The following is a 57,671-nucleotide window of genomic DNA, read 5'->3' as shown; positions in this document are numbered from 1 at the left end:
TACGGGATCAAAGCCACCCGCGGCAGCCGCGAAAACCACCGGTCACTGGTTATCCTGCCGGTGGTGCTGGTGATCTGGTCGCTGTTGTCCATTGAGCATTCAACGCTGTCGATCGGTTGCTGGCTGGGCGGTGCCGCCGTGGGTTGCCTGGTGGCGATGGCGATGTTCACCGCCAAGGGTGCAAGCCTCGATGGCCACACGCTGGTGCTGCCCGGCACCTGGAAAATCCTGCTGATCTCCCAACTGTTCTTCGCCGTGAAGTATTACCTCGGTTACCAGCACGCCGTGCACCCGTTGCTGTCGAGCACCGCGCCAATGCTGGCCCTGGCGGGCGGGGCTTCGGGTTTTACCGTTGGGCTGTTTTGCGGGCGGGCGATCAAGCTGCAGCGGGCGTTGGCATCATTCAACCGGGATGAGGGCATTGTGCTGCCTTGACCTGATCCCCCTCCCCGCTGAAAATGCGCGACGCTTTTCCCGTCTCCCCGTTTACTGAAGTAGTGAAATTTCAATGTCTGATTCCCGCACCGAAGAATCCGTAGTCGCCTTGCAATCCAAAGCTGAATACGAAAACGCCATCAATCTTTCACAGCACGTGCCGGCGGCCAAGACCATCAGTGAAATGGTGCTGGACGCGTTCCACACCTCCAAGGAAAGCGACCAGATCCGCGAGCTGCGCGTGGCCATCCGCCAGGCCCACGACGCTTTCGACGACGACAAGGCCTACGACCTGATGGGCGAGCTCAAGCAGCTCAAGGACGCCGAAGCCGCCGACAACGCCGCCCTCGAAGACCTGAACAGCAAGTTCTCCATCAGCCGCATCCTGTCCAGCTTCAAGGACGACCCGGAGTTCCAGGAGCTGGTCTACGGCCTGGCCCTCAAGGTGCTGAACCAGACCCACCAGGCCATCAGCAACCCGAGCGCCGGCAAAGGCAAGGCTTCCCGCCCGAAGAAGGAAGTGGAAGTGTTCGCCATCAGCAAGGACGGCATCAGCGTCACCCTGCCGCTGCGTTCGCCGCGCTCCAAGCCGAACGTCGACCGTGAGGCGTTTGAATTCCTCGGCTTTACCTTTGTCGGTGAAGGTGACGAGGCGGAACTGGAAGTTGAAACCTTTGTGGATAACTCGGGCGCCGAGCAGCCACTGACGCGTAAAAGCATCATCACCGCGCTGCAGCAGCAGACGGCGTTTGAGGGCTACAGCATCGCCCAGCAGTAACCCGATCTAAATGTGGGAGCGGGCTTGCTCGCGAAGACGGTGGGTCAGTCACGTATGCATTGACTGACACTCCGCTTTCGCGAGCAAGCCCGCTCCCACATTTGACCTGCGTCGCAGCGAATTCAGCCTACGACTTGAGCCGCAAATACCTCGCGAAACCGCTGCATCTCATCAGCGTTGCCCACGGTGACCCGCACCCACTGCGGCCAGTTTTGCCACACGCGCCCAATCTTCACGCCCTGCTCGCCCAGCCGCTCGATGACCTGTCCCGCCGGACGGCGCACATCAATCATGAAGCAGTTGCTGTGAGACGCCGTGCAGGTGAATCCGCGGTTTTTTAGCCAGGCCACCGTCTCATCCCGCAACCGGGTATTGAGCGCCTTGCGCGCCGGCACCAGTTGCGCATCTGCAAGGCTGGCGCGGGCGCCCAGCAGGCTGGCGGCCGCCGGCACGTTGTCCCCGCCAAACACCGCCAGTTGTTCCAGCAGCTGCGGATGACCGATCGCAAGCCCCAGGCGTGCGCCGGCCAGGCCATAGATTTTCGAGAACGTGCGCAGCACCAGCAAGTCATCATGGTCCTTGACCCACGCCACACAACTGGGTGCGTCACTGAAGTCGATGTAGGCCTCGTCCACCAGCAAAATGCTGCCCTGGGGTTTGCGCGCCAGTGCCTGTTCGATGGCCTTGGCGGGTGTGAGGGTGCCGGTGGGATTGTTCGGGTTGCAGAGGTAGATCAGGCCGGGCTGGCGGTCAACGGTGAGCATGGCGGGAAGGTCATGGGCGTGATCGGCGGTGAGGTCCACTTCATGCACCCTGGCCTTGCACGACTCGGCTGCCTGGCGCGGAACTTCGTAGGAAGGCGTGGCCATCACCAGGCTGCGGGTTTCGCTGGTAAACGCCAGCACCGCGTAGCGCAACGCAGCCATGGAGCCGGCGAACACCGCCACCTGCTCTTCCAGAATGCCCTGCTGCTGGGCAAACTGCTCGACCAGCGCGTACATGTCCGGGTACGGGTAGCGCCCCGAAACGGCAATACCGCGCTGCATGGCCTGCCGCGCAGCCGGCGAGGGCCCGTAGGGGCTTTCGTTGTAGTTGAGCAGCACCTCGGGCGCCGCCACGGCGGGGCTTGCCTCAGCCCAGTCCAGGCGACCCAGCAACGGCAAGGCCGCGCCCAGTGCGATCAGGGAACGACGACTCACGTTGACCATGAAGACCTCTCCTTGTCGGCTCGCAGCTTCAGGTGCGGGATTCGCCCCCGTTCCTGCAATTGGGTATGACGAGGAAAACAGCCGGTGATTTACCCAACCAACAAAAAGCCCCGCACTTCATACCGAAGGCGGGGCTTTTGCGTTTCCGGCTAGTTGGAATGAAAACGCCGGTTCAACGCGATCCGCTTGGCCTCCACTGCCCGCAGGTGTTTGTGGTGACGGCGCCACAGCAACAGCACGATGATCAGCACCAGCACCACCAGGCCACCGCCCCACAGCAGGTACGGCATGGCCGTGATCAACAACGGCGCATCCCCGCCACGACGCAGGCTGGTGACTTCTTCGGAACTGACGCTCAGCGCCGGGTTGCCGAAGGTGTGCAGGCTGTAGTTGGCGATGGCGGCGATTTGCGCGTCGTTCAGGTCACCGCCCAGGGCCGGCATGCTCACGGCGCCGTCGGCACCTTTGCGGTCGATGCCCGCGATGATCGCCATCACCAGGTTGTTGGCCTGGTTGCCGTTGAGCGCGGTGTTGAGGCTCAGGGACGGGTAGAACTTGTCAGCCGAGCCCTGGCCATCGCGGCCGTGGCAGCTGGAGCAGGCCGAGTTGTAGAGGCGTGCGCCATCCAGTCCGGTGGCGTCGGCCAGTGAGGCTTGATCGCCCTGGCCGGTTTCCAGGGTGCTCATGTCCACCGGCTTGACGTCACGCACCACCCGCTCGGTTTGCCCGGGATCGCGGATCGGCGGCACGCTGTGCAGGTAGGCGGCCATGGCATGCAGGTCGCTGTCGCTGAGGTAGCGGAAGCTGTTTTCCACGGCTTCGGCCATGCCGCCCGCCGCTTGGGCCTTGTCGGCGAGGTGACCGTTTTTCATGAAATTGACCAGGTCATCTTCGCTCCAGTCCCCCAGCCCGCTGACCTTGTCGGAGGTGATGTTGGGCGCGACCCAGCCACCCAGTTTCGCACCGGCCAGGTACTGGCTGTTGTCCTCGGCCATCAAGGCGTTACGTGGGGTGTGGCAGGCGCCGCAGTGGGCGAGGTTGTCCACCAGGTACTGGCCACGGCTGGTCTGTTCGGTGGCGTCGGGCTTGGGCACAAAACCCTGGCTGTCGAGGAACACCAGGTTCCAGCCGAACATCAGTTGGCGGATGTTGAACGGGAACGCCAGGTGCGTTTCCGGCACCGGCTGGTCCACGGCTTTGACGCCCTGTTGCAGGTACACGTACAAGGCGTGGATGTCGTCATCGCTCATGCCCTGGTAAGAGGTGTAGGGCATCGCCGGGTACAGGTGCTGGCCCTTGGCGTTAATGCCTTTGCGCAAGGCGTCCGCCAGTTGCTGCTCGGTGTAGTCGCCGATGCCGTAGGCCTTGGACGGGGTGATGTTGCTGGAGATGATCTTGCCCATGGGCGAGTCGATCACATACCCGCCGGCCAGCGGCGCGCCGCCATTCTCGGCGGTACGGTGGCAGGCTTCGCAATCGCCGGCACGGGCGACATAGGCGCCCTTCTCGATCAGCGCGGCGGTGTCTTCAGCGGCAAACACCGGCAACGCGGTGAGCAGCAAGGCCAGCAATGGAAATTTAAGCAATCCCATGACCTAGACCTCCCGCGCAATGATGTCGGCCATACGGATACTCAGCGCCACGCCGGCCAGGGTCGGGTTGATGGTGCCGGAGGCCGGTATCACCCCGGTGGTGGCGAGAAACAGGTTGGCGTGGTCGTGGGTGCGGCACTCGTGGTTGACCACCGAATCCTTGGGGTTGGCGCCCATGATCACGGTGCCCATCAGGTGGTCGCGGTTCTGGTAGCCGGTGTTGTCTTCCACCACCGTGCCGCCCATCAGCTGCACGAAGTGCGCATAGTCTTCAGTGACGCCGGCCTTGGCCGCCTTCACGTAGTCGCCCACCTCGTAGTTGACCACCAGCATCGGAATGCCCAGGGCGTCCTTGCGGGTGCGGCTCGGGCGCACGGTGTTGGTCTGCAATGGCAGGGTTTCATACACGGTAGAGACGTCGACCCAACGCGCCGCATCGTGGCGGATGCGTTCGTCCAGCTCCTTGCCGTACACGCCCTGGGCGATCAGCCGCTTGGCCACGGCAATGTTCGGCACGTTGTTGGAGATCGAGTGTTTGACCGAGGCCCGCTCCTTGCGGAACTCGCCGTCGCGGCGGTTGAAAATCCCGCCCTGCTGCACCGCGCCGCGTCCCGGCCACAACGGCTCGTCGGCGATAAATTGCAGGCCTTGGCCAGTGTGGTCCATCAGGTTGCGACCGACCTGGTCGGAGGAGTTGGCCACCTCGGAAATCAGCAGCAGCTTGGGGGTTTCCAGACCGTGGGCGGCAACGATGAAGTACTTGGCAGTGAGCCGCACATCAGCGCCGGTGGAGCTGCGGTAATGGATCGCGACGATCTTGTCGTCCGCGCCTTTTTCCAGCTTGTAGGCGGTGGCGTCGGTGATCAGCTTGGCGCCGGCCTGTTCCGCATGGCGGGCGTGCACGTCGCCGCTGTACATCGCGCCGATGGGGCAGACCGGCATGCAGTTGTTGTTGCCGCTGCACGCCGGGCGCCCGTCGTAGGGTTCAGTGGCACGGCCATTGGGCTCATGGATAAAGTGATACCCCGCCGGTGCCATGCGTTCGCGCAGGCGCTGGAACAGGTAGGTATCACCTTCCGGCGCCATCGGGTACGGGCTGGAGCGCGGCGGGAACGCACCGCCGCCCTGCCCGCTCTGGTCCTGGGTGTCACTGCCGCATACGCCCAGGGCAATTTCCGCACGCACGTAATAGGGTTCCAGCTCGCTGTATTCCAGCGGCCAGTCGCGACCTACGCCGTAGAGCGTCTTGAGTTTCATATCGTTGGGCAAGTAACGCCAGCACGCTGCCGCCCAGTGCCAGGTGGTACCGCCCACCAGTTTCAACATGCCGGGGCGGAACTCGAAAGAACCGGTGTTCTCGATGTATTGCTCATCGTAAGAATGATGGGCCCACGGTTCATTCGGATAGGGTGAGTTGTAATTGCCCTTGTTCGACGAATTACGGAAGTTCTCGACTATCTTCCAGCGGGGAATATGTTCACCGGCTTCCAGAATAATCACTGACTTGCCGTGCCTGGCCAATTCAAATGCTGCGTTACTGCCTAATGCGCCGGAGCCAACCACAATGACATCGGCGTCAAAATCCTGATTCATAAAAGTGCCTTGTCTTAGTCGTTGGCCAGCGTGGCCGGAGGATTGACCCAGTAATTGGTTTTTCCCCGGGAGTACGTCGGGATCACCGTGGCGTCCGCGGTCGGCGCATAGGCCAGGGCGCCGGTGAAGGTGACCAGGCGCGTGCCGTCGGTGGCGCGCAGGGACACCGGCGTGCCGGTGTAGCCCAGGTACCAGGCGGAGACGATTTTCTGCGTCGTGTCCTTGATCACCGGGTCGGCGTAGAACGGGCTGCCGGACAACTGGCCGACGTTGCGCAAGTGATGCTGGCCAACCTTGCTCCACAAGGCTTTGATCTTCTCGGGGAATGCAGGGTCGTTCCGGGTGCACTGAGCCAGGATGCGCAAGGACAAGGCGGCATCCAGGTTCGAGCGTTCGAGGAGGAACATCGACAGTTGGCGGAAGGATTCAATGTCGTCGCTGGCGGCGCTGCTGACTTCCTGCGCCAGCGCGGCACCTGCCCACAGCGGGGCAAACAGGCCAGCACCGGTCAAGGCTGCGCCTGAATACAGGAGTTTTCTTCGGGTTATCACGGGATATCTCCTCATGAGTCGAACAACTATCGGCGCACGGGCCTAGTTCGACTTCACTGCAAAAGGCTGAGTACTTCGTTCACGGAGGTTGAACGGACTTTAAGAGCCCTTTTTATAACTGCCAGGAGAACGCCAAGCTGTCGTGCAGCTTGTTAATGATGAGAATGAGCAACAACGCGACCGTCTATAACAGCCGCTTAAACACCGTACAGCAATTTATCCTGCAATAACATGAAACATCCATTTGGATGTTTGCTCAGTTGTGCAGGTAATCCGCGAGGGGATACTTCGCGCACAAGGCTTGAGCCTGCAAGCGCAGGGATTCCTGTGCATTCGGATCCAGGGTGAACTTGTGCTCGTTGAGGGGCGTGACCGCATTGAGCACCCGGCACACCAGTTCGACGACCTGCCGACATCCATCGGCGTCGAGCTGGCGTTGCGCCAGGGAGCCGGTGCCGATACACAACCCGCCAGCGACGAATGATGGTCGCGTCTCTCCCGGTGCGCGATGCTTGTCCACGATGATGCCGCACTGCTCCAGCGCCGCCTGGGCGATGGCGCCGGTGATGCCGCCACGCAAGCGAATCAGCACCGAGTGGTTTTCACTGCGCCCGCCCACCACCTCGTAGTCACAGGCCTGGAACGCGCTGGCCAGTTCGTCGGCCGTGGTGCGAATACGCGCCATCCAGGCGTCGAAATCCGCGGACATGGCGTAGCCGAACGCCGCCGCCTTTGCCGCGATCATGTTGAAGGCCGGTGCGCCCTGCATTCGTGGGAACACGGCTTGATCGAGGAGCCGGCTGAAGCTGGTCTTAAGGCCCGGCACCTTGGTTTCGGCGTCGCGACCGGAAAGGATCAGGCCGCCACGCGGGCCGCCCAGTTGTTTATGGGTGCACAGCGTAGTGACGTGGGCTGCGTCGATCGGGCTCGGATGGCGCCCGGTGGCGACCAGGCCGGCGATGGTCGAAATGTCCGCCAGCAGGATCGACCCGGCTTCGTCGGCAATCGCACGCAAGCGCGCGAAATCAATGGCGTGCGAGTAGGCCGTCGCCCCGCAGATGATCACGCGCGGGCGATGGGCCAGCGCCAGTGTGCGCACCTGGTCGTAGTCGATAACACCCTTGGAGGTAGTGCCGTACCGGAGCGCCTTGTAGTTCGCGCCGGTGAACGCGACGGGGCTGGCGTGGCTCAGATGCCCGCCATGATCGGGGGCCATGCCGAGCACGGTGTCTCCCGGCTCCAGCAAGGCCGCCAGTACCTGATAGTTGGCAGTCGACCCCGAGTGTGATTGCACGCCGGCGTATTGCGCACCGAACAGCTCACGCGCTCGGCGCACAGCCAGGGCTTCGACCCGGTCGGCATTCTCGCAGCCGGCGTGATGACGCCAGCCGGGCGTGCCCTCGGCGGTCACGTTGACCAGCAGCGAGGCGGACGCCGCCAGGATATTCGGCCTCACTGCGCAGGACGAAGCGGCCAGCGACAGCGTCTGGTGTTGGCGCGTGACTTCCGCATCCAGCAACCCTGCCAGCTCCGCGTCTTCTGCCCGTAGATCCGCCAGCCCTCGTTGCAGCAGGTCGGCCTGGTGGGTAAGTGGTTGCGTGTCGACTGCCATTGTCCTGTGTTCCTTCCCTGAAAATCCCGTGCGCCTTTCCGTTGGGCGCAGGGCAATTAAGCAGAAAAATGAACATTTTCCAAATTAAATGATTCTTTTTGGCTGAGCATAGGGGGACAAGACGCGGTTTTTCCTGGCTGGATGATGGCCAATCGCCAAAAAACTGATCACGGTCTTTATTCTTGTGGCAGGCGCATGCAACACTTCGCGCCGCGGCGAAGCACGCACCCCCAGCGCAACATGGACGCTCTGTGTAGAACATAAGGAAGTGGTGGGCATTTGATTCACAGAAAAGAACGCACCGAGTATTTGAAGAGCAATATCAAATACCTGATCAAAAGCCGCGGAGAGACGCAGCTGTCGTTGTGCAACGCGGCCGGCCTGACCAGAACCACGATCTACAACATTCTGGAAGGCAAGGTCGTTAACGTACAGCAGTCCACCATCCGCAAGATCTCGGATTTCTTCGGCGTTTCCTATGAAGAAATCGAGACCCTCGACTTCGAAGAAAAAGAGATCATCGACAGCAGTATTTCCCCCCAGGGCAACATGAACCCTGCTGCCGTGCCGATCATCAAGCAAAGCCAGGTCATGGCGAGCATGGACAAGCGCATTGGCGAACTCGCCACGCTGTACCCGCTGACCTACTACTTCGGCACTTCCTACAACTTGATAGCCGTGCTGCTGGAACATGCGATTGCCGGCGTCAACGAGCCGGGCGATTTGTTGATCGTGCAGAAAGGGACGTCGAGCGACGACAAGGAAAAGTTGGTGTACGACAGGCTCAGCAAAAAACTATTTATCACGGATCAAGCGTGTGTCAGCTCGGATCGTATCTGTGTGGTGGGAGATATCATCGAGGAGCGCTTCAATGACAACGTATGAGCACGAAGTCGAGAACAGCAAATACAAGTTGCTGGGGTTCGAGAATGACAAGAGCCTGGCGGTGATCATGGTGATCGCCACGGGCAAGATCATTCGGATAAAGCTGAGCGAAGTGCTGAACAGCGAAATCATGGACAATTTAAATAAAATGGAAGTCAAGAACATGTACAAGAAGTTCTACTCACAGGGCGGAGCGCTGACCGCGTACGACCTCAACGACCGCAACGAGAACTCATGGATGATTTACATCATCCTGAACCTGCTGCTCTTTACGTTCTATATCTTCACCAGCATCGCCGCGACCAAACCTATTTACCTGGAGTCGCTGGGCATTATCGTCACGCCCGGCACGTTCCTTTACCCGCTGACGTTTCTGATCGTGGACTTGCTCAACGAACAGTTCGGCCTGCGGCTGGCGAGACGGGCCATCCTGTTTGCGTTTGCCAGTAACGCGATGATCATCATCCTGCTCTACGGCTCGACCTTCCTCCCCGGTTTGCCAGGCTGGAAGCTCGACGGGCCTTACAACGACGTGATCATTCAGGTGTCGTCGGTGCTCATCGCCTCTTCGGTTTCGTTCCTGGTGTCGGAGAACATCAACTCGTACCTGCTGTGCAAGATCAAGGAGCTGACCAATTCCAGGTACCTGTTCCTGCGGATTTTCCTGAGTACGTTCTTCGCGGTGATCATCGACAGTTTCCTGTTCTGCTTCATCGCGTTCTACGGCGCCATGCAGACCAGCGACATCCTGAACATGATCTACGTGCAGATCGCGATCAAGGTCTGCTTTGCCTTCATCAACATCCTGCCGGCCTATGGCGCCCGCTCGCTGTTCAAGCGCTACATCACGGGCGATACCCAGGCCCAACCGCACGCCAGCTGATGATCGTTCCCACGCTCTGCGTGGGAATGCCGCCTTGGACGCTCCGCGTCCGCCTTTGTGACGCGGAGCGTCACGGGATGCGTGCCCACGCGGAGCGTGGGAACGATCGACATCACGCCAGTTTGCTTTTCAGGCTCTGCATGACGGCTGCCTTGTTTTCGAGGTAGTCGTTCAGGCCACGTGCGCGCAGGTTGCACGCGTCGCAGTTGCCACAACCCGTACCGATAATGCCGTTGTAGCAGGTCAGGGTCTGGTTGCGGATCAGGTCCAGCTGCTGGTGATCGTCCGCCAGGGCCCAGGTCTCGGCCTTGTTCAGCCACATCAACGGCGTTTCCAGGCGCACGTCGTATTCCATGCCCAGTTGCAGCGCTTTGTTCAGCGCCTTGACGAACTCGTCCCGGCAATCGGGATAGCCGGAGAAGTCGGTTTCACACACCCCGGTGATCACCGTTTCCGCCTTGACCTGGTAGGCGTAGATCGCCGCGAGGGTCAGAAACAGAATGTTCCTGCCTGGCACGAAGGTGCTCGGCAAACTCTCGCCCGAGCTGTTCACCGTGGGTACCGGAATGTTGTCGCGGGTCAGGCTGCTGATGGCCAGCTCGTTCAACAGCGACACGTCCATCACTTTGTGAACAGTGGCGCCCAGCTGTTTGGCGAGTTTCTGTGCGACTTCGATTTCCGCCACATGGCGCTGGCCATAATCGAAGGTAATGCAGTGCACCTCGTCATACAGCGCCAGTGCCTGGATCAGGCAGGTGGTCGAATCCTGCCCACCACTGAATACGATAACGGCTTTTTTACTCATCACGCTGCTTCCTGCATTTGTAAGATTTGGCATAGTTTAAAGGCCCCTCAATAAAAAACCCCGCGCTTCTTTCGAAGGCGGGGTTTTTTACTGCTCGATCACTCAGTGAGCGTACGTCAGCAGCAACTCTTTCGGCACCTGGAAATCCAGGGACATCATCACGCTCAAGGCGGTGATGGTGAAGATCGAGAAGACGAACAGCTTGCGTGCCCAGACGGTGTCATCCACCGCCTTGTAGCCGGTCCAGGCCATGTACAACCAGTACATGCCCATGGCGGCGGCAACGGCGAGGTAGCTCATGCCGGCGTAGCCACTGAAGGTCAACATCAAGGTCGCCACGAGGAAGGCCAGGATGTAGAGCAGGATGTGTTTCTTGGCGACCTTGATGCCACGCTTGACCGGAAGAACCGGAATCGAGGCAGCCAGGTAGTCGTTGAAGCGGAAGATCGCGATGGCATAGGAGTGCGGCATCTGCCACAGGCTGAACATCACCAGTAGCACCAACGCGGCCATGTCGAAGCTATTGGTCACAGCCACATAACCAATCACCGGCGGCATCGCCCCCGACAGACTGCCCACCAGCGTGCCGTGAACCGACTTGCGCTTGAGGTACAGGCTGTAGAAGCCGACGTAGATGACGAAGCCGATCACGGCAAACAGCGCCGCCAGCGGGTTGGCCACCTTGTACAGCAACACCACGCCGGCGATACCCAGGATGGTCGCGAAGATCAGTGCCAGTTTCAGGGAGATAAGGCCCTGGACCAGCACACGATTCTTGGTGCGTTCCATCTTGATGTCGATATCGCGGTCGATGCAGTTGTTGAATACACAACCGGAAGCTACCACCAGGGACGTGCCGATCATCGCAGCCAGGAAAATGGCCAGATCGACATGCCCCTTGGAGGCCAGGAAGAAACCGCCTGCCACAGAAAGCACGTTACCGAAAATGATCCCCGGTTTGGTGATTTGGATAAAGTGCTTAAGCGACATCGGGTCTTACCTCACTTCGCCATCATGAACGTATGGATGCTGAACATGATCCATACCGACAGGCCAACCAGCAGGAGGATCACCAAACCTGCGAACACGAACGCAATCACGTTATCGCGCTGAGCCTTCGAGCGGTCCAGGTGCAGGAAGTACACCAGGTGAACCAGGACCTGGATCACCGCGAACGCCAGGACGATCATCAAGGTGATCGACTTCGGCAAGGTTGGGTACATCACCAGGCCGAACGGGATCAGCGTCAGGATGACCGACAGGATGAAGCCAATGGCGTACGACTTGACGCTGCCGTGGCTGTCATCATGGCTGTCATGGGAATGTGCATTAGCCATTACAGAGTCCCCATCAGGTAGACAACGGTGAAGACGCAGATCCAGACCACGTCCAGGAAGTGCCAGAACAGGCTCAGGCAGCTCAGGCGAGTCTTGTTGGTGTTGGTCAGGCCATGTTTGTTGACCTGATACATCATGGTCGCCATCCAGATCAGACCGGCAGTCACGTGCAGACCGTGGGTGCCTACCAGCGTGAAGAACGCCGACAGGAAGCCGCTACGGTGCGGGCCGTAACCTTCGGAGATCAGCAGGTGGAACTCGTTGACCTCCATGCCGATGAAGCCCAGGCCGAACAGGAAGGTCAGTGCCAACCAGCTCAGGACGCCTTTCTTGCTGCCCTTGTAGAAGGCCAGCATGGCGAAGCCGTAGGTGATCGAGCTGAACAACAGCAAGGCGGTTTCGCCGAGCACGTAAGGCAGTTCGAAGATGTCGTGGCCCGACGGGCCACCCGCTACGTTGTTTACCAGTACCGCGTACACCGCGAAGATCGACGCAAACAAGATGCAGTCGGTCATCAGGTAGAGCCAGAAACCGAATACGGTCATTGGCCCCGAGTCGTGGTGATGGTCATCGTGCCCATGGTCATCGACATGGGCGTGTCCAGCATTGGTCACTAAGTTCGACATGGTTTAAGCCTGTTCCAACGAGGTTTCAACACGGTTGGCCGGGATCTTCTTCTCGGCAACCAGGCGAGCGTGTTGCTCGGCTTCGATGCGTTCGATCACGTCGACCGGCACCATGTAGCCTTGGTCATCACGGGCAGCGTGAACGATGAAGTAGCCGATGGTGCCCACCAGGCTCACGATGGCCAGCCACCAGATGTGCCAGATCATCGCGAAACCGAACACGGTCAACAGCGCGCCCATCACAACGCCGGTAGCGGTGTTGTTAGGCATGTGGATCGGTTCGTAACGCGCAGGCTTCTGGTACGCAGTACCGTCTTCCTTGGCTTCGGTGAACGGATCGATGCTGTCAGCCTTCGGCAGTACGGCAAAGTTGTAGAACGGCGGTGGCGACGAAGTCGACCATTCCAGGGTGTGTGCATTCCATGGGTCGCCGGATTCGCACATGTTCTGCTTGCGATCACGCACGCTGACATACAGCTGGATCAGCTGGCAGGCGATACCCACAGCGATCATCAGTGCACCCACCATGGCAACGTACAGGTACGGTACCCACTCAGGGTTGGTCGTGGCGTTCAGACGACGGGTCATGCCCATGAAGCCCAGAGCGTAGAGCGGCATGAACGCGACGAAGAAGCCCGAGATCCAGAACCAGAATGCAGCCTTGCCCCAGCCTTCGTGCAGCTTGAAGCCGAACGCTTTCGGGAAGTAGAAGCTGAAACCTGCGATGTAGCCGAATACTGCGCCGCCGATGATCACGTTATGGAAGTGAGCAATTACGAACAGGCTGTTGTGCAGTACGAAGTCAGCACCCGGGATAGCCAGCAGTACGCCGGTCATGCCGCCGATCGCGAAGGTCACCATGAAGCCCAGGGTCCACAGAACCTGGCTGGTGATACGCAGACGACCGTGATAGATGGTGAATAGCCAGTTAAATAGCTTCACCCCCGTCGGGATGGAAATCAGCATCGTCGCCAGTCCGAAGAACGCGTTGACGCTGGCCCCCGAACCCATGGTGAAGAAGTGGTGCAGCCAAACCATGAAGCCCAGTACCGAGATCGCGCCCGAGGCGTAGATCATCGAGTGGTGACCGAACAGGCGCTTGCCCGAGAAGGTCGAGATCACTTCAGAGAAGATACCGAACGCTGGCAGGATCAGGATGTACACCTCAGGGTGACCCCATGCCCAGAACAGGTTCACGTACATCATTGGATTGCCACCAAGTTCATTGGTGAAAATGTGGAAATCCAGGTAACGGTCAAGCGACAGCAACGCCATGGTTGCAGCCAGGATCGGGAACGATGCAACGATCAGTACGTTGGCCCAGGTGCAGGTCCAGGTGAAGATCGGCATGTCCATCAGCTTCATGCCAGGGGCGCGCATTTTCAAGACGGTGGCCAGGAAGTTGACCCCCGTCAGTGTCGTCCCGAGTCCTGATAACTGTAGCGCCCAGATGTAGTAATCCACACCCACGCCCGGACTGTAGGCCAGGCCCGACAATGGCGGATACGCAACCCAACCGGTCTTGGCGAATTCGCCGACGCCCAGGGACAGGTTGATCAGCACTACGCCGGATACCAGCAGCCAGAAGCTCAGGGAGTTCAGGAACGGGAACGCAACGTCACGCGCACCGATCTGCAGCGGCAAGGCAAGGTTCATCAGGCCGGTGAAGAAAGGCATCGCCATGAAGATGATCATGATCACACCGTGGGCGGTGAAGATCTGGTCATAGTGTTCAGGAGGCAGGTAGCCAGGCGAACCCTCGGTGGCCATGGCCAACTGGGTACGCATCATGATGGCGTCGGCAAAACCACGCAGCAGCATGACCATGGCAACGATGACGTACATGACGCCGATTTTCTTGTGGTCGACCGAAGTCAGCCACTCGGTCCACAGGTAGGTCCACTTCTTGAAGTAAGTGATACCTGCAAACAGTGCCAGACCACCCAGCGCGATCATGGCGATGGTCACCATCACGATCGGCTCGTGGAACGGGACCGCATCCCAACTTAATTTACCAAACATCGTTTACTCCTCTGCCCCAGCAGTTGAATGCGAGCCCGTGTCAGAACCTTCAACCGCGGCCACTTCTTTCTTCTCGTGCTCGATCGGCTTGCCTGGCTTCATACCTTCGTACTTGTCGACGATTTTCTGAAACAGGTCCGGCTCGTACGTGGAGTACAGGGCGACTGGGTTGTTCTGGCTTGGTTTGGCAAGGGCGTCGTATTCAGCTTGATCAAGCTGTTTAGGTGCGGCCTTGACTTCGGCTACCCAGGCGTTGAAATCTTCCTGGCTCGTCGAGATCGCTTTGAATTTCATGCCGGTGAAGCCAGCACCGCTGTAGTTGGCGGAGATGCCTTCCATTTCAGCTTTCTCGTTCGCGATCAGGTGCAGACGGGTCTGCATGCCTGCCATCGCGTAGATCTGGCCACCCAGTGCAGGGATGAAGAACGAGTTCATCACGGCGTCGGAGGTGATCCGGAAATTAAGCGGGGTGTTCTCCGGGAACCGGATCTGGTTCACAGTGGCGATACCCAGGTCCGGGTAGATGAACAGCCACTTCCAGTCCAGCGCGACCACTTCGATGTTGATCGGCTTGACGTCGGAGTCCAGCGGACGGTACGGGTCCAGCTCATGGGTCGACTTATAGGTGATGTAACCCAGGGCGATGATGATGAGGATCGGCACCAGCCACACCGCGATTTCAATCTTGGTGGAGTGCGACCACTTCGGCGCGTAGGTGGCGCTGGTGTTCGACGCGCGGTATTTCCAGGCGAACGCGAACGTCATGATGATCACGGGCACCACGACCAACAGCATCAGCAGGGTGGCGGTGATGATCAGGTTGCGTTGATCCAGACCGACCTGACCTTTAGGGTCGAGCAAGGTCCACTTGCAGCCTCCCAGCATTAACATCATGCCAAGCAGCGGCAAAAAGCCTAGTAATCGGGGGTACCTGTTTTTACTCATCTCACGACCTCTAAAGCAGCTTGCGCAATGCAGTTGGGTTTTGATCGCCAACACTTCACCCTGCCAAGGGTTGGCATTTCTCTTCGATTGAATAAGGGCCTGCCCGTCGCACCTTGCGCGAATCGACACGTCCCGGGCTAGCGGTGAGTTCTTATTCGAATTCGTTGGTCAAAGGCCTTGTTACAGACCAATTCCATTTGGTGCGGATAGTTGAAAGGCTGCCGGCACCTGGGGTCGCATGAAACGTTACATCCGCTTCTCGACCGCCCTAGTTTGCTCAGGGGTGAGCAGCACCGGACATTCAGTGCGGGCGATTGTAGTTAGCTAGCGATGTATAAACCATGTCTTATCCAGAAATAATTTTTATCGTTTCCAGCAATAATCCTTCACCATTATTGCAAAGGTCCGCGATCGTATCGCGTTTGATTCTCTACAAAAACCACAAAAAATGCCGTGTTATTGGGCAATCTGCCACATCCCTTACAGCCTGTAAGGGCATCGAAAACGGATCCAAGTCCCCTAAAAACAAGGCATTCGGACATCGGGCAATGTCGCCGACCGCACGCCACTCGCGGCGTCGGCCAGACGACGAACTGACAGCCATAAAACGACGCTTCATGCAAATTTATGGCGCGTTTACGAGCGTCAGAAACGTCCTGCGACAGCTTCCGTGTGACAACATGTCGCACGCTGCGCACACCCAAACTTGCCCCGCGTCACGGCCTCTTCACAAATGCCTACAAACAAAAACGCCCCAGCCTTCTTTAGAGGAAGGCCGGGGCGTTGAGTTGTAACCGCTTAGGCGTTGCCCTGGCGATTACGGTAAATGCCCAGTGGCACCAGGATCACCGTCAGCACAAAGGCCACCAGCGCCCACTGGGCCAGGGACAGGCCGAGCACGGGCGGGTACGGCGTCTCACAGAAGCCGTCGACCTGGAACCCCAGGGGAAATACCGAGGCCAGCGGCAAGCCATCGACAATCGGTTGCAGCACGTCGATGCCGCAGCTGACCTTCGGAAAGAATTGGATGTACACGTGATAGCCGGCAGCGGCGACGCCCCCCAGGGCGCTGAGGGTCACCAGTGCTTCAAACACCGTGACACTGCGGGTGGTGCGCATGGCGGCACCGATGAAGGCGAAGATCGCGATCAGCAGCAAGGCATAACGTTGCAGGATGCACAGCGGGCAAGGGGCCTCGCCCAGCACCACCTGCATGTACAGCGCCCCGCCGATCAGCGCCAGGCAGATGATGCCCAGCAGTACCAGAAAGCGTCGCTCCCTGCCCAAACGCAATTCGTCGATCATCCCCGTTTCCCTTTAGCCAATGATGGTTGTGCCAATGGCCGCAAGTTTACACGCGGACGGTGAAAGTTGAGCAGTTGGCGTGTGGAGGTTTAAACAGGAGGCATTAACAGGAGATTAATCAGGGAAAATGGAGATCAAAATGTGGGAGCGGGCTTGCTCGCGAAAGCGGAGTGTCAGTCACTGAATGTGTGCCTGATACACCGCCTTCGCGAGCAAGTCGAATCGTCGCACCGCCGCTCCCACATTTTTGACCGAGTAAGTTATTCCAGAGCCGACGCCGGCCCAAAGAACTCATACCGGCTCTGCGCTTCCGGCACACCCAGGGCCTTCAAGTGACGCTTGATCGCCGCCATGAAGCCTTTAGGCCCCAGGAAGTACGCATCCACATCGCGCTCCTGCGGCAGCCACGCCGCCAGTTGCTCCTGGCTCAGCATCCCGACCTTGTCCGCCGCCGGGCTCACGCCATCATCCTCGGCGTAGCAATAGAAGCGCTTGAGCTGTGGATGCTGCGCCGCCAGGCCGTCCACCCATTCGCGGAACGCATGCACGCCGCCATTACGCGCGCAGTGGATAAAGTGAACCGGACGCTCGGTGGCCAGCGCCGCTTCGAGCATCGGCAATGTTGGCGTGATGCCCACGCCGCCGCTGATCAGCACCAATGGCTTGTCGCTGGCCGCCAGGGTGAACTCCCCCGAAGGCGGGAACAGATCGATGGTCGCACCCACCTGGAACTGGTCATGCAGGTAGTTCGACACCCGCCCACCGGCTTCGCGCTTGACGCTGATGCGGTACTGGCCCGAATCGCCACGCGCCGACAGGGAATAGTTGCGGCGCACTTCCTCGCCCTCCAGCACCAGCTTCATGCCGATGTACTGCCCAGGCTCGGCGGCCAGGATCGGGCCGTTATCCACAGGCGCGAAGTAAAACGAGATAATTTCCGCGCTCTCCTCCACACGCTTGACCAAGGTGAACGGCCGCGCGCCACGCCAGCCGCCCGGTGCTTGTTCCTTCTCTTTATAGATAGCCGCCTCGGCACCGATCAGGATGTCGGCCAATTGGCCATAGGCGGCGCCCCAGGCACTCATCACTTCAGGGGTGGCGATTTCGCTGCCCAGCACTTCGGAAATTGCCCGCAGCAGGCAGGTACCGACAATCGGGTAATGCTCCGGCAGGATCTGCAGGGCCACGTGCTTGTTGATGATCTTCGCCACCAGATCGCCCAACTGGTCGAGTTGGTCGATATGCCGGGCGTACATCAGCACGCCGTTGGCCAAGGCCCGGGGCTGGTCGCCGCTGGCCTGGTGGGCCTGGTTGAACAGCGGACGTACTTCTGGGTATTCGGACAGCATCATCCGGTAGAAATGGGTGATCAGGGCTTCGCCGCCACTTTCCAGCAGGGGCACGGTGGATTTGACGATGGCACGGTCTTGGGCACTAAGCATGGCAGACTCCTGAGTCTTCTTACTGAATACCCTTTACTACTCAGTATTCATGCCAACCAATAAATCCTTATAAATCAAATGCTTAATATTAATGTAGTCAGTATGACTTCCTACGTTATATAGTCACTATGACTACAAGGAGTCATTATGACTGCGAAGCCGCTGCTCACCACCCTGCTGCCCCTGGTCGCCGACCTGTCCCGCGAGTTGCCCGAAGGCGAGCGTTACCGGCGCCTGCTCCAGGCCATGCGCGCCCTGCTACCCTGCGACGCGGCCGCCCTGCTGCGCCTCGACGGCGAATGGCTGGTGCCGCTGGCGGTGGATGGCTTGAGCACCGACACCCTCGGCCGGCGCTTCAAGGTCAGCGAACATCCGCGTTTCGCCGTGCTGCTCAGCAGCCCCGGCCCTACCCGCTTTGACAGCGACAGCGAACTGCCCGACCCCTATGACGGCCTGGTGGATGGCCTGCACGGGCATCTGGAAGTCCACGACTGCATGGGCTGCCCGCTGTTTGTCGACGACCGGCCCTGGGGCCTGCTGACCCTCGACGCCCTGGATACCGAGCGCTTCGAACGGGTGGAACTGGACGCCCTGCAAGCCTTCGCCAGTCTCGCCGCCGCCACCGTCAATGTCGCTGAACGCATTGAACGCCTGGCCCTGCGTGCCGAAGACGAACACCAGCGCGCCGAAATCTACCGCCAGGCCAGCGGCCAGCAGCACAAGGAAATGATCGGCCAGAGCAAGAGCCACAAACGCCTGGTGGAAGAAATCAACCTGGTGGGTGGCAGTGACCTGACGGTATTGATCACCGGCGAGACCGGCGTGGGCAAGGAGCTGGTGGCCCAGGCGATCCATGCTGCATCAAACCGCGCCGAGAAACCGCTGATCAGCCTCAACTGCGCCGCCCTGCCGGAAACCCTGGTGGAAAGCGAACTGTTCGGCCACGTGCGCGGGGCGTTTACCGGCGCGCTCAACGAACGCCGGGGCAAGTTCGAGCTGGCGAATGGCGGCACGCTGTTTCTTGATGAAGTGGGCGAGTTGTCCCTCACCGTGCAGGCCAAGCTGCTGCGGGTGCTGCAAAGTGGCCAGTTGCAGCGCCTGGGGTCTGACAAGGAGCACCAGGTGGATGTGCGCCTGATCGCTGCCACTAACCGGGATCTGGCCGAAGAAGTACGCAGCGGCCGCTATCGTGCCGACTTTTATCACCGTTTGAGTGTGTACCCGTTGCAAGTCCCGGCGCTGCGTGAGCGCGGTCGCGATGTGCTGTTGCTGGCGGGCTTTTTCCTTGAACAGAACCGCTCACGCATGGGCCTGGGCAGCCTGCGCCTGACCAGCGATGCCCAGGCGGCACTGCTGGCTTATACCTGGCCGGGGAATGTGCGCGAACTGGAACACTTGATCGGCCGCAGCGCCTTGAAAGCCCTGGGTAACTGCCGGGAGCGCCCGAAGATTCTCAGCCTCAGCGCGGCGGATCTGGACTTGCCGAACGCCACCGCGCCACCGCTCGAAGCGCAGCCCGACCCCGTGCCGGACGTCACCGGCGACCTGCGCCTGGCCACCGAGAACTACCAGCGCCAGGTCATCAGCGCCTGCCTGGAACGCCACCAGCACAACTGGGCCAGTGCCGCCCGCGAGCTGGGCCTGGACCGGGCCAACCTGGGACGAATGGCCAAGCGCCTGGGCCTGAAGTAATGAACGGTGATTCTCAGGTAAAGGAGATCAAATGTGGGAGCTGTCGAGCCCCCCACACTAAACCTGCTTCGCCTTGTAGATTGGATTGATCGGCGCGCCAGCCTTGGGCTTGCGAAACACCAACACATTCCCCAGCATCACCAGCACCAACCCCGCCAACGCCGGCGCCGTCCACTGATAGCCCTCGGCAAACGCCGAGACGTTCAACGCCACCACCGGGAACAGCACGGTGCAATACGCCGCCCGCTCCGGCCCCATGCGCCCGACCAGGGTCAGGTAGGCGGTAAAGCCAATCACCGAACCCGGGATCACCAGGTACAGCAGCGAACCGATGTACCGGCTGTTCCATTCCATGTCGAACGGAATGCCCTGCACCGCGCAGTACATCGCCAGCATCGACGCACCATAGGCCATGCCCCAGGCATTGGTGGTCAGTGGCTTGAGGCCGGCCTTCTGCTGCAGGCTCGACAGCATATTGCCCGCCGAGAAACACATCGTACCGAGCAGCGCCAAACCCAGGCCGAACAAGGTTTGCGGGCTGGCGGTGTGCCCTACCAGTTCCGGCCAGAACAACAGCCCGAGGCCCAGCAAGCCAAGGCCGCCGCCCATCAACACATTGCGTGCGACCTTCTGCCCGAAGAACACCCGGGCGTTCAGCGCGTTCCACAAGGTGGCCGTCGAGAACACCACCGCCACCAGGCCGCTGGGAATCCACTGGCTGGCGGTCAGGAAGCACATGAAGTTGACGCAAAACAGGCACAGGCCCTGGGCCAGGCAGATCAGATGCCCGCGCCGGTTCATCACCTGCAGCTTGCGGCTGAGCAGCAGCATCACGAACAGCACCAGCGCCGCGAGGCCAAAGCGATAGACGATGGACACCGGAATCGCCACCACGCCCAGTTGCCACTTGAGGGCAATCCAGGTGGTGCCCCAGATCAGTACGGTGAGTAAATACAGGAAAAGGTTCATGGCGGGCTCCGAGGGTTGAGCCACAGTTTCGCCCCTGGCGGCACCAGGTCTCTTGCACATTCTTGCGCTTTTGTCGGCTGCCGGGATCACAGCCGCCGCCGCGGGGAGTAGGATGCAAGCCGTCAGAGAGTACGAATATGCCGCCACTGGAAACCCTGCAAGTCTTTCAATCCCTCAACCGTTCGCCCAACGCTCGCCTCGAGCTGTGCGCCGAGCTCGGTGACGGCTTGTCTGCAGCCTTGTGGAGCAACCATCACGACGCCCAGGATTACGAAGCCCCCGACCACCACACCTTGTCCTGCTACATCGGCGGTGGCACCGGCACCTTTCGCCGCGACCAGCCCGGCACCAAGGGCGGCCCGGACAAGCTGTGCATCTTGCCGGCCGAGCATCAGTCGGCCTGGGTGATCAACGGCGAAATCCGCCTGGCCCACGTGTATTTCAGCCCCGAGCAATTCGCCCTGGGCTGCGTCACCTTGCTGGACCGCGAACCCCGCGAGTTGCAACTGCGCGAGAGCACCTTCCTCGACGATGCGCGGCAGGCCCGGCGTTTTCACCAGTTGATCAGCCTGAACTGGAAAGAGCCCGGCGAACGCCTGCTGACCAGCAGCCTGGCCCATGAGATGCTCAGCCATACCTTGCTCAGCCAGGTGGGGATGCGCGAGGGTTTGCGTTTGAAAGGCGGGCTGGCCGCCCACCAGCGCCGGCAACTGGTGGAGCACATCGACCAGCAACTGGCGGAGCCGATCAGCCTGGGGCAGTTGGCAGGCTTGTGTGCGTTGTCGGAGTACCACTTTGCGCGGATGTTTCGCGAGAGTTTTGGACTGCCGCCCCATCAATATCTGCTGGCGCGGCGCCTGGCCCGCGCCCGGGAGTTGTTGCGGGGTGGGTCGTTGCCGCTGGGCGAGATTGCCCTGGCGTGCGGATTTTCCAGCGCGAGCCACTTTACCAACCGGTTCCGCCAGGCGATGGGCGCCACCCCTGGTGAATACCGGCAGGCGTTCCTGCCTTGAAATGCAATCTGCCTGACAGCACAGGTCCAATGTGGGAGCGGGCTTGCTCGCGAAAGCGGTGTGACAGTCAACACATGTACTGACTGAACCAGCGCATTCGCGAGCAAGCCCGCTCCCACCTTTGATCTTCGGTGCTCAATAGTCCGTGCTGTTGGCCAGTGCCGTGGCCAGGCGGTTTTCCAGCGCCTTGACCCGCGCGCCTGCGACCACGTAATTGTTGGTCACCATCGAAAACACCAGCTTGCGCCCATTGGCATCGGTGACATACCCAGTCAACGACGACACGCCACTCATGGAGCCGGTCTTGCCGTGCAGGTTGTTTTCCGCAGCGCTGCCCCGCAGGCGGTAACGCAGGCTGCCGCCCACCAGTCGCTGCGGATTACCGGCAACCGGCAACGCGTTGTACCAGGCGTTGAACCAGGGCTGTTTGCTGGCGGCCAGCAGCACATCCGTGAGGTTCTGCGACGACACCAGGTTACGCCTGGACAACCCTGAACCGTCCACCTGGTTCAACGTCGCCGTATCAATCCCCTGACGCTTCAGGAACCCGGCCACCGCCGCCACACCGGCAGGCGCCGTACCGGCATTCACGGTCTTGCGCCCCATGCTCTTGAGCAAGGCTTCAGACATGTTGTTATTGGAAAGCTTGAGCAACGGCGTGATCAGTTCCTGCAACGGCGCCGACTCATGCAGCGCGAGCACCGTCGCCGTGGTCGGCGTCACACCCCCGATCATCCGACGCCCCTGCACGACAATCCCCTGCTGCGCCAAGGCCTGTTCAAACAGGTTGGCCACCAGTTGCGTCGGCTCCCACACACTGACCAGTTGCGGGCTCTGCCTGCCCGGCGCCAACGCGCCACTGAGGCGCAACAGGTTGGTGCCGTGCTGGCGATTGATTCCATAGCTGTTGCCTGCGCCGCTGACCGCACGGTTGCTGAGCTGCACGTAATCGGTAGCCGGGCTGATCTCCACCGTCACCGGGCGCCCTGCCACGACCGGCGCCCTGGCCGTGACCAGCAGGGAGCCCGCATCAAAGTCGTCATTGGGCGACACCGTCAGCGCCGAAATCTGCGCGCCGTAGTAGGTGCTTTCATCGTCCTGGGACCAGTCGGTGCCCAGGCGCTCGGCGTCGAAGAACGTGTCGTCGAACACCAGGTCGCCCCGCACCTGCCGGATGCCCTGCTGCGCCAGGTTGGCCGCCAGCGCCTGGTAATCCGCCCACTGGATCGTCGGGTCGCCCAGGCCGCGCAGGTAGAGGTTACCGTCAAGCACCGCGCCCTGGCGGATGCCGTCGCTCAACAGTTGCGTGGAAAACCGATACTGCGGCCCCAGCACATCCATCGCCGCCGCAGTGGTCAACAGCTTGAGGCTCGAAGCCGGGCTCAGCCGTGTGCGTGGGTTGTGCTGGTAGAGCGTGTTGCCGCTGCGGGCATCACGCACCATCAGCGATACGCTGGCGCCGTGCAGTGCCGGGTCGGCCAGCAACTGGTCGAGGCTGGCGCTGGTGGAAGTTTTCGGCGCCGTGGCGCAACCGCCCAGCAACAAGCTCAAGCCCAGCAGCAGCCCGCCGGTGTGTGTCCATCGTCCCAACTGCATCGCTATCGTGTTCCCGCAAAGTCATTAATGGCGGCCACGCTAGCAGCTCGACAACCGTATGGCGAGGCAGCCGGCTACCGCGCCATAGGGTGTAGCCGAATTTAGAACGTCAGAGTGCTGGACACCGACACCTGCCGCGCATCGCCGATGGACACGAACTGGGTGTTCACGGCCGAGGTGTAATAGGTGCGGTCAAACAGGTTCTTCACGTTGAGCTGGAACTTGACCTTCTGCCCCTCGATTTTAGTGTCATAGGTGGCGAACGCATCGGCCACGGTGTAGCCCGGCAGTTCGAAGCTGTTGGCCGCGTCCCCTGCTCGCTCGCCGACATAACGTGCCCCGGCGCCGACCCGCAGTTGGTCGCCACCGAGAATGCTGCCGAAGTCATACACCGCCGACAGCGAGCCGGTGTTCTTCGCCACGTTTTGCAGGCGATTACCTTTGTATTCCGGGTCTTCGGTAACCTCTGCATCGGTGTAGGCATAGCTGCCGATCACGCTCCACTTATCCGTCAGTTGGCCGCTGGCATCCAGTTCCAGGCCTCGGGAGCGCACTTTGCCGGCGACGCTGTAGACCGAGGTCAAGCCATCGCCGACCTGCACCAGCACGTTGCGTTTTTCGATGTTGAACAGGGCGGCGCTGGCGGTGATGCGCCCCGGTATATCGAGCTTGGTCCCCAACTCCCAGGACTTCGACTGCTCCGGCTCAAGGCTGCCATCCAGCACACTTTTGTTCGCCAGCGGTGCGATGGTGGAGTTGGGCTTGAACGACTCGGTGTAGCTGCCATAGAACGACAGCTCGTCAGTGTAGCGGTACACCAGGCCCGCGCGTGGCACCCACTTCTGGCCATTGCCGTCGGTGTTGGCGGTGAACGGGACACCCTTGCCGGCGTATTGGTCGTACATCTGATAACGCGCGCCGCCCACCAGGATCCACTGGTCAGTGAGGTGGATCGCATCCTGCAGGAACAGCGAGTCGCTGCGCAGCAGGTCCGTCTGGTTGCTGTCCGGCGCGCTGACGGTGGTGCCCGCCACTTCATTGCCATAGACCGGATCGTTGTAGTTGAACGTGCCACGGGGCGCCTGGCGGATCAGGTCGGCCCGGTAGATCTTGCGGTATTCGTCATCCAGGCCGAAGGTCAGGTCATGCTGCATGCCTGCGACGTTGACCTTGCCTTCAAGGCTGGCGGTGGCGAAGCGGTCGGTGGTCAGTGCGCCCTGGGTGCCGTCCATGCTGCGGGCCAGGGTGCCATTGGCGTTGACCTTGACCACACGCACCTGGCTGGCGTCGTAGGTCTCGCGGTTCCAGCTGTAGCCGAAGTGGGCTTTCCAGTCGTCATTCAAATCGTGGTCGGCCTCGAAGCGGTACAGGTCGGAGCGGCCTTCCATGTTGTTGAAGGGCTCGTCCAGGCGGCGAGTCGACGGGATGTTGAGCGGGTGGTTGGTCTTGGGGTCGATGGCGGTGCCCCGGTCGAACGGCGAGAGAAACTCCCGGTGCTCATAGGCAAACAACAGCTTGGTGTTGTCGCCGTACCAGGCCAGCGACGGTGCGATCAGGCTCTCGCGGTGAGTGCCGTAGTTGCGCCAGTAATCTTCGTCTTCGTGATCGACGATCAAGCGGTACGCCAACCCGCTGTCACCGATGGGCCCTGTGGTGTCGAGGTTGCCGCCGCTGCCGTTCTTGCCGTCGCCAAAGGTCGAGCCGCGCACGGTCAGCGAGGTGGATTGGATCAGCTCGGGTTTCTTGCTGACGATATTGACCACGCCGCCCGGATCCTGGATGCCATACAGCAACGACGACGGGCCCTTGAGCACTTCGACGCGCTCGGCGGTGGAATTCAGCGCGCGGCCCTGCACCAGCGGCATGCCGTCCTGCATGATCGAACCGTTTCGGTTGTCACCAAAACCCCGCAGCATCACCGCGTCCTGGGTGCTGCCCAAGGTGTTGGCCTGGGTGATGCCACTGATGTTGGCCAGGGCATCGTCGAGGTTGCGCGGCTGTTGATCGCGCATCACCTGGGCCGGTACAACGTTGACAGTCTGTGGGGTTTCCAGCAGCAGGCCGTGGGAACGCATCACCGAACTTGTAGGCGGCGGTTGATAGCTGGTGGTATCCGAGGCCAGGGCGGCACCGTTGATGGTGGTGGCGCCGAGGTTCAGCGCGCCGTCGGTGGGCAGCGGTTCCAGGGCCAGGGTGCGGGCGTCGATCTGGCGGAAGGTGAAGCCGGAATTACCCAGCAGGCGTTGCATGGCCTGGGCCGCACTCATCTGCCCGGTGATGGCCGGGGCCTTGATGGCGTACGGCGCTTCGTCGGTGTAGACCACGCTGATGCCGGTCACCCGGGTGAAGTCGCTCAAGGCCTGGGGCAGCGGCTTGGCGGCCAGGGCAAAGTTGAACAGCGTGCTCTGCTGCTGCGCCTCGGCCGCCTGCGCCACGCCCAGGGGCAACAGCGCCAGCCCCGAAACTGCCAATACCGAGGCTCCCAGCCAATGTTTAACCGAACCCGCCGACGTTGCCCTGGACTTCATGCTTGAGAACCCGTGTGTAAAAAACGCTGTTAATGCGAATTAATCGCAGTTTCAAGCACTACACGGATGGCCGACAGGTTTACCTCACACCGATTTGAAAATAATTTCAGTCACGCCGGTTGGATCCGAAATCCGAAGCGCGGAACGTGCACATGCACGGTGCCGGCGCGGTCATCGGTGCGCCGCAGAATCAGCTCTTCGCGGCCGGCAAACAGCAACTCCCCGGCCACCGGATCGGTGCCGTAGTCGGTGGCGCTGATGGTCACTTGCTGGCCGGGCTTGAAGCCGTTCGGGTCTTCGAAGATTTCTTCCGGCAGGTTGGCCGGCATGGCATTGCGCGCGACTTCCAGGGCTTGCTCGGCACTCATCTGGCTCGACGTGCCATGCCCGAAACCCAACACCCGGGCGAGCCAGGCGGCCACCGCAGGATAGGTTTCCACCAGCGGCGAGGTGACCGACGATCCCATGAGGAACCACAACGGGTGCGCCAGGGCGAAGTCGGCAATCGACGGCTCGCCGAACAGGAAGTCGCCCTGCTGGTGCTGCAACTGCTGATTGATACGACCGATGATCACCGGCCATTGATGCTTGGCCTGATCCAGTTGCACACGGGTGGCCGTGCCGCCACTGAACAATTTGCTGCGGTCGGCCACCAGCACCTGGAGCATTTCCGGCGGCACTTTGGCGAACTTGACCGCCAGGGATTCCGGCTGGAACACCAGGCTCACGGCATGGGAGAACACCGTCGAATCAGCCCAGGCGGCGAAGCTTTGGCTGACCAGTTCCAGGCCTTGGGGAAACAGCGCCGGCACGGACTTTTCCTGCTCCAGGCGGCGGGCGATCAGTGCGGTGTCGCAGTAGATATCGGCGCCCACCTGCAACACCGGGGTCTTGCGATAACCACCGGTGAGGGCCGTCAAGTCAGGCTTGGGCATCACCGGCGAGATGTGCACCGAACGCCAGGACAAGCCCTTGAAGCCCAGCAACAGGCGGGCTTTTTCGGCAAATGGGGATTGCGGGTAGTGGTGGAGGATCAACTCAGTCATGCCAGGCTCCGCTCAATGAGTGAGCGTCCAGCTTAGCCTGCAAACCCGGCAAAGGCGCGCATGGGAACCTATCAGTCAAACTGATGGGCCGATCGCCGCCAGGCACTCCTTGGCGCTTTTCTTGAGTTTCTTGATCAGCCGTTCCTGGCGCAGCGCCTCGGCCTTGCTGATGCATGCCTCGGTGTACACCAGCGCCACGGCGGGGCTCGAGAGGAAAAACCGTGCGCCCTTGCCACTCTGGTGCATGGCAAAGCGGCGCACCGGGTCATTGCTGATGCCGCAATAGAGCGAGCCATTGGCGGCGCGCACCAGGTAGACAAACCACGGTTTGGCTTCAGAAGGAGTCGTCACGGATCAATTCGGCAAACCATAGGAACGCCAATCTTATCAACGACTGGCCTGGAACGCCTTCAACCCTTTCAGCGCCTGGGCCCGCACGGCGTTTTTCACCAGCGGCGTCCAGCCCAGCAACAGGCCTTTGGTGCCCAACGCCTGCCGCGACCAGCGCCACAGGTCAAAGTGGTCGTGGTGCTCGCAGATCTTGCCGTCACGAAACACAAAGCGCGCCCGGATATCGTTGACTACGGTGTTGCCCGTCGCACTGAACAGGTAGGTCGCCACCCAGTGGGCGCTGCCGGTGATTTCATCGCTGCGCACACTGTCGAAGGTCAGGGAAAAGTCCTTGGCCCGGGTGGTCAGCATGCGCCACATGTCGCCGGCATCACGGCCACGCAGTTCACCGAATGCCGGGTCGCTGAACACCACGTCGTCGCTGTAGCAGGCGCTCATGGCCTCGGCATCCAGGCGCTGGAAGGCACTGTAGAACTCGGTGATCAAGGCGTTATGGGCGTCGCTCATGGGCAGGTTCCGCAAAAGAAGTTGGGATGGCCGGTACGATAATCCCCAAGGCCGGGGAACACTACTGGCATCAACGCCAGGAATACCTCATCCCGTCCCTTCAGGGCACCATTCCGCTGCTGCGAGCATAGTGGAACAAATCCACATCGGTGGAGATACACAGCCGGTTCATCGCGGTACTTTTCTGTTTGCTGATGGTGGAGATGCTGCGATTGACCCGCGCGGCAATCTGGCTGACGGTCATGCCGCTGGCCAGCATGCGCACCACTTCGCGTTCCTTGCCCGACAGTTGCGGCGGTTGTGATTGATCGCCCGTGCCCGCCTGCACCAACTGGGTTCGCAGGGACTCGCTGACGAAGGTCTTGCCCTCGCAGACTTCCTTGATGGCCGTGGGCAACTCCTTGGCCGACGCACTCTTGGCGACAATGCCTCGGGCGCCCTCGGCGAACGAGGCACGCAGGGTGGCGATATTGGCGAACATCGTCACCAGGATCACCGGCACCCCGGGGTATTGGCGTTGCAACAAGCCCAACAACACATAGCCGTCAGCCTGCTGCCCGCCCGGCATGGCGAAGTCCGTCACCAGCACATCGCAAGGGGTGCTGCCCAGTACCCGCAGCAGCTCATCCGGGCCGTTGGCCTCACCGACCACCTTGCACTTGCCGTTGGCCTCGATCACCACCTTCTGCCCGATCCGAACAATGGGATGATCGTCAGCAATAATTACGCGAAGCATAGAAATCCATGAGTGATGGCAAATTGATTTGCGCAAAATAACCCTGTCCGTCCCGGGCAACAACCGCCCACCTGGGAGCGGTTTTCAATGGCGTCCCGTGTTCTTAAGCGGGTGATTTTTTACCTACAACAAAAAAGGAAACCACCTACAAACTAAGCCCACAGACAGAGGTAATACCCCCTACAGAATCGCTGAAAATGTCATAAATCTGTCAAATAGCGCAGATACACCAGCAGGTCCTGGTCGAACCGCTGCAATGCCCGCCTGTTGCACCGGATCCCGTGCTTGCGCACCTGTTCGATCAACTCCCCCGCACAGCGATCCAGCTCCGTCTCGCCAAAAAACGCCAGGCTTCCCGCCAGGCGATGCAGGCAGTCGACCAATGCATGCGGGTCGACGATGCGGCAAGCCTGTACCAGGCCTGCGTAATCAGCCTCGGCCTCGCGCACCAGGGTGCGCAACATCTGGTTCACCACCTGTTCATCGCCAAATGTCCTGATCAGTTCGGCACGAGTCGGCCAGTGCGCCCCGGCGCAGGCTGTGGCAGGCGGGTTCGTACTGGCGCCCGGCGGCTGTGGCAGCCACTGCTCCAGCACCCCGCGCAATTGTTCCAGGGTCAGCGGCTTGAGCAGCCAGGCATCCATGCCGGCCTCAAGGCAGCGGCGGGCATCGTCCGCAGAGAGTTTGGCGGTCAAGGCAATGATCGGCACACGCGGGCGGCTGTGTACGGCCTCTCGCCGCCTGATCTCACGAGCCATGCTATAGCCATCCAGCACCGGCATGCGGCAATCGCTGATCACCAGGTCGAAATGCCGCAGGGCGATGGCGGTCAACGCGGCCTGCCCGTTGCACACCAGTTCGTGATCGACTTCGAATTTTTGCAGGAACCAGCCCATCAAGGCGCGATAGGCCTGATGGTCCTCGACGATCAGCACGCTCAGGTGCTTCCAGTGAACAGGAGGACTGCGCCATGGCACCGTTTGCTGCCTGGGGGCGTCGTCAGCAAACACGCTTGGCATCATGGCCACCTCGATATCGGCGCCGACCTGCCAGGGCCATCAGACGGCCCTGGCATATCGTCTAGTGAGGGTGCGCTTGACGGTGATCCTTAACCCATCAGCCTGGCACCCATTACCGAATCAAGCTATCCACATGAATACCACTCTTGCGATACAAGAACTACGAAAAGACAGTTTTTCCTACAGCTCCGCCCACCTATTCCGACTTGACGCAGGCGAGCTAGAGGGATAGCGGATTGTCGTAATTCTTGTATTTCCCCTCCTCTCCCCCGGCGCTAAATTGCGCCCCACCCCAAGAGGGCAATCCGCCAACTCACCTGGCGGCCAACTATCCGAACTGACCCGACGCCCAACCGCGCCTCTTTCTGCGCTGCGGTGAGCTGCACCCGTCAGTTGATCCAACACCGAGACAATACAACCATGAACAAGCACCTGATCGCCGTCGCCAGCGCCCTGCTGATCACTGGCACCGCCCCCGCCTTCGCCGCCAGCACCGTGGACCTGACAGTCAAGGGCATCATCACCCCGAATGCCTGCACGCCGAGCCTGTCCAGTGGCGGGGTGATCGACCACGGCAAGATGTCGGCCAAGGACCTTTACCCAGACAGGATCTATCCGCTGCCAAAGGTCACTTTGCAAATGACCGTGACCTGCGATGCGCCGGTGATCTTCGCCCTCAAGGCGACCGACAACCGTATTGGCTCCGGCAGCGGCAGCGGCTTCGGGCTGGGCTTTATCAACGGCACGCAAAAGCTGGGTTCCTACAGCTTGACCCTTGGCGCCACCGGTAGCCCGCCCCAGGCCGACGGCGAAACCGTGCAAGCCATCGGGTCTTTCGACAATGGCGTCACCTGGGAGCGTTGGAACAGCTTTGAAACCGGCACCTATCTCTCGGTCGCCACCCTGGCAGACGCCAGCATCCCGCGTGCCACCCAGCAACTGGTCACCCCCGTGGCCTACAGCGGCTACATCAACCGCACCGACGGCCTGGACCTGAGCAACGAAGTCAATATCGACGGCTCGGCCACCATTGAAGTGCTCTACCTGTAACCCACCTTCGCCCCTGACCTGCAACCAAAAAGGTGCTGCTCGATGATGAATTCCTCACCCGCTGTCTTCCTCGCCACGTTGCTGCTGGCCCCCACCGTACTGGCCGCCAGCAGTACCGACTTCGCCGTCACGGGCACCATCACACCCAATGCCTGTGAACCCATGCTCTCCGGCGGAGGCGTGGTGGATTACGGAAAAATGCCGGCCAAGGAACTCAACACCGACAGCCCTACCTCACTGCTGCCAGAGACCATGCAAATGGAAGTCCTGTGTGAAGCGCCAACGTTCATCGCGCTGAGCACGATCGATAACCGCGCCGGCACTTCGGCAATTAACGACTACTGGCATGGCCTGGGGCTGACGGACAGTGGCGAAAAACTTGGCGCCACCGCATTCGGCCTGCTCAACCCGGTCGCGGACGGCGTCACGGTCAAGACGATCAACTCGACCGATGGCGGGGTGACCTGGCTCCCGTCGATTTACCTGGGCCACTACACCCAGACCTCGGTCGCCACCAACGGCGGTGCGAACACCCCGATTGCGATACGGCAATTCAGTGCCGACCTGCGCGTGTACACGATGGTCGACGGCACCGACCGCCTGACCGTGCTCGACGAAGTGCCGCTGGACGGCCATGCCACCGTGCAACTGAAGTACCTGTAACCCTTTATTCAACCGGCCCCACTCGAAAGGAAACGTGTGCCCCATGAAACTTACGCTCAATGCCCTGGCCACCGCGCTGCTGCTCAGCACCAGCGCCTCTGCCCTGGCGGCGTCCACCGTCGACCTGACTGTCAAAGGGGTGATTACCCCCAACGCCTGCACACCTGGCCTGTCCGGCGGAGGGATGGTGGACTACGGCAAGATCTCCGCCAAAGACCTGAACCTCACGACCCCCAAACAACTGCCACGCACCACCTTGCAACTGACCATCACCTGCGACGGCGGCACCCTGTTTGCCGTCAAGGGCACCGACAACCGCGCCGGGTCCAACTCCAGCGGCGGCACCTACGGCCTGGGGTTGATCAACGGTACGCAGAAGCTGGGGGCCTACGACCTGATGCTGAATAACGCAGTCGCAGACTCTGTCGCCGTCACGGTGCTGGAGTCCGGGGATAACGGCACGACCTGGGCAGAGTCGGCGGACGCGATCCTGCCACCCAGCGCATTGGCGGCTTTCGGCGATAGAACCTCGGGCACCTGGCTGCCGGTGCCGATCCAGCAAGTCGTCAGCGACCTGGTGGTGTACGCGCAGATCGCCCGGGCCGACAGCCTGGACCTGAGCGATGAACACCCGATCGACGGCTCGGCCACGCTGGAAGTGAAGTACCTGTAAACCCGCGGCCTCGCCGTTCGCAGCGAGGCGCCTTACTTGCACCGAACACATTGAAGACCGAATGATGAACAGAACCCTACGCCTGTGCACGGCGCTGTTATTGCTCAACACCGGCTCTAGCGTGTTTGCCAGCACCGCCACCGAGATGACCCTGTCGGGCCTGGTCACCCCCAGTTCCTGCACCATCGCGCTCTCCGGCAGCGGCATCATCGACCACGGCACCATCCCTGCCCATCTCCTCAACCAGGTGGCTCCCACCCCGTTGCCCACCCAATGGCTGGAGGTAGAGATCCACTGCAGCGGCCCCTTGTTGTTTGGCCTGATTGGCCTGGACAGCCGCGAAGATTCGTCCGCCGCACCGGACACTACCTACGGCCTGGGGAGAAACCCCAACGCGCCCGCGGAGCAGTTGGGTTACGTCGACCTGGCGTTCGAAGCGGCGCAAGGAGACGGCCAGGCCATGCAGTCACTTGTGTCAAACCCCGAAGGCGGCCTCTGGGCTCCCCAACCGGCCATCCACCCCAAGACCCTGATGGGCTTTGCCCGTCCCGGCCGACCGTTTCCGGAACCCATCGTCACCCTGACCACCCGGATCCGCGCACAGACCACCATCCACCCGGCGAACCGTCTGACCCTCAGGCAAGACGTTCCCCTCGATGGCTCACTGGTCCTGGATTTGCGTTACCTCTAAGCCCTGTGATCATTTTAGGAACTGCGTCATGAAGACCTATCCAACCTTGCTGGCCCTGGGCTGGCTGCTGAGCACCCAGGCGTTTGCCGACGGCATGGTGCCCGACACCTCGGTGGTGATCGTCAACGAGGCCGACGGCGAAGCTTCGGTGTCGGTGACCAACACCGACGGCAAACTGGCCCTGCTGCACGTCACCCTGGAAAACATTCCGGAAGACACCGAATCGCTGCTGTTCGTCACCCCGCCCCTGTCCCGGGTCGAGGCCGATAAAAGCCAGTTGGTGCGCTTTATCCTGCGCAACCCCACGCCCCTGAAAACCCAACGCCTGAAGCGGGTGATCTTCGAAGGCATGCCCAAGGACCGTGACGCCGCCCAGGCTGGCCATGCGCGGGTGGGCGTGACCGTGCGCCAGAACCTGCCGGTGATCATTCATCCCAAGGGCCTGGCGCCGAACCGCACACCCTGGACCGGGCTGACCTGGTCGTTGAACGCCGGTCACCTGAACGTCGCCAACCCCACGCCTTACGTGGTGCGCCTGGCCCAGGAGCTGCAATTGCTGCCCGGCAAGCAGAGCCTGGTGCTGCCGCGCACTTATGTGTTGCCCGGCGAAACCCTGCGGCTCAGCACGCCCCACACCGCCACGGCCGTACGCCTGCAACCGGCCACCGTGTACGGCTTTGCCGTCGCCGCCTATGAGGCACCGATAACCGCCGCAAACGCTGAATAACGAAGTGACAGCCCTGTGACTGTCACCGGGAAGCCCGCCAACCGTTGCCGGCTTCCATAACCTGAGTGCCTTTACGTGAACACAGTAACCACTGACCCGGCTGGCGAAGCCGTGCCCGACTGTCCTTTACGCCCCGCCCGGATGCGGGCCGCGCTGCCACTGACCATGGCGTTGCTGTCGGCCGATGCCTGGGCCGATGCCTTCGACGCGCAAACCCTGCACCAGCGCGGAATCGACCCGGAGCTGGCCTACCTGCTGCTCGACGCACCGCGCTACACCAGCGGCCGCCATGCCGTGAGCCTGACGGTGAACGGCCAGCGCCGTGGCCGCCTCGATGTGCAGTTCGACAGCCAGGGCGCGCTGTGCTTCGACCGCCCGCTGCTGGACGCCGCCGACCTGGTGATACCGGCCCCGCTGGCCGACAGCCGCTGCCATGACTTCCTCGGCGAATACCCGCAAACCGTGGTGGAGCAAGACCCCGCCAGCCTGAGCGTGAGCCTGATGGTGCCCACCGATGCCCTGCGCCCGCGCCAACGTGAGCTGTCCGGTTATGAAACCGGAGGGTTCGCCGGCTTGCTCAACTACGACCTCACCGGTTTGTACAACCGTTATGGCGACGACACCAACCGCTTCGGCTCGGCCAATACCGAGCTGGGCTTCAACGCGGGCGACTGGATCGTGCGCAGCCGCCAGGTCCAGACCTGGCAGGATTCCAGGTCCCGCAGTACCCACCTGGAAGCCTATGCTCAGCGCACCTTCGCCGAGCAGCAGGCGGTGTTGCAGGCCGGGCAGATCAACCTCTACAACCCGGTGCTGTCGTCCGCGCAGATCACCGGCATGCAACTGTTTACCGAACAGGCCCTGCAGGACCAGGAACAGGGCTCGACCATCAGCGGCATCGCCAACAGCCCGGCCCAGGTGGAGGTGCGCCAGAACGGCGCGCTGATTCACTCCACGGTGGTGCCGGCCGGGCCGTTCTCGCTGACCGACGTGAGGCGCCTGAACACACGCTCCGACGTTGAAGTGACAGTCAAGGAAAGCACCGGCGAAGAGCGGCGCTTCACCGTGCCGGCGGCGATGCTCGGCATCGGCTTGCCAGCGCCGGGTTACTCGTTGGGAGCAGGCCGGGTGCGCAATATCGGCGATACGCGCGGCGACGATCCGTGGGTGATCAGTGGCGGCTGGAGCGGCGCCTTGAACCCGCGCCTGAGCCTGGGAGCCGGCGCACTGGCTGCCGAAGACTACCGCGCCACAGGTGCCAGCCTCGGCCTGTTGCCGTGGCCAGACGGCCAGGTACAACTGTCGACCCAGATTGCCGATGCCCAACGCCTGGGTGAACGCGGCGTACAGACCGACCTGAGCCTGTCCCAGCGCCTGGGCCGGCAATGGTCGATCACCGCCGGCGCCTCCCACCGCACCATGGGCTACCGGGAGCTGGAAGACGCCGCCTACTACGATTCGCGGGACGACGAAGGTCGCCTCACCCGCTATCGCGACCAGCAGAGCCTGGCCCTGGGCTGGGCCCATCCATGGCTGGGAGCCTTCAATGCCGGCCTGTCGCGCACCACCACGTTCAACGGCGAAAACAGCAGCCGTGCCCTGGCCTCATGGGGCACCAGCGTGCGCGGCGTGTCGCTGTCGGCCAGTGCCGAGTGGCAGGTCAGCGGCCGGCAGAATAACGAGAACGCGGTGTACCTGAACCTGAGCGTGCCACTGGGTGAGAACCGGCGTGGGCGCTCCTGGGTGCGCAACTCCGGTGGCGAGCATCGCATCGGCCTGGGGGTGAACGAGCAGGTCAACGATCAACTCAGTTACCGGGTCAGTGCCGAGCACGACAGCCGCGACCAACAAGTGGAATCCACCCTCGGCGTGTCCTATCTGCCGCGCTATGCACAACTGGACATGAACTACAGCCGCTCTGACGCCGAGCGCTCCAGCTACCAGGGCGGTGTGCGCGGTGCGGTGGTGGCCCACAGCGGTGGCGTGACCTTCTCGCCTTATCCGGTGCGCGACACCTTTGCGCTGGTGTCTGTCGGCGATATGGCCGGGGTCAAGCTCACCACGCCCAGCGGCCCGGTATGGACCGACTTCCAGGGCCAGGCCGTGGTACCGCAGGTATCCGCCTACGGGCGCAGCCCCGTGGAAGTGCAAACCCAGTCGCTGCCACGCAACGCCGATATCAGCAACGGCCTGGCCGTCATCAGCGCCGGGCGCGGCGCGGTGGATCGCGTGGAATTCGGCGTGGCCCTGACCCGTCGTGCCTTGCTCACGGTGGCAACCGACCACGGTACGCCACTGCCCCGTGGCGCCACGGTGAGTACCGCCGAGGGCGAGTTCGTGACCCTGGTGCAGGAAGGCAGCCAGGTGTTCCTGCCGAACGTGCTGGACCCACGCCCCCTGTGGGTCAAGGCACCGGGCATGAGCCGCTGTGAACTGCAGGTTGAACTCGCGGAAAAAGCCGACCCGCAGGTGTATTTCGAAACCGCCCCGGCCCGCTGTGTGACGCCATGAGGAAGACTGTGATGAAGCGATTGTTACTGCTGGGATTGGCCCTGGGCGCCATCGTCCAGGGCCGGGCGCACGCCGACGAATGCCAACTGACCCTAAGCCAGTCGCGCCTGGATTTCGGCGTGATGAACCGCGCCGTGCAGCGCAACCCCGGCGCAGAAATCCTGCTGGGAGAACGCCGCCTGAGCCTCAACCTGAACTGCCCGACGCCCACCGATATGCACGTGTTCTACCGGGCCCTGGCCGCGACCGCCGAGCGCTACCGCTTTACCGAGCGTGGCAGTTACCGCGTGCACATCAGCGATGCGGTACTCGACGGCCAGGCTGTTGAACTGGGGTTGACCAGCGGGCAAGGCCAGGCGCCCAGTGCCAGGGGCAGGACACTCGACTGGCGGCCCGACCAGGCCATCGTACCGTTGCGCGACGGTGCGCCGACCACCGGCAGCAGCTTCTCGGCGCAATTGCTGGTCAATGCCTGGGCGCAGGCCGACGCCCTGCAAGTGCGCGACGCGGTGACCTGGGAAGCCAGCGGCTTGATCGACGCCGTCGCCAGCGGCCGCGCACGGGAGTTGTCGCTGCAAGCCGGCTTCGCTGCGGCGGCCTGCGAGACCACGCTGTCCAACGGCGGCATCATCGACTTTGGCCGTATGTGGTCCAGGAGCCTTAACACCGACAAGGAAACCGGGCTGGTCTCCCGCAGCCTGCTGCTGAGTATCGGCTGCGACGGCCCGACTCATTTCGCCTTGCGCATGCATGACAACCGCAAAGGCTCGGCCACCGGCGGCATCGACGAAACCGCCTACGGCCTGGGAGTGGACGACAGCCGTAATAAAATCGGCCGGTACTTCCTCTATTTCGACCCCTTCGACCTGCGCGCCGATGCCCTGCCCCAGGTATATCGCACCGACTCCACCACCGGTGGCGTGGCCTGGAGCAGCTCCAGCGCCTACCCCATTCCCATCGGCAGCAGCAGTTTGCTCGGCTTTACCGCTCTACCCGGCAGCAATGCCGGCCCCACCGCGATCCAGAACCTGAGTGGGCAGATCAGCGTGCGCGCCGTCCTGTCCCCCATGAACAGCCTGGACCTGCGTACGGAAGTACTGCTCGACGGTTCCGGCACGATTGAAATCATCTACCTCTGATCAAGGAGTATGGTCATGCACCTACGCCAGCGTTCTCTCGCAACACTTGCCCTGCTGACCCTCAGCAGCGGTGCCACGGCAGCCTCCAGTGTTGAACTCGGCATCACCGGCTTGCTCACTCCAAGCGCCTGTACACCGGCGCTGTCGAGCAACGGGCTGATCGACTACGGCAAGATTTCCCAACAGGAGTTGAACATTGATCGCGGCAAACGCCTGCCGGTGCGCTACCTGAGCGTGACCATCAACTGCGAGGCAGCGACTCGCTACGCCCTGCGCATGAGCGACAACCGCGACGGCACCGCCAATGTCAACAGCGAAATCTACTACGGGCTGGGACTGGACCCGAGCGGCAACAAGATCGGGCTGTACTCCCTGACCTTCGACCCCAAACAGACGGTGATCGACAGCCTGCCTGAGGTTTACGGCACCGAGTCCACCAGCGGCGGGATCGCCTGGCGCACCGCCAACAGCAACCCGATCGACATCGGTTCGCGCAGCTTTCTCGGCTTTACCGACACCGTCGGCAGCACCAGCGGGCCGACGGCCTTCCAGACGCTGAGCAGCCTGGTCAGGGTCGATACGGTGATCGCTGCCAAGAACAATCTCGACCTCAGCAGCGACGTGCATATCGATGGTTCCAGCACTATGGAAGTGCTGTACCTCTAGACCTTTTCGCTGGTCACGCCGACATACCGCGCACGCCCGGCGCCCAGTCCCGCGATGATCGCGCCCAGGCCGATCACCGCGAAAATCCAGCCGGTGGCGTTCCAGCCACCGGTCCAGTCATGCACCAGCCCGACCGCGAACGGCCCCATGGACGCCAGGGTGTAGCCGATGCCCTGGGCCATGCTCGACAGGTTGGCGGCTACATGGGCGTCCCGTGAACGCAGCACGATCAAGGTCAGCGCCAGGCTGAAAGTGCCACCCTGGCCCAGGCCCAGCAGAATCGCCCAGCCCCACAAGCCGTCCAACGGTGCATACAGGCAACCGAACAGGCCGCCCAGGGTCAGCACCATCACCACCACGATGGCCAGGCGCTGGTCCTTGCCGCGGGTGGCCAGCCAGGGCGCAGCCAGGGAACTGGCCAGTTGCACAATCACCGAACCGGAAAGCACCAGGCCCGCCTGGGTGGCGCTCAGGCCACGGCCGATCAGGATCGACGGCAGCCAGCCAAACACAATGTACGCCAGGGAGGATTGCAGGCCCATGTACAGGGTCACCTGCCAGGCCAGCGGATCACGCAACAAGCCCTTCACGCGATAGGCCACCTGGTGCGCGCCGTGTTTCTGGCCGACCTGTGGCAACCAGAACAACGCCGCGACCAACGCCGGGAGAATCCAGAACCCCAGGCCGATGTTCCAGCTGTCGCCGAAGTAATGACTCAGGGGGACCGTGGATCCCGCCGCCAGCGCTGCACCCAGGCACAGGGCCATGGTGTACACGCCCGTCATAGTGCCGGCCTGTTTGGCGAAATCGCGTTTGACGATGCCGGGCAACAGCACCCCGATGATGCCGATACTCGCGCCCGCCAGCAGGCTGCCGGCGAACAGCCCGGCCTCACCCAATGAGCTGCGCAGGATGATGCCGCCGGCCAGGGTCAGCAGAATGCCCAGCACCACCCGCTCGGCGCCAAAACGTCGGGCCAGGATCGGAGCCAGTGGCGCGAACAGGCCCAGGCACAAGACGGGCAGCGTCGTCAGCAACCCGGCCTTGGCCGCCGAGAGCCCCAGGCTATGGGAGACCTCAGCGAGCAGAGGCGCCATGCTCGACAACGCCGGGCGCAGGTTCAGCGCCACCAGGATCAGGCCCAACAGCAACAACCACGGACGGCTTACCACCGGCGGGCTGTGCTGGACCTCCTCGTCATCGGCTTCGGCGTCGATCAGCAGTTCATCAAGGGCACTTTCTGAACGGGGCATAGTGGTCTCGGGTTCAAGGTTCATTGATCAACTGCCGGGACAGGGCCTTGGCGCGTTCCGGGTCCTGTTGCTCCACGGCATCGAGCAAGGCGCCGTGCAGGTCGAATACCGCTTGCCGACGCGGCTGGATGTTCAGGGTCTGGCGCAGTTGCGCGCCGACGATGCTCGAGAAGTACTGATACAGCTCGCTCAAGGCCGGGTTGTGGGCCGCGTCCACCAGGCGTTTGTGGAACACCAGGTCGCAGCTGATGTAGTGCTCAAGATCACCGTGGTAATGGTCGCCGCTGGCGTTGAGGGCCGCGCGCAAAGCGACCAGGTCTTCATCGGTGCGGCGCAACGCGGCCAAGCCGACTGCCTCGACTTCAAGAATCTGCCGCGTCTCCTGCGCCTGAGCCAGGGTGCAGTGGGACAAGGCTTTCATCGCGCCCAGCGGGTCGGTCATGGAGCGCAAATAGCTGCCGTCGCCCTGGCGGATCTCGATCAACCCGGAGAATGCCAATACGCGCATGGCTTCACGCACGGTGTTGCGGCTGATCCCCAACTCGGCAGACAACTCGGGCTCGGTGGGCAGGCGTTCGCCGATGGCCCATACGCCCTGGGTGATGCGCTGGCGCAACTGTTCGAGGGCTTGATCGACGAGGGAGCGTTTGATCAGGGGGGCGATGTCTGTCATGGGTTTCGTCCTTTCATCCAATCATAGGATGAATTTTCCCACAGCCTATTCGGAGTTGCCTACAAAGGCAACGCACTAGGGTTCTTGGGCAGGCAAAGGAGCAGTATTTTCGATTGGTAAAATTACCCTCAGAGGGTAATTATTGGACTCAGGTGTCTTATGGAAAAGTACACACCTCATTACGATCTGGCGGTGATAAAGGCGGATGTCAGGCGGCTTGGAAAGCAAGCATTTACTCAAAGCGCACGCCGTTGCGGCGAGGATCTTGATTTAAGCATCGAACAAATGCAGGCGGTCATTTTCGAGTTGAAAAACACGATGTTGTACAAGTCGATGACCACTCATGACGACCATCGAGTTTGGCAAGATGTGTATCACATTCACTCACATGATCTGGAGATCTACATCAAGGTGACCTACCGCACGGATGGTAAACCTCCGGTGATCTCCTTCAAGGAGAAAAACCCATGAAAACAGAGCAATGCTTCAGCTGCGGCAGGCATGACGGAATGCATCACTTCTCAGGACGTAGCGAAACATCGGAAGTCAAAGGTTTGCATCGCCGTATAGACGATCTGTCTGGATGGGAGTGCCAGGCATGTGGAGAGGTGATCCTGGACCCCGAAGACGCGGAACGCTATTCAGACCACTGCGATGAAATCGTTCACAGTTTCAGGCAGATGGTCGGCACCGAGATGAAGCGCATACGCCGCAAACTGCACCTTTCACAAAAAGAAACGGTACAACTGCTATCGGGTGGCGGCCACAACGCCTTATCTCGTTACGAGCGCGGTGAGGTATTGCCCCCCAAATCCCTGGTAGTCCTGATGCGTTTGCTTGAGCGTCACCCCCACTTGCTGATCGAAGCAAAAATCCTGAGTGAAGGCGCAGATCTTCGCAATTCCGTGCATACGGTACATAAAGAGCACGAGACCCTGACGACAACTTGATTGATGGCAAAAATAAACCCGGCACCAGGCCGGGTTTATTGTTTCAAGCATTACCCATGGATCAATGCAAAATCTGGCTCAAGAACAACTTGGTCCGATCATTCTGCGGGTTGTCGAAGAAGTCATTCGGCGCCGCCTGTTCAACGATCTCGCCCTTGTCCATGAAGATCACGCGGTTGGCCACGGTGCGCGCAAAGCCCATTTCGTGGGTCACGCAGAGCATGGTCATGCCGTCTTCCGCCAGGCCGATCATGGTGTCCAGTACCTCTTTCACCATTTCCGGATCGAGCGCCGAGGTCGGCTCATCGAACAGCATGATTTTCGGCTTCATGCACAGCGCACGGGCAATCGCCACGCGCTGTTGCTGGCCGCCGGACAACTGCCCCGGAAACTTGTGGGCCTGTTCCGGAATACGCACGCGCTCAAGGTAGTGCATGGCAATTTCTTCAGCCTTGCGCTTGGGCATCTTGCGTACCCACATCGGGGCCAGCGTGCAGTTCTGCAGGATGGTCAGGTGCGGGAACAGGTTGAAGTGCTGGAACACCATGCCGACTTCGCGGCGGATCGCTTCGATCTGCTTGAGGTCGTTGGTCAGTTCCACGCCATCGACCACGATGCGGCCCTGCTGGTGCTCTTCCAGGCGGTTGAGGCAGCGGATGGTGGTGGACTTGCCGGAACCCGACGGGCCGCACAGCACGATACGCTCGCCCTGCTTGACGTTCAGGTTGATGTCTTTCAACACGTGGAACTGGCCGTACCACTTGTTGACGCCCTGCATCTGAATAATGCCTTCAGGGCTCACAGGCTGTTTGATCGCTTCACTCATCACAACACTCCTAACGCTTGTGGCCTGTGTCCAGCTTGTGTTCCAAATGAATGGAATAGCGGGACATACCAAAACAGAAAATCCAGAACACCAGGGCGGCGAACACGTAGCCTTCAGTGGCCATGCCCAACCATTTCGGGTCGGCGGCGGCTTGCTTGACGCTGTTGAGCAGGTCGAACAGGCCGATGATGATCACCAGGCTAGTGTCCTTGAACAACGCGATAAACGTGTTGACGATGCCCGGGATCACCATCTTCAGTGCCTGGGGCAAAATCACCAGGCCCATGCTGCGCCAGTAACCCAGGCCCATCGCGGCCGCAGCCTCGTATTGGCCCTTGGGAATCGCCTGCAAGCCACCGCGCACCACTTCGGCTACATAGGCCGACTGGAACAGGATCACGCCGATCAAGGCCCGCAGCAATTTGTCGATGCCCATGCCTTCCGGCAGGAACAGCGGCAACATTACCGACGACATGAACAACACCGTGATCAACGGCACGCCGCGCCAGAACTCGATGAAGGTCACGCAGACCACACGAATCGCCGGCATGTTCGAACGCCGACCCAACGCCAGCACGATGCCCAGCGGCAAGGCCCCGGCAATGCCGACGGTGGCGATCACCAGGGTCAGCATCAAGCCGCCCCACTGGCTGGTGGCCACGTTGGTCATGCCGAAGATCCCGCCGTGCAGCAGGAAGTAGGCAACGATCGGGTACACCACCAAAAAGCTCAGGCCGTAGACCGCCTTGCGCGTGAAGCGCGAGATGAACAACGGCGCCACACCCACGATGGCCAGCCACACGGTCAGGTCGACACGCCAGCGCAGGTCGCCGGGGTAGTAGCCGTACATGAACTGCCCGAAGCGCTGTTGGATAAACACCCAGCAGGCGCCCTCCTTGGTGCAGTCGGCGCGGGTGGTACCGACCCAGTTTGCATCGAGGATCGCCCAGTGCAGGATCGGCGGCACGACCAGGTAGATCAGGTAGAACGCCAGCAATGTCAGCAGGGTGTTGAGCCAGCTGGAAAACAGGTTGGCGCGCATCCATGCCATCGGCCCGAACACTTTGTTCGGTGGCGGCATATCAGGTTTGAAAGTATGCGTACTCATGCAGGTTTCCTCACCGCTCGATCAGCGCAATGCGCTTGTTGTACCAGTTCATCAGCAGGGAAATGCTGATGCTGATCGCCAGGTACACGCTCATGGTGATGGCAATAACCTCGATGGCCTGGCCGGTCTGGTTGAGCACCGTGCCGGCAAACAGCGAAACCATTTCCGGGTAACCGATACCGGCCGCCAGTGACGAGTTTTTCGCCAGGTTCAGGTATTGGCTGGTCAGCGGCGGAATGATCACGCGCAGGGCTTGCGGGATGATCACCTTGCGCAGGGTCGGACCGTTGCGCAGCCCGAGGGAACGCGCCGCTTCGGTCTGGCCGTGGCTGACGGACTTGATGCCTGAACGCACGATCTCGGCGATAAACGCCGCGGTATACACGGTCAGGGCCAGGGTCAGCGCCAGCAACTCGGGAATCAGTACCCAGCCGCCGACGAAGTTGAAGCCTTGCAGCTTGGGCATTTCCCAGTGCAGCGGCGCGCCGAACACCAAAGCGCACAGCGCAGGGATCACCACCAACAGCGCCAGGCCAGCCCAGAACTTGTGGAACGGAACACCGGTGGCTTCAAAGCGTTTATTTGCCCAACGGGCCATCAGCACAATGGCGATGATTGCCACCACGACGCTGATCACAAACGGCCAGAAACCCTCCGCCATCAACGCGGCGGGCATGTTCAGGCCACGGCTGCTGACAAAGAACGTGTCGCCGAAGTTGTGGCTGTTGCGCGGCCCCGGCATCGTCAGGAATACCGCGAAGTACCAGAACAGGATTTGCAGCAGCGGCGGAATGTTGCGGAACACTTCCACATACACCGTGGCCAGCTTGTTGATCATCCAGTTGGGCGACAAGCGCGCCACACCGATGATGAACCCGAGGATGGTCGCCAGGACCACACCGATCACCGTCACCAGCAGGGTGTTGAGCAGACCGATCACAAAGACCCGGGCATAGCTGTCCGATTCGGTGTAGTCGATCAGGTGCTGAGCGATGCCGAAGCCGGCACTGCGCTCAAGAAAGTCGAAACCCGAGGTAATGCCCCGGTGTTGAAGGTTGGTTTGCGTGTTGTTGAACAGGTACCAGCCCAACGAGACCACCGCCACAATCGTGATGATCTGGAATAGCCACGCACGCACTTTTGGATCACTGAAGCTGAGCTTCTGTTTTGGTGCGCCGATTTGATTTTGCATTAAGTGCCCCAGAAATAATGGAACAGAACATCACCCGGCGGTTGGCCCACCGGGTGATAGAACCATCAGCGATCAGCGCACAGGTGGTGCGTATTGAATGCCACCGTTGGTCCACAGAGCGTTCAGGCCACGATCGATTTCCAGAGGCGTGCTCTTGCCGAGGTTTTTCTCGAACACTTCGCCGTAGTTACCGACCTGCTTGACGATCTGTACGACCCAGTCTTTCTTCACTTTCAGGTCTTTGCCGTATTCGCCGTCAGCACCCAGCAGACGGGCAACGTCCGGGTTCTTGGTGGACTTGGCTTCAGCTTCGACGTTTTTGGAGGTGATACCGGCTTCTTCGGCGTTGAGCATGGCGTAGCCAACCCAGCGCACGATGGCCAGCCACTCGTCGTCGCCGTTACGCACGACAGGGCCCAGTGGTTCTTTGGAAATGGTTTCCGGCAGTACCACGTAGTCTTTCGGCGAAGCCAGCTTGCTGCGCTGTGCGTAGAGCTGGGACTTGTCGGAGGTCAGTACGTCGCAACGACCGGATTCCAGCGACTTGGCGCTTTCATCGGAGGTGTCGAACGTGATCGGGGTGTACTTCAGGTTGTTGGCGCGGAAGTAGTCGGAAACGTTCAGCTCAGTGGTGGTACCGGCCTGGATGCAGATGGTTGCACCGTCCAGTTCCTTGGCACTTTTCACGCCCAGCTTGTTGTTCACCAGGAAACCAACACCGTCGTAGTAGGTGATGAAGCCCGGGAATTTCAGGCCCATGCCGGCATCGCGGGAGCTGGTCATGGTGGTGTTGCGCGACAGGATGTCGACTTCGCCAGACTGAAGCGCGGTGAAACGCTCCTTGGCATTCAACTGGCTGAATTTGACCTTGGTTGCGTCGCCGAATACGGCAGCGGCAACAGCACGGCACACGTCAGCGTCGATCCCAAGGATCTTGCCGCTGGCGTCCGGCACCGAGAAGCCCGGCAGACCGTCGCTCACGCCACACTGCACAAAGCCTTTCTTCTGCACGGCATCCAGAGTGGCGCCAGCCTGGGCGAAACCACTGACACCCAGTACGGTAGCCGCGGTCACGATGGCCAGGGTGGATTTCAATACCTTCATTCAAACCTCCAGTTTTGCTCTTGTTGTGTCGGAGCTCAAACCCCACCGCACCCTTATGAGGCGACATCGACCCGTGTTGGCTTTTTTTGGGGTCAAACAGCATGAGGTTTTTGCTTTAAGTCCAGTTGCTATCCCACAGGCGCCAGTCACTGATAGTGTTACCGCCTGGGGTGAGCCTTGACATCGGGTTTCATATAGCAAGCCCCGTACCAGACTGATGGCTGAGTCGTTTCAGCCCATGGTCAAGAGCAAAAGATTCAACCTTGCGACATTCTCTTAACAGATCAACCCGTCGCGCACCGTTCCGACGCACTCAATCGGAGCGCACGCACATATATGGAGCAGACATGACCGAACCCTTGATTCTTCAGCCCGCCAAGCCCGCAGACGCCTGCGTAATCTGGTTGCATGGCCTGGGTGCCGATCGCTACGACTTCCTGCCCGTGGCCGAAGCCCTGCAGGAAAAACTCCTGTCGACGCGCTTTGTCCTGCCCCAGGCGCCGACACGCCCGGTGACCATCAATGGCGGCTACGAGATGCCGAGCTGGTACGACATCAAGGCCATGAGCCCGGCGCGTTCCATCAGTGTTGAAGAGCTGGAAGCCTCGGCAAAAATGGTTACCGACCTGATCAAGGAACAAAAAAGCAGCGGGATAGACGCCTCGCGGATTTTCCTCGCCGGTTTTTCCCAGGGGGGCGCCGTGGTGTTCCACACCGCGTTCCTGAAATGGCAGGGCGCCTTGGGTGGCGTGATCGCCCTTTCCACCTACGCGCCCACTTTCGGTGACGAACTCGAATTGTCGGCGAGCCAGCAACGGATTCCGGCGCTGTGCCTGCACGGCCAATACGACGACGTGGTGCAGAACGCCATGGGTCGCAGCGCCTATGAGCATTTGAAGTCGCGCGGTGTCACCGTTGCATGGCAGGAATACCCAATGGGCCACGAAGTGTTACCCCAGGAGATACACGATATCGGTGACTGGTTGGCCGCCCGCCTGGGCTGAAAACCGCCCATTGTGTAGCCGCATGACCAACGCACTACGCCGCGCCCGATTCTTGCATTACACTGGCCGGCGTACATTCCTTAACCAATTGATGAGATGACCGTGCTCAAAGCACTCAAGAAGATGTTCGGTAAAAGCGAGGCTGAGCAGCTCGCGCCAGGTTCCAGTGCCCCCGCCCACGTTCAAGGCAGCCGCAATGACGGCCAGCAGCCTGGCCGGACCGCACCTGTAGCCTCGCCAAAAAAAGAGCCGGTGACCACACCCGCCACGGTTAACGTCGCTGAAGAGCCAGCCGCCGACCAACCACGCCAGGAGCCACGCCAGGAGAAGCCGCGCCGTGAACGCGCGCCCAAACCTGTGGTTATTCCCTGGAAACTGGAAGACTTCGCCGTCGAACCCCAGGAAGGCAAAACCCGCTTTCATGATTTCAAGCTCGCCCCGGAACTGATGCACGCCATCCAGGACCTGGGTTTCCCGTACTGCACGCCGATCCAGGCGCAAGTGCTGGGCTTCACCCTCGCCGGCAAAGACGCCATCGGTCGCGCCCAGACCGGTACCGGCAAGACCGCTGCTTTCCTGATCTCGATCATTACGCAGTTGTTGCAGACCCCACCGCCAAAAGAGCGCTACATGGGTGAACCCCGCGCACTGATCATCGCCCCGACCCGGGAGCTGGTGGTACAGATCGCCAAGGACGCCGCCGACCTGACCAAGTACACCGGCCTCAACGTGATGACGTTTGTTGGCGGGATGGACTTCGACAAGCAGCTCAAGCACCTGGAAGCGCGCCACTGCGACATCCTGGTGGCCACGCCGGGGCGCTTGCTGGACTTCAACCAGCGCGGCGACGTGCACCTGGACATGGTCGAAGTGATGGTGCTGGACGAAGCCGACCGCATGCTCGACATGGGCTTCATCCCGCAAGTGCGTCAGATCATTCGCCAGACCCCGCCGAAGAACGAGCGCCAGACCCTGCTGTTCTCCGCGACCTTCACCGAAGACGTGATGAACCTCGCCAAGCAGTGGACCACCGACCCGTCCATCGTCGAGATCGAGGCACTCAACGTCGCCAGCGAGAACGTCGAACAGCATATCTATGCCGTGGCCGGTGCCGACAAATACAAGCTGCTCTACAACCTGGTCAACGACAACGGTTGGGAGCGGGTCATGGTGTTTGCCAACCGCAAGGACGAAGTGCGCCGCATCGAAGAACGCCTGGTGCGTGATGGCGTGAATGCCGCGCAACTGTCCGGCGACGTGCCGCAGCACAAGCGCATCAAGACCCTGGAAGGTTTCCGCGAAGGCAAGATTCGCGTGCTGGTGGCCACCGACGTGGCCGGGCGCGGGATTCATATCGATGGCATCAGCCACGTGATCAACTTCACCCTGCCGGAAGTGCCGGACGACTACGTGCACCGGATTGGCCGTACCGGCCGCGCGGGCGCGGCGGGCGTGTCCATCAGCTTTGCCGGTGAAGACGACTCGTATCAGTTGCCGTCGATCGAAACCTTGCTGGGCCGCAAGATCAGTTGCGAAACGCCGCCGACGCATCTGTTGCGTCCGGTGGAGCGCAAGCGCCCTTAAGCTGGAAAGCCTCAGGCCGAATTCCATTCGGCCAGGATGGGTTGGCGAACACGCGAGGCCTCCTGCGAAAAGGCCTCATGGAAAGTGAAGCTGCTGCCCGACATATCGACAAGGCGATGGGCCTGAGGCTGGGGTTGCGGCTGCCCCAGTGGCTGCTGCAAGTTCTCGGCATCGCCCCCGATAGGGGCTGCCGGCTGGCGCTTTCTGATCCGACCGTCGACCGAGCGGTACAGATTGACCACGCGCAAGCCAAAACGCGTCACCCCCCAGGCTTGGCTTGGCAGCGTAATGTCATTGAAGAACTTGTAAGAAGCACCGGTCAGCAACTTGCCAGCGGCCTGCAATCCGGCCCTTGCTTGGGAACTCAATAGACTGAAGCTTCGGACCGCCGGGCTTGCGGCGACTTCAACCGCCCGGGAAGCGCCCGTCGCCGCTATGCCTGCGCCCCCTAAACTGGCCGCGACACCCACCGCTGAAAAGGTCAGCGATGCCCAGTTCAGGACGTTGATTTGACTGGAGCGATCCCAGCCCATCTGATTGTCGACCGCCTCAACGCTCAGTGCGGCAATCCCCAACGTCCCACCTACCGAGGCCGCGCCTGAGGCTACCAACAGCGCGCTCTTGCCGGCAATGGTCAGTGCCGCGGCTTGAGCGCCGATGGCAGCGAGCAAGCCCGCAGTTGCAAGCCCAGCGGTGACCACCGACATGCCCAGTGCAACACCGGTCAGTGCCCACCGGGCCCATGTTGGAAAACTGAAGAGGCCGCTGGGGTCCGACCAATTCACCGGGTCACCGCCACAGTAGGCGTAGCTGTTGATCCCGCCCTCGTCAAAAGGACTGAGGGGATCAGGAGAGAGAAACACCATGAGTTCGGGATCATAGGCACGGCGCCCATTACCCAGGTGATAGAGGTTGACCGGTACGTCCAGCCGTTCGCCATTGTATGCGGGCAGTTGCAGATGGACCATCGAAGGAGGCGTGCCATCTGCCAAGGCGATCCTGGCGTCACCGTAGGGCGCGTACTGCCGGCGCACCTGCTCCATGCCCGGCGCCACCACACCGCGGACACTGCCAGCGCCGTCATTGACCAGTAGTTGCTCGCGATTACCGTGATCACGGTAGGCCAGCACCTGGTCGCCGTCGCGCACGTAATGCACCCGTTTACTGCCCTCCACCAGCGTGTCGAGCCGATCCCCGGCATAGGCCAGCATCACGGGGGCTTCGTTGCCTCGCGCAGCAAGCACCTGGCGTGCCTCGCCGTCGTATTGATAGCTGTACCTGAGGGCGTCGACCTGCACACCAGTGAGCTGGTCAAAACCGTTGTACGCAAAGCTGCGGCTGGAGGTGCCCTGCTGCAAATTACCGGAGGCGTCATAGCTCAGGGTCTGGTTTTGCACCGGGTTAGTGTGGGTTACGCGCGTCAGGCAAGCAGGATCTTGACCCTGGAAAAAACGCTCGCTACGGTCGCTACCGCCATCGGTAAATGTCGTCTGCACTTCGGTCATATTATCGAGACCGTCGTAACTGAAATGCTGCTGCTTGATCGCCCGACCCAATCGATCCATGGGGAATTGCGTGCCGTCGCACACATAGGATTTGAGCCGCGAATAACCATCGTAAGTGAACGTCTCGCCCGTGACCACGACGTCATTCGCATCTTTCAACGTGCGAGTGGCCAGCAGGCCATCGTCGTAATAGGTGCTGACGATGTTCTGCAGTAGCGCACCGAACTGATCCAGCTTACGTTCTGACTCACGCCCCCATGCGTCATAGGCTACCGAGTCGGTAAGACGCATGAATTGGTAACTGAGGGTTCGCGCCGATGGGCGCCCCAGGCTGTCGTAAGCCTGGATCGTGCCGATAAAACCGGTGGTTGTCTGTTGCAGGCGTCCGAACAGGTCATATTTCAGGTCACTGCGCTGCCCATCCGCCGAGGTATGCCGCAACAGCCGCCCACCCGGTGAGTAGCTGGTCAGGCTAGTCAATGCCTGACTGCCCAGCGTCTGAACTTCCTTGGCGAGATAGCCGTTCTCGTCGTAACTCATCTCATGCTTGAGCCCGGCTGTAAGGGATTGTCGCATCGCGCCACTGATGGGGTCGTACTCAAGGTCTATCGGCGCATGCCCTGCCATCTGGACGCCCGTCAATGTTTCCAGCTCGAGGTCATACCGGTACTCCTGGCGGTCACCGCGCGGCGAAGTCACCGCCACTGGCGCAACCTGGTTGGGCTTGTACTCCCAGGTCGTGGCTGTTGCGTTGCCACGCGCTTGGGAAATGACGCGGCCCAGGCTGTCGTATTCACGCGTGCCAAGCAGCTTGCTGTCTACGGTGAGGGTGCGCACCATTGGCTCGCTGGTGCCAAGCGCATACGTCGTCAACCGCTCACGGGGCGGCGTTCCGTCGGAGGGGGTTTCCAGGCTGCGCACCACACGATCAAAAATGTCATAGGCGTATTCAGTCTTGGTCTTCCTGGCATCGATGCGCTCCGTGCAGCGGCCCAGCCCGTCATAAGTACGGGTTTCCACCACAATGCGCGCACCGCCAACGCTCACCCGCTCAACCCGTGCCGGTTGATTGTGTTCGTTGAACCAGGTTTCCAGTTGCGCGTCACCTTGCACCCCCGTCACCCGGCGGTTGAGGAGCGGGTCATATTCATCGATCAATACCCGACCATCGGGTTGAGTTACCGTCCACGGGTTGCCCCAAATGTTATAGGCGTGGCTGGTTTTCAATGTACGCGGCCCATCACCCAGATAATCCAGACGGGTTTGCTTCACGAGCCGCCCGAGTGCGTCGTACGCCCAGGAACCCAGAAGCCTGTCATTGTCCGCGATGCCATCAAGCGATTGCGCAGCAGAGAGCTGGCGTCCCATGCCATCGAAATACGTGAAGAGCACGGTGCCTTGTGCATCCGTGGTGACCAAATGGGCCATCTTGGCCCCGGCCGAAAAGTGATAGGCATAACGACGTCGGGCCATCTGGAGCGTGCCTGGCGCGGCGGTTTCCGATGTCAGCCGCCCACTGACATCGTACGTCATCGCCAGGCTGCCGACGGCATCACGTGTCATGTCGAGCAGACGCTGATTGGTCAGTGACCACGTGCGCGCGGACTCGAGCCATTGACCAGGCTCACGCCCCTTCAAGCTCCGGACTTCGGTGATCGAGTCGCCATTGAAGGTGCAGGTGAAATCGGAGACCAGAGAGAGTTTGTCGATCGTCGTCGTGGAGCTTTTCAAGCGACCATGCAGGGCGGTGTTGGCGGCCACAGAATGATAGGTATAAGACGTATGGGTGCCCCCTTCAAGGTTGATGGCAAGCGGCATGACGAAGTAGCCGCCCCCCGTTATCGAGACGTCGGTGTGGGAATGTTCAGTGGTCCGAGCCGCAGTGGTCGATCTGGCCGGGAAAAGCTTTTCCAGCTTCAGGTAACGTTGAAAGAGTCCATGGGGGTCGGCAGGGCATCTTCGGGGCTCGCCGGTCACCGGGTAATAAGTGTATTCGGTGCGTACGCCGGAGGCCTCGGTGCGGCTTAGTTCGTTGCCGAAGTCATCGGTGGTGATACTGACCACTTCCGCCCTTGGGGGTTTGCCACCCTGGGGATACAGCTCAAAGGTCTTGGTGATGCGGCTCGGAAGTTGGAGATTGGCGGGCTGATTTGGAAACTGGACGCCCCGAACTTCATTGTAGACAGTCTCGGTTTTGACCTGGCTGCCATTGGCTAGCATTAATTCCTCAGTCAACAGGTGAAAACGATTATAAGTGGCGCGGGTAGACCGCAGGGGCTTGCCATTATTATCAACGTAAGTTTCTTCCGCCCAATAAGCGTACTCGCTATCCACCCGATACAAATTATCCTGGCCCTGGCGAAATCCGCCATTAAGAGGATATCCCGTGAAGTTACGGTTGGGACTGTAGTTATAAGAGCGGACGACAGAGGGCTGCCCGCGTCCGGGGTTTTGCTCCCAGTAGGTGACGACCGGAATATACAAACGGGCATCGTATTGATGCCCATTTGAGTTATACCGAATTATCTCCTGCCCCCCCATGGGTGTCATAACCTGCGAAATAGCTACCATTGCATCAGGCAACCTGAGGTACTGAAACGAATAGGCCTCACTTGCGACTGGCCCGGCCAAGTCATAAGGAACCGTGACCTTGGTCAGTTGATTGTCGATATGAGTATATTCAAATCGCGTACGGGCATAACGATTACCATCAATTAGTGTATCGGCGGTTACCAGCGATCCGGCGGAATACTTCAACATCAACAGGTCGGTTTCTTTATCGTCAACAATGCTCTGCAATAAGTTATTACCGCCATACCGGAAGGTCAGCCGCTCGCCATTTTCGAACTGGATGGCACTGATCTTATAGGGACCGGGAATGCTGAGGGGACGCAGGATTTCGACAGTGCCATCCTTGTAAATTACGTGCAGCGTATTTTGCGCAACCCGTTTTATGGTGAGGTCCTTCAACTTATGGTCGGTAATAACAGCATTGTCCCCTACGGAGGGCAGCCCTTGGGTTAGATATTGTTCACCGTTGAGTAGCGTAAGCTTGAAGCTGTTCGGGTCAAATTCGGTATTCGACAAGCTCCAGCCTTTACCGTAGCCACTGTTGCGGGTATCCATCATCGAGAACGCCAAGGCAATCTCTCGGCTGATCTCTAACGGCCCTTTTGGGCTCAAGACTGCCAAACGAACCAGACACCCATACTGCCCGGTACGCAGGTCAACCGAACCGCCGAGGTGGGCACTGAAATTAAACGCGTTCGAATAGATGTCCATAGGTCCACCGCTTCGCACTTGGAGAGGGGATGAAATGCCTGGAACGTCAGGGTTTTGAAGTGGCGCGCAGCACCATCACATTGTAATTGTCGGTCTCGGTCAGGTAATAGTGATGCGAGCAGCCATAACTATCGACCATTGTCCAAATACTGGCCCCTTGTTGATCGGTGTTGGGGTTATTTAACCAGGCCTTGACTCGCGCAGCACGCATGATGGTATTGCGCTTGTTCGCAGGAATTAGTTCATTTCCCCCTGAAGATTTTTTCAGCAGGCTATTCATTGTGATGTTTCCAACAGTATTACCCCGTATGACACCGCCGATCTGTCTAATACCGTGCCCAATGTCCCGAGTGTAGTAAATATCAAAGTGATCCCCCTGAACAGATGGATCTTTTAATTTTACGGGATCAGTCGGAGGTATATTCTCGACAAATCTCAACCCAAGGGGTGGCGTCCAATAATAAATATCCACATCCACACCCTGCACTGAAAAGGCGTCGGTATCAGCCCAATGATCGAGCCGCTCAGCAGACAATGTATAGGGCTCTTGACACTTAACAGTGACAGATGATTGATAATTAACATTATCTCTCTCCATATTGGTTGTATATGTTTTACGTCCCACCGTAATTTTTGCCATAAACTGCTGATTACCAGTTGATCTCAGATCACACCTCAGGTATCGCTTCTCATTTTCGAGCGGACCAATACCGGGCATCGGCTGAATAATAGGGTTAGAAGGGGCTGTAGCCATGCTGGGTTCCTCAAGCACCCCCGACCACCGACCCATGTTAAATTCGTTCCTTTTTGTATCACAATACCATCCGGCCGGAATTGTCGCTTCTGGGTTTGTGGAATACTCAACCACCGTGGCACTTTCAAGCTCCGTCGCCTCAAAGGCTGCCAGCTCCCATATACCTTCAGCGTTTCTCCTCTCCTTTTGGACAATTATATTGACTTGACATTGCTGTTTGCCACCCAGATACACCTCATTATTAACTACATTGCCACCATCGCGAGGGAATTCAATATCAAACGTTTTTAAACGAACATTGGGATCTTCCGCTTTCATTTCCTTCTCCTTATCCAACATAGAGAACAGTTATCATCAACGCCACATCTTGTACCGGCCTGATGCAAGTAAGCGCTTTATAGAAGGGACCGCCTACTGTTAGAAATAACAGTTTTTCCGGAATTTTCAGGTCAAAAGGAAATAGCGATTTCCTGCTTTATCGCCAGGCTGAATATAAATGTGAAAGCGGGCTTGTGGGGGAGCAAGCAAGCCTGCACATTTGGTTTCAGCATTTTCAAATCCAGGAGGAACACATGAACCAGGCCGACTACCTCATCATCGGCGGTGGCATCGCCGGCGCATCCGCCGGCTACTGGCTGTCACACCATGCCCGCGTCATCGTGCTGGAACGCGAGTCGATGCCGGGTTACCACTCCACCGGCCGTTCCGCCGCCCTGTACATCGCCGCCTATGGCACGCCCCAGGTCCGCGCGCTGACGCTGGGCAGCCGCGCCTTCTTCGATCAGCCGCCCGCAGGCTTTGCCGAACACCCATTGCTCACCCCACGGGGCGAATTGCTGGTGGACTTGATTGGCGACCCCGGTGAGTTGCAGCGCCAGTACCTGAGTGCCAAAGCCCTTGTGCCAGAAACGCGACTGCTCGACGTCGAGGAGTCGATGGCCATGATGCCGATCCTGCGCCGGGAAAAAGTCCATGGCGGGATCTACGACCCGACCGTGTGTGACATCGATACCGATGCGCTCTATCAAGGTTACCTGCGCGGCATTCGGCGCAATGGCGGAGAAATCCACATCGACAGTGAGGTGCAGAAACTGACCCGTGACGGTCAGGGACTCTGGCAAGTGCGCACGGCCCAACAACACTTCAGCGCCCCGGTGATCATCAACGCCGCCGGCGCCTGGGCCGACCATATCGGCGAGTTGGCCGGTGCACAGAAAATCGGCCTGCAACCCAAACGTCGCAGCGCGTTCGTCTTCTCTCCACCCGCCGAGCTGAACATCCACGCATGGCCGGAGCTGGCGGCCCTCGATGGTTCGTTCTATATGAAACCCGACGCGGGCATGTTCCTCGGCTCACCGGCCAATGCCGACCCGGTGGAGCCCCACGATGTGCAACCGGAAGAGCTGGACATCGCCACGGGGATCTATCACATCGAAGAAGCCACCACCCTGAGTATCCGCCGACCTGCGCGGACCTGGGCCGGGCTGCGCAGTTTCGTCAGCGATGGTGATCTGGTCTGCGGGTTCGATCCACAGGTGGAGGGATTATTCTGGATTGCGGCTCAGGGCGGCTACGGGATCCAGACGTCTCCGGCGATGGGCCAGGCCAGTGCGGCGCTGGTGCGCGGCAAGCCTTTGCCGGATGCATTGGCGGCGTTCGGGTTGACCGAAGCGATGCTTTCTCCACACCGGCTGCACGCCTCGACCTGACCTGTGTGGCGGGGGAGCTTGCTGTGGGGAGGGAGCTCCCTCCCACAGCAAGCTCCCTCGCCACACGTTATTTCCAGCGGTCAGCGGCTGCGTGATCGCTGTCGCGCCCTTCCACCCAGCGTGGCCCTTCGCTGGTGTTTTCCTTCTTCCAGAACGGAGCCCGCGTCTTCAGGTAGTCCATCACAAAGGCGCAGGCATCGAACGCGGCCTGACGATGGGCGCTGGCCGCCGCAACAAACACGATCGGCTCACCCGGCTCCAGGGCGCCAATGCGATGCAACACTTCCAGCTTGAGCAGCGGCCAGCGTTGCTCGGCCTCCACGACGATTTTGCCGAGAGCCTTTTCAGTCATGCCCGGGTAGTGTTCGAGGAACATCCCCGCCACATCCAGGCCATCATTGAAGTCGCGCACATAGCCGACAAAACTCACCACCGCGCCTACGCCCACATTGGCCGCATGCATCGCATTGACCTCGGCGCCGGGATCAAACGCCTCGGCCTGCACCCGAATCGCCATGGTCAGCCTCCGGTCACGGGCGGGAAGAATGCCACTTCGTCGCCAGCTTGCAGCGGCTCTTCAAGGTCGCACAGTTCCTGGTTACGAGCGCACATCAGGCTGGCCTCATTGAGCACTGCGAATTCCGGGTCACCGGCCAATGCCTGGCGTACAGCGTCGACCGTCGCGAAGTCACCTTCCATCTCCAGGGAGTCCAGGCCAATCGCTTCGCTGTAGCGCGCAAAAAACAGTACGTTGATGCTCATGCCTGGTCCGCCTTGAAATGCCCGCTCTTGCCGCCGAGTTTCTCCAGCAGCCGAATGGTTTCGATGGTCATGCCACGGTCCACGGCCTTGCACATGTCGTAGATCGTCAGGGCGGCAACACTGGCCGCGGTCAACGCTTCCATCTCCACGCCGGTCTGCCCGGAGAGTTTGCAGCGGGCGACGATGCGCACCGCGTCCAGGCCATCGGCACTGAGCTCGACCTTGACCCCGGTGAGCATCAACGGGTGGCACAGGGGAATCAGATCACTGGTTTTTTTTGCGGCCTGGATCCCGGCGATACGGGCCACGGCAAACACGTCGCCCTTGGGGTGGGCGCCGTCGACAATCATTTTCAGGGTCTCGGGCAACATGCGCACCCGCGCTTCGGCCACGGCTTCACGGAACGTCACGGCTTTTTCAGTGACGTCGACCATGTGGGCGCGACCTTGGGAATCGAGATGAGTCAGCACAGGGATACTCCTGATCAGGAGCTCCGATTGTAAACCCAACGCCGATCAAATGTGGGAGCTGGCTTTTGTGGGAGTCGGGCTTGCCCGCGATGCAGGCACCTCGGTATGTCAGTTACACCGAGGTGATGCTATCGCAGGCAAGCCAGCTCCCACATTGACCGTGGTTACAGGTGAGATTCGGCGTATTCGGCCAGAATCGAACGAGGGACACCTTGCAAGGCGATGTGCACGCCGTTCGGGAAGTCCTTGAAGCGTTCCGTCAGGTAAGTCAGCCCGGAGCTGGTCGCGGACAGGTAAGGGGTGTCGATCTGTGCCAGGTTGCCCAGGCACACCACTTTGGAACCGGCGCCGGCTCGGGTGATGATGGTTTTCATCTGGTGCGGCGTGAGGTTCTGGCATTCATCGATCAAAATCAGGCTCTGCTGGAAGCTGCGACCTCGAATGTAGTTGAGGGATTTGAACTGCAACGGCACTTTGCTGAGGATGTAATCGACGCTGCCATGGGTGTTTTCGTCATCCATGTGCAAGGCTTCGAGGTTGTCGGTGATCGCCCCCAGCCACGGCTCCATTTTTTCCGCTTCGGTGCCGGGCAGGAAACCGATTTCCTGGTCCAGGCCCTGCACGCTGCGGGTGGCGATGATGCGGCGATAGCGTTTGGTAACCATGGTCTGTTCGATGGCGGCGGCCAGGGCGAGGATGGTTTTCCCCGAACCTGCGGCGCCGGTCAGGTTGACCAGGTGGATGTCCGGATCAAGCAAGGCATACAGCGCCAGGCTCTGGTAGATATCACGCGGTTTCAGGCCCCAGGCTTCCTGGTGCAACAGGGGTTCCTGATGCAGGTCGAGGATCAGCAGCTTGTCGACCTGGATCTCTTTGATCCAGCCCACAAAACCCTGTTCGTCGATGATGAATTCGTTGATGTGCACAGCCGGCAGGTTGTCGATCAGCTGTACCTGGTGCCAGGTGCGGCCATGGTCCTGACGGGTTTCGACCTTGCTGACGCGATCCCAGAACGAGCCGGTCATGGTGTGATAACCACGAGACAGCATCGACACGTCGTCAACCAGTTGGTCGGTACTGTAGTCCTCGGCAGCGATCCCACACGCTCGTGCCTTGAGGCGCATATTGATGTCTTTGGTCACCAGCACCAGGCGCAGATCCTTGTCGCGTGCGTGCAGGTCGATCAATTGGTTGATGATTTTGTTGTCGTTCAGATTCTCCGGCAGCAAGCTGTTGGGCTCGCTGCGCTTGTTCATCAGAATCGACAGCAAGCCCTTGGGCCCGCCTTTGCCACGCTGGATCGGTACGCCCACCTCGACGTCGTCGGGGGAGGCTTCGCCGAGGGTCTTGTCGATCAGGCGGATGGCCTGGCGGCATTCGGCGGCAACGCTGTGGTGCCCGCTTTTGAGTTTGTCGAGCTCCTCAAGCACGATCATCGGGATGGCGACGTGGTGTTCTTCGAAGTTGAGCAGTGCGTTTGGATCGTGAATCAGTACATTGGTATCAAGCACATAAAGGATTGGCTGGTCGGAAGAAGGGTTACGTCCATGATCATCCATACTCGGTCACCTTTGTGGGAGCCAGTCGACGCAATACCGCGACAGTGCTGCGCCTCGATTCGACCGTCGAACGCACTTGAGGGGCGTCAAGTGCGGTGCACACAAGAGGTGTCTTGGAAGACGCCACCTGTGTTGCAGGTTTCGGCTGTCTGTCTTCGTAATACCGCAAAACACATGACAGGAAAAAGCACTTTGACGCTTTTTTGAAGTTTATTTTTCAGGATGACGAATAGCACTAGGCGCGCCGGCATTGCACCGTTAAAGTCGGAAGTCCGCCTGTATCGAAATACCTCCCAAATTCCCCCCTGAAAAACCTCAGCCCCAACAGGGCCGGGCTTTT

At 60.5% G+C, this 57,671-nt stretch carries 52 protein-coding genes (1 of these 52 only partly in view); 19 read left to right on the top strand and 33 right to left on the bottom strand.

What is annotated here, in order from left to right; genetic code table 11:
• Both HX814_RS20320 and HX814_RS20315 read left to right on the top strand, forming a co-directional pair.
• Positions 1-435: the 3' portion of a hypothetical protein gene (locus tag HX814_RS20320; protein WP_008435579.1), read on the top strand. Its footprint begins 63 nt before the window's first position; the window shows 435 of its 498 coding nt (coding positions 64-498); the start codon falls outside the window, past its left edge; its stop codon occupies positions 433-435.
• A gap of 73 nt (positions 436-508) precedes the next feature.
• A complete protein-coding gene (locus HX814_RS20315) occupies positions 509-1,213 on the top strand; it encodes a hypothetical protein (protein WP_003216395.1) in 705 nt (234 codons plus the stop codon).
• Between the two features lie 122 nt (positions 1,214-1,335).
• Here HX814_RS20315 and HX814_RS20310 read toward each other — a convergent pair whose 3' ends face one another.
• The 5 genes from HX814_RS20310 to glyA form a co-directional block, all read right to left on the bottom strand.
• On the bottom strand, positions 1,336-2,421 hold the full coding sequence (locus HX814_RS20310) for a pyridoxal phosphate-dependent aminotransferase (RefSeq protein ID WP_177008771.1): 1,086 nt from the start codon (positions 2,419-2,421) through the stop codon (positions 1,336-1,338).
• Positions 2,422-2,570: 149 nt separating this feature from the next.
• On the bottom strand, positions 2,571-4,013 hold the full coding sequence (locus tag HX814_RS20305) for a cytochrome c (RefSeq protein WP_177008770.1): 1,443 nt from the start codon (positions 4,011-4,013) through the stop codon (positions 2,571-2,573).
• Positions 4,014-4,016: 3 nt separating this feature from the next.
• Positions 4,017-5,606 carry a GMC family oxidoreductase gene (locus tag HX814_RS20300; RefSeq protein WP_008435597.1) on the bottom strand — a complete coding sequence of 530 codons (1,590 nt, stop codon included), beginning with the start codon at positions 5,604-5,606 and terminating at the stop codon, positions 4,017-4,019.
• Positions 5,607-5,620: 14 nt separating this feature from the next.
• Positions 5,621-6,157 carry a sugar dehydrogenase complex small subunit gene (locus HX814_RS20295; protein ID WP_023659207.1) on the bottom strand — a complete coding sequence of 179 codons (537 nt, stop codon included), beginning with the start codon at positions 6,155-6,157 and terminating at the stop codon, positions 5,621-5,623.
• A gap of 256 nt (positions 6,158-6,413) precedes the next feature.
• Positions 6,414-7,769 (bottom strand): serine hydroxymethyltransferase, encoded by a 1,356-nt coding sequence (glyA, locus tag HX814_RS20290; RefSeq protein ID WP_177008769.1) that lies wholly within the window; start codon positions 7,767-7,769, stop codon positions 6,414-6,416.
• Positions 7,770-8,048: 279 nt separating this feature from the next.
• On the opposite strand from glyA, the gene HX814_RS20285 reads away from it, so the two are divergent.
• Together HX814_RS20285 and HX814_RS20280 are read left to right on the top strand one after the other, a co-directional pair.
• On the top strand, positions 8,049-8,654 hold the full coding sequence (locus HX814_RS20285) for a helix-turn-helix transcriptional regulator (RefSeq protein WP_003216382.1): 606 nt from the start codon (positions 8,049-8,051) through the stop codon (positions 8,652-8,654).
• A complete protein-coding gene (locus HX814_RS20280) occupies positions 8,641-9,537 on the top strand; it encodes a queuosine precursor transporter (RefSeq protein ID WP_177008768.1) in 897 nt (298 codons plus the stop codon). The genes HX814_RS20285 and HX814_RS20280 overlap by 14 nt, the downstream gene beginning before the upstream one ends.
• Positions 9,538-9,649: 112 nt before the next feature.
• Here HX814_RS20280 and queC read toward each other — a convergent pair whose 3' ends face one another.
• The 8 genes from queC to hmpA form a co-directional block, all read right to left on the bottom strand.
• On the bottom strand, positions 9,650-10,342 hold the full coding sequence (gene queC / locus HX814_RS20275) for a 7-cyano-7-deazaguanine synthase QueC (RefSeq protein ID WP_003216378.1): 693 nt from the start codon (positions 10,340-10,342) through the stop codon (positions 9,650-9,652).
• A gap of 102 nt (positions 10,343-10,444) precedes the next feature.
• Positions 10,445-11,332, bottom strand: a complete 888-nt coding sequence (gene cyoE, locus HX814_RS20270) for a heme o synthase (RefSeq protein ID WP_003216376.1) — start codon at positions 11,330-11,332, stop codon at positions 10,445-10,447.
• Between the two features lie 11 nt (positions 11,333-11,343).
• A complete protein-coding gene (gene cyoD / locus HX814_RS20265; protein WP_003216374.1) occupies positions 11,344-11,679 on the bottom strand; it encodes a cytochrome o ubiquinol oxidase subunit IV in 336 nt (111 codons plus the stop codon).
• On the bottom strand, positions 11,679-12,305 hold the full coding sequence (locus HX814_RS20260) for a cytochrome o ubiquinol oxidase subunit III (protein WP_008435616.1): 627 nt from the start codon (positions 12,303-12,305) through the stop codon (positions 11,679-11,681). The genes cyoD and HX814_RS20260 overlap by 1 nt, the downstream gene beginning before the upstream one ends.
• A gap of 3 nt (positions 12,306-12,308) precedes the next feature.
• Positions 12,309-14,327, bottom strand: coding sequence for a cytochrome o ubiquinol oxidase subunit I (gene cyoB, locus HX814_RS20255; RefSeq protein WP_003216371.1), 2,019 nt, complete (start codon positions 14,325-14,327; stop codon positions 12,309-12,311).
• A gap of 3 nt (positions 14,328-14,330) precedes the next feature.
• Positions 14,331-15,272: a ubiquinol oxidase subunit II gene (gene cyoA / locus HX814_RS20250; RefSeq protein WP_008435619.1), complete on the bottom strand. Its 942-nt coding sequence runs from the start codon at positions 15,270-15,272 to the stop codon at positions 14,331-14,333.
• A gap of 798 nt (positions 15,273-16,070) precedes the next feature.
• Positions 16,071-16,577 carry a disulfide bond formation protein B gene (locus HX814_RS20245; protein WP_003216367.1) on the bottom strand — a complete coding sequence of 169 codons (507 nt, stop codon included), beginning with the start codon at positions 16,575-16,577 and terminating at the stop codon, positions 16,071-16,073.
• Positions 16,578-16,837: 260 nt separating this feature from the next.
• A complete protein-coding gene (gene hmpA / locus HX814_RS20240; protein WP_102369858.1) occupies positions 16,838-18,019 on the bottom strand; it encodes an NO-inducible flavohemoprotein in 1,182 nt (393 codons plus the stop codon).
• Between the two features lie 147 nt (positions 18,020-18,166).
• On the opposite strand from hmpA, the gene norR reads away from it, so the two are divergent.
• Entirely contained in the window at positions 18,167-19,711 is a 1,545-nt protein-coding gene (gene norR / locus HX814_RS20235) for a nitric oxide reductase transcriptional regulator NorR (protein ID WP_087692812.1), read from the top strand.
• A gap of 57 nt (positions 19,712-19,768) precedes the next feature.
• Here the strand turns inward: norR and HX814_RS20230 are convergent, their stop codons facing one another.
• Positions 19,769-20,680, bottom strand: coding sequence for a DMT family transporter (locus tag HX814_RS20230; RefSeq protein WP_177008767.1), 912 nt, complete (start codon positions 20,678-20,680; stop codon positions 19,769-19,771).
• A gap of 137 nt (positions 20,681-20,817) precedes the next feature.
• Between HX814_RS20230 and HX814_RS20225 the strand changes: the two genes are divergently transcribed.
• The gene (locus HX814_RS20225; protein WP_177008766.1) at positions 20,818-21,693 is read left to right on the top strand and encodes a helix-turn-helix domain-containing protein; all 876 of its coding nucleotides are present in this window, start codon (positions 20,818-20,820) and stop codon (positions 21,691-21,693) included.
• A gap of 135 nt (positions 21,694-21,828) precedes the next feature.
• On the opposite strand, the gene dacB is transcribed toward HX814_RS20225, so the two are convergent.
• The 7 genes from dacB to HX814_RS20190 all read right to left on the bottom strand — a co-directional run bounded on the left by dacB (position 21,829) and on the right by HX814_RS20190 (position 29,392).
• Positions 21,829-23,289: a D-alanyl-D-alanine carboxypeptidase/D-alanyl-D-alanine-endopeptidase gene (gene dacB / locus HX814_RS20220; protein ID WP_177008765.1), complete on the bottom strand. Its 1,461-nt coding sequence runs from the start codon at positions 23,287-23,289 to the stop codon at positions 21,829-21,831.
• Positions 23,290-23,390: 101 nt separating this feature from the next.
• On the bottom strand, positions 23,391-25,817 hold the full coding sequence (locus HX814_RS20215; protein ID WP_177008764.1) for a TonB-dependent receptor: 2,427 nt from the start codon (positions 25,815-25,817) through the stop codon (positions 23,391-23,393).
• A 110-nt stretch (positions 25,818-25,927) separates the two neighbouring features.
• Positions 25,928-26,863, bottom strand: a complete 936-nt coding sequence (locus HX814_RS20210; protein ID WP_177008763.1) for a glutathione S-transferase family protein — start codon at positions 26,861-26,863, stop codon at positions 25,928-25,930.
• Between the two features lie 75 nt (positions 26,864-26,938).
• A complete protein-coding gene (locus tag HX814_RS20205) occupies positions 26,939-27,214 on the bottom strand; it encodes a GIY-YIG nuclease family protein (RefSeq protein ID WP_003216354.1) in 276 nt (91 codons plus the stop codon).
• 36 nt (positions 27,215-27,250) lie between these two features.
• Positions 27,251-27,721: a nuclear transport factor 2 family protein gene (locus tag HX814_RS20200; protein ID WP_008435632.1), complete on the bottom strand. Its 471-nt coding sequence runs from the start codon at positions 27,719-27,721 to the stop codon at positions 27,251-27,253.
• A gap of 100 nt (positions 27,722-27,821) precedes the next feature.
• Positions 27,822-28,457 carry a response regulator transcription factor gene (locus HX814_RS20195; RefSeq protein ID WP_003216351.1) on the bottom strand — a complete coding sequence of 212 codons (636 nt, stop codon included), beginning with the start codon at positions 28,455-28,457 and terminating at the stop codon, positions 27,822-27,824.
• A 200-nt stretch (positions 28,458-28,657) separates the two neighbouring features.
• Complete coding sequence (locus tag HX814_RS20190) at positions 28,658-29,392, bottom strand: response regulator (RefSeq protein ID WP_003216349.1); 735 nt, start codon at positions 29,390-29,392, stop codon at positions 28,658-28,660.
• Positions 29,393-29,896: 504 nt separating this feature from the next.
• Between HX814_RS20190 and HX814_RS20185 the strand changes: the two genes are divergently transcribed.
• From HX814_RS20185 to HX814_RS20150, 8 genes are all read left to right on the top strand, one after another.
• The gene (locus tag HX814_RS20185) at positions 29,897-30,526 is read left to right on the top strand and encodes a DUF1120 domain-containing protein (protein WP_177008762.1); all 630 of its coding nucleotides are present in this window, start codon (positions 29,897-29,899) and stop codon (positions 30,524-30,526) included.
• 45 nt (positions 30,527-30,571) lie between these two features.
• On the top strand, positions 30,572-31,189 hold the full coding sequence (locus tag HX814_RS20180) for a DUF1120 domain-containing protein (RefSeq protein WP_032899438.1): 618 nt from the start codon (positions 30,572-30,574) through the stop codon (positions 31,187-31,189).
• Between the two features lie 43 nt (positions 31,190-31,232).
• The gene (locus tag HX814_RS20175; protein WP_008435636.1) at positions 31,233-31,862 is read left to right on the top strand and encodes a DUF1120 domain-containing protein; all 630 of its coding nucleotides are present in this window, start codon (positions 31,233-31,235) and stop codon (positions 31,860-31,862) included.
• Between the two features lie 64 nt (positions 31,863-31,926).
• Positions 31,927-32,553, top strand: a complete 627-nt coding sequence (locus HX814_RS20170) for a DUF1120 domain-containing protein (RefSeq protein ID WP_256343963.1) — start codon at positions 31,927-31,929, stop codon at positions 32,551-32,553.
• A 28-nt stretch (positions 32,554-32,581) separates the two neighbouring features.
• Entirely contained in the window at positions 32,582-33,280 is a 699-nt protein-coding gene (locus HX814_RS20165; RefSeq protein WP_177008761.1) for a fimbria/pilus chaperone family protein, read from the top strand.
• A 141-nt stretch (positions 33,281-33,421) separates the two neighbouring features.
• Positions 33,422-35,791, top strand: coding sequence for a fimbria/pilus outer membrane usher protein (locus HX814_RS20160; RefSeq protein WP_177008789.1), 2,370 nt, complete (start codon positions 33,422-33,424; stop codon positions 35,789-35,791).
• An 11-nt stretch (positions 35,792-35,802) separates the two neighbouring features.
• Complete coding sequence (locus HX814_RS20155) at positions 35,803-36,930, top strand: DUF1120 domain-containing protein (protein ID WP_177008760.1); 1,128 nt, start codon at positions 35,803-35,805, stop codon at positions 36,928-36,930.
• A gap of 15 nt (positions 36,931-36,945) precedes the next feature.
• Complete coding sequence (locus HX814_RS20150) at positions 36,946-37,596, top strand: DUF1120 domain-containing protein (RefSeq protein WP_008435643.1); 651 nt, start codon at positions 36,946-36,948, stop codon at positions 37,594-37,596.
• On the opposite strand, the gene HX814_RS20145 is transcribed toward HX814_RS20150, so the two are convergent.
• Together HX814_RS20145 and HX814_RS20140 are read right to left on the bottom strand one after the other, a co-directional pair.
• The gene (locus HX814_RS20145) at positions 37,593-38,873 is read right to left on the bottom strand and encodes a CynX/NimT family MFS transporter (protein ID WP_177008759.1); all 1,281 of its coding nucleotides are present in this window, start codon (positions 38,871-38,873) and stop codon (positions 37,593-37,595) included. The genes HX814_RS20150 and HX814_RS20145 overlap by 4 nt on opposite strands.
• A complete protein-coding gene (locus HX814_RS20140) occupies positions 38,863-39,522 on the bottom strand; it encodes a FadR/GntR family transcriptional regulator (protein ID WP_003216331.1) in 660 nt (219 codons plus the stop codon). The genes HX814_RS20145 and HX814_RS20140 overlap by 11 nt, the downstream gene beginning before the upstream one ends.
• A 159-nt stretch (positions 39,523-39,681) precedes the next feature.
• Here HX814_RS20140 and HX814_RS20135 point away from each other — a divergent pair, with 159 nt between their 5' ends.
• Together HX814_RS20135 and HX814_RS20130 are read left to right on the top strand one after the other, a co-directional pair.
• A complete protein-coding gene (locus HX814_RS20135; protein ID WP_003216329.1) occupies positions 39,682-39,993 on the top strand; it encodes a type II toxin-antitoxin system MqsR family toxin in 312 nt (103 codons plus the stop codon).
• On the top strand, positions 39,990-40,472 hold the full coding sequence (locus HX814_RS20130) for a type II toxin-antitoxin system MqsA family antitoxin (protein ID WP_177008758.1): 483 nt from the start codon (positions 39,990-39,992) through the stop codon (positions 40,470-40,472). The genes HX814_RS20135 and HX814_RS20130 overlap by 4 nt, the downstream gene beginning before the upstream one ends.
• A gap of 61 nt (positions 40,473-40,533) precedes the next feature.
• Here HX814_RS20130 and HX814_RS20125 read toward each other — a convergent pair whose 3' ends face one another.
• From HX814_RS20125 to HX814_RS20110, 4 genes are all read right to left on the bottom strand, one after another.
• Positions 40,534-41,298, bottom strand: coding sequence for an amino acid ABC transporter ATP-binding protein (locus tag HX814_RS20125; protein WP_003171943.1), 765 nt, complete (start codon positions 41,296-41,298; stop codon positions 40,534-40,536).
• Between the two features lie 10 nt (positions 41,299-41,308).
• Positions 41,309-42,406 carry an amino acid ABC transporter permease gene (locus tag HX814_RS20120; protein WP_003216325.1) on the bottom strand — a complete coding sequence of 366 codons (1,098 nt, stop codon included), beginning with the start codon at positions 42,404-42,406 and terminating at the stop codon, positions 41,309-41,311.
• Positions 42,407-42,416: 10 nt separating this feature from the next.
• Entirely contained in the window at positions 42,417-43,598 is a 1,182-nt protein-coding gene (locus HX814_RS20115) for an amino acid ABC transporter permease (RefSeq protein ID WP_003216323.1), read from the bottom strand.
• Positions 43,599-43,670: 72 nt separating this feature from the next.
• Positions 43,671-44,702, bottom strand: coding sequence for an amino acid ABC transporter substrate-binding protein (locus HX814_RS20110; RefSeq protein ID WP_003216321.1), 1,032 nt, complete (start codon positions 44,700-44,702; stop codon positions 43,671-43,673).
• Positions 44,703-45,049: 347 nt separating this feature from the next.
• Here HX814_RS20110 and HX814_RS20105 point away from each other — a divergent pair, with 347 nt between their 5' ends.
• Both HX814_RS20105 and rhlB read left to right on the top strand, forming a co-directional pair.
• Entirely contained in the window at positions 45,050-45,706 is a 657-nt protein-coding gene (locus HX814_RS20105) for an alpha/beta hydrolase (RefSeq protein WP_003216319.1), read from the top strand.
• Between the two features lie 96 nt (positions 45,707-45,802).
• Positions 45,803-47,290, top strand: a complete 1,488-nt coding sequence (gene rhlB, locus HX814_RS20100; protein ID WP_032899430.1) for an ATP-dependent RNA helicase RhlB — start codon at positions 45,803-45,805, stop codon at positions 47,288-47,290.
• Between the two features lie 11 nt (positions 47,291-47,301).
• On the opposite strand, the gene HX814_RS20095 is transcribed toward rhlB, so the two are convergent.
• Together HX814_RS20095 and HX814_RS20090 are read right to left on the bottom strand one after the other, a co-directional pair.
• Positions 47,302-52,077, bottom strand: a complete 4,776-nt coding sequence (locus HX814_RS20095) for an RHS repeat domain-containing protein (RefSeq protein WP_177008757.1) — start codon at positions 52,075-52,077, stop codon at positions 47,302-47,304.
• 46 nt (positions 52,078-52,123) lie between these two features.
• A complete protein-coding gene (locus tag HX814_RS20090) occupies positions 52,124-53,149 on the bottom strand; it encodes a hypothetical protein (RefSeq protein WP_032899432.1) in 1,026 nt (341 codons plus the stop codon).
• A gap of 254 nt (positions 53,150-53,403) precedes the next feature.
• Here HX814_RS20090 and HX814_RS20085 point away from each other — a divergent pair, with 254 nt between their 5' ends.
• The gene (locus HX814_RS20085; RefSeq protein WP_177008756.1) at positions 53,404-54,540 is read left to right on the top strand and encodes an FAD-binding oxidoreductase; all 1,137 of its coding nucleotides are present in this window, start codon (positions 53,404-53,406) and stop codon (positions 54,538-54,540) included.
• 67 nt (positions 54,541-54,607) lie between these two features.
• On the opposite strand, the gene moaE is transcribed toward HX814_RS20085, so the two are convergent.
• The 4 genes from moaE to HX814_RS20065 all read right to left on the bottom strand — a co-directional run bounded on the left by moaE (position 54,608) and on the right by HX814_RS20065 (position 57,331).
• On the bottom strand, positions 54,608-55,057 hold the full coding sequence (gene moaE, locus HX814_RS20080; RefSeq protein WP_003216307.1) for a molybdopterin synthase catalytic subunit MoaE: 450 nt from the start codon (positions 55,055-55,057) through the stop codon (positions 54,608-54,610).
• A gap of 2 nt (positions 55,058-55,059) precedes the next feature.
• On the bottom strand, positions 55,060-55,302 hold the full coding sequence (moaD, locus tag HX814_RS20075; protein WP_003216306.1) for a molybdopterin converting factor subunit 1: 243 nt from the start codon (positions 55,300-55,302) through the stop codon (positions 55,060-55,062).
• Entirely contained in the window at positions 55,299-55,772 is a 474-nt protein-coding gene (gene moaC, locus HX814_RS20070; RefSeq protein WP_008435663.1) for a cyclic pyranopterin monophosphate synthase MoaC, read from the bottom strand. The genes moaD and moaC overlap by 4 nt, the downstream gene beginning before the upstream one ends.
• Before the next feature lie 164 nt (positions 55,773-55,936).
• A complete protein-coding gene (locus HX814_RS20065) occupies positions 55,937-57,331 on the bottom strand; it encodes a PhoH family protein (protein ID WP_008435664.1) in 1,395 nt (464 codons plus the stop codon).
• Positions 57,332-57,671: the final 340 nt, after the last annotated feature.

It is taken from the genome of Pseudomonas sp. C8002, from assembly GCF_013385765.1.
In the GTDB taxonomy this organism is placed as follows: domain Bacteria; phylum Pseudomonadota; class Gammaproteobacteria; order Pseudomonadales; family Pseudomonadaceae; genus Aquipseudomonas.
The sequence above is the reverse complement of the archived record's forward strand: the minus strand, read 5'-3'. Positions and strand labels throughout refer to the sequence as shown.

Coding starts and splice junctions, on each gene's coding strand:
- HX814_RS20180 (WP_032899438.1), top strand. CDS start 30,572: ATGAATTCCTCACCCGCTGTCTTCCTCGCCACGTTGCTGCTGGCCCCC.
- HX814_RS20105 (WP_003216319.1), top strand. CDS start 45,050: ATGACCGAACCCTTGATTCTTCAGCCCGCCAAGCCCGCAGACGCCTGC.
- HX814_RS20230 (WP_177008767.1), bottom strand. CDS start 20,680: ATGAACCTTTTCCTGTATTTACTCACCGTACTGATCTGGGGCACCACC.
- queC (WP_003216378.1), bottom strand. CDS start 10,342: ATGAGTAAAAAAGCCGTTATCGTATTCAGTGGTGGGCAGGATTCGACC.
- HX814_RS20245 (WP_003216367.1), bottom strand. CDS start 16,577: ATGATCGACGAATTGCGTTTGGGCAGGGAGCGACGCTTTCTGGTACTG.
- HX814_RS20095 (WP_177008757.1), bottom strand. CDS start 52,077: ATGGACATCTATTCGAACGCGTTTAATTTCAGTGCCCACCTCGGCGGT.
- HX814_RS20225 (WP_177008766.1), top strand. CDS start 20,818: ATGCCGCCACTGGAAACCCTGCAAGTCTTTCAATCCCTCAACCGTTCG.
- rhlB (WP_032899430.1), top strand. CDS start 45,803: ATGACCGTGCTCAAAGCACTCAAGAAGATGTTCGGTAAAAGCGAGGCT.
- HX814_RS20115 (WP_003216323.1), bottom strand. CDS start 43,598: ATGCAAAATCAAATCGGCGCACCAAAACAGAAGCTCAGCTTCAGTGAT.
- HX814_RS20130 (WP_177008758.1), top strand. CDS start 39,990: ATGAAAACAGAGCAATGCTTCAGCTGCGGCAGGCATGACGGAATGCAT.
- HX814_RS20165 (WP_177008761.1), top strand. CDS start 32,582: ATGAAGACCTATCCAACCTTGCTGGCCCTGGGCTGGCTGCTGAGCACC.
- norR (WP_087692812.1), top strand. CDS start 18,167: ATGACTGCGAAGCCGCTGCTCACCACCCTGCTGCCCCTGGTCGCCGAC.
- HX814_RS20135 (WP_003216329.1), top strand. CDS start 39,682: ATGGAAAAGTACACACCTCATTACGATCTGGCGGTGATAAAGGCGGAT.
- HX814_RS20125 (WP_003171943.1), bottom strand. CDS start 41,298: ATGAGTGAAGCGATCAAACAGCCTGTGAGCCCTGAAGGCATTATTCAG.
- moaD (WP_003216306.1), bottom strand. CDS start 55,302: ATGAGCATCAACGTACTGTTTTTTGCGCGCTACAGCGAAGCGATTGGC.
- HX814_RS20185 (WP_177008762.1), top strand. CDS start 29,897: ATGAACAAGCACCTGATCGCCGTCGCCAGCGCCCTGCTGATCACTGGC.
- HX814_RS20310 (WP_177008771.1), bottom strand. CDS start 2,421: ATGGTCAACGTGAGTCGTCGTTCCCTGATCGCACTGGGCGCGGCCTTG.
- moaE (WP_003216307.1), bottom strand. CDS start 55,057: ATGGCGATTCGGGTGCAGGCCGAGGCGTTTGATCCCGGCGCCGAGGTC.
- HX814_RS20120 (WP_003216325.1), bottom strand. CDS start 42,406: ATGAGTACGCATACTTTCAAACCTGATATGCCGCCACCGAACAAAGTG.
- HX814_RS20315 (WP_003216395.1), top strand. CDS start 509: ATGTCTGATTCCCGCACCGAAGAATCCGTAGTCGCCTTGCAATCCAAA.
- HX814_RS20090 (WP_032899432.1), bottom strand. CDS start 53,149: ATGAAAGCGGAAGATCCCAATGTTCGTTTAAAAACGTTTGATATTGAA.
- dacB (WP_177008765.1), bottom strand. CDS start 23,289: ATGCAGTTGGGACGATGGACACACACCGGCGGGCTGCTGCTGGGCTTG.
- HX814_RS20200 (WP_008435632.1), bottom strand. CDS start 27,721: ATGAGCGACGCCCATAACGCCTTGATCACCGAGTTCTACAGTGCCTTC.
- HX814_RS20280 (WP_177008768.1), top strand. CDS start 8,641: ATGACAACGTATGAGCACGAAGTCGAGAACAGCAAATACAAGTTGCTG.
- cyoE (WP_003216376.1), bottom strand. CDS start 11,332: ATGTCGCTTAAGCACTTTATCCAAATCACCAAACCGGGGATCATTTTC.
- cyoA (WP_008435619.1), bottom strand. CDS start 15,272: ATGAGTAAAAACAGGTACCCCCGATTACTAGGCTTTTTGCCGCTGCTT.
- HX814_RS20155 (WP_177008760.1), top strand. CDS start 35,803: ATGAAGCGATTGTTACTGCTGGGATTGGCCCTGGGCGCCATCGTCCAG.
- HX814_RS20215 (WP_177008764.1), bottom strand. CDS start 25,817: ATGAAGTCCAGGGCAACGTCGGCGGGTTCGGTTAAACATTGGCTGGGA.
- HX814_RS20065 (WP_008435664.1), bottom strand. CDS start 57,331: ATGGATGATCATGGACGTAACCCTTCTTCCGACCAGCCAATCCTTTAT.
- HX814_RS20085 (WP_177008756.1), top strand. CDS start 53,404: ATGAACCAGGCCGACTACCTCATCATCGGCGGTGGCATCGCCGGCGCA.
- HX814_RS20160 (WP_177008789.1), top strand. CDS start 33,422: ATGCGGGCCGCGCTGCCACTGACCATGGCGTTGCTGTCGGCCGATGCC.
- HX814_RS20260 (WP_008435616.1), bottom strand. CDS start 12,305: ATGTCGAACTTAGTGACCAATGCTGGACACGCCCATGTCGATGACCAT.
- cyoB (WP_003216371.1), bottom strand. CDS start 14,327: ATGTTTGGTAAATTAAGTTGGGATGCGGTCCCGTTCCACGAGCCGATC.
- HX814_RS20175 (WP_008435636.1), top strand. CDS start 31,233: ATGAAACTTACGCTCAATGCCCTGGCCACCGCGCTGCTGCTCAGCACC.
- HX814_RS20145 (WP_177008759.1), bottom strand. CDS start 38,873: ATGAACCTTGAACCCGAGACCACTATGCCCCGTTCAGAAAGTGCCCTT.
- glyA (WP_177008769.1), bottom strand. CDS start 7,769: ATGGCAGTCGACACGCAACCACTTACCCACCAGGCCGACCTGCTGCAA.
- cyoD (WP_003216374.1), bottom strand. CDS start 11,679: ATGGCTAATGCACATTCCCATGACAGCCATGATGACAGCCACGGCAGC.
- HX814_RS20305 (WP_177008770.1), bottom strand. CDS start 4,013: ATGGGATTGCTTAAATTTCCATTGCTGGCCTTGCTGCTCACCGCGTTG.
- hmpA (WP_102369858.1), bottom strand. CDS start 18,019: ATGCTTAGTGCCCAAGACCGTGCCATCGTCAAATCCACCGTGCCCCTG.
- HX814_RS20150 (WP_008435643.1), top strand. CDS start 36,946: ATGCACCTACGCCAGCGTTCTCTCGCAACACTTGCCCTGCTGACCCTC.
- HX814_RS20195 (WP_003216351.1), bottom strand. CDS start 28,457: ATGCTTCGCGTAATTATTGCTGACGATCATCCCATTGTTCGGATCGGG.
- HX814_RS20300 (WP_008435597.1), bottom strand. CDS start 5,606: ATGAATCAGGATTTTGACGCCGATGTCATTGTGGTTGGCTCCGGCGCA.
- HX814_RS20170 (WP_256343963.1), top strand. CDS start 31,927: ATGAACAGAACCCTACGCCTGTGCACGGCGCTGTTATTGCTCAACACC.
- HX814_RS20210 (WP_177008763.1), bottom strand. CDS start 26,863: ATGACTGAGTTGATCCTCCACCACTACCCGCAATCCCCATTTGCCGAA.
- HX814_RS20110 (WP_003216321.1), bottom strand. CDS start 44,702: ATGAAGGTATTGAAATCCACCCTGGCCATCGTGACCGCGGCTACCGTA.
- HX814_RS20140 (WP_003216331.1), bottom strand. CDS start 39,522: ATGACAGACATCGCCCCCCTGATCAAACGCTCCCTCGTCGATCAAGCC.